The organism is Amycolatopsis sp. NPDC114484 (assembly GCF_055633755.1).
In genome coordinates this window covers 55,614-106,694 of sequence record NZ_JBVKDQ010000008.1, presented here as the reverse complement: position 1 = coordinate 106,694, position 51,081 = coordinate 55,614, and the positions used below count along the sequence as shown (strand labels likewise).

Below are 51,081 nucleotides of genomic sequence, written 5' to 3'. Positions count from 1 at the left end.
CATGTCCGCTCGTATGCTCCCTTTGCTCGCCGTAGGCGCTGCCCTCCTGATCAGCAGCTGCTCCGGCGAAAGCAACGGCACTGCCGCTCCCGCGCCTTCGACCGCACCCGCGTCCTCCTCGGCGCCGAAGCCCTCGCCGTCTCCGTCTACCTCTGCGGCACCCTCGTCGTCGGCCGCGGAGACGACCGACGGTGACGCGGTCGAGCGGTACGAAGCCTTCATGCACGCCGCGGGCAAGGAAGACCTCGCGACGGTCTGCGAGATCGCCGGTCCGGCCGCCAAGAAAGCGGAGAGCGAGGGCATGGGCCCGTGCGAGAAGACCATGCCGATGGCGTTCCAGCTAATCTCCCCGACCCAGAAGAAGGCCCTGCAGACCGCCACGGTCGACCGCTCCAAGATCAAGGAGGGGGCCAAGAAGGTCGAGATCCCGGCGCGCGCGGTGAGGGCCTCCGTCAAATTCACCGACAGCGACCTCGGCGACGCGGTTATGGAGAATCGCGGCGGCAAATGGTACGTAGTCGACTGACCCAGTGCGCAGCACCGGCGCGGCGGGCCACTTCGGCGGCCTTGCGGTAGTGCTCTTCGGGCGGCAATCCCAGTCGGACGGCCAGCTCGCCCAGGTAATAGGCGACCGGGCCCAGCGTCACCACACCGGAACCGGCGCCCGCCAGTTCGTTCTCCGCCGGGGCCAGTCGCGCATAAAGCTCACCCGCGTCTCCGGTCGAGAAGATGAGGCAAGCGCGCAGTTCCAGGAACAGGTCCGGGCGATCCGGCGGGAGCGTGAAGTCCACTGCGGACTCAACCCTGTGTTGGACGTAGAGGCAATGTCGGGCCAGCGGCAGCAGGCCACGGTCCACTCCGGACATTCCGCTGCCGGACAATCGCGCCGCAGCACTGCGGTAGGCAGCTTCCGCGGCGGCGACCGGGCCGGTGACCGCCAGGCGGAGCGCGCGGTACCAGTCGGTGAACACGCTGACGAGCGGGAGGTCATACTGCTCCCCCAGCCGATCCGCCGCAGTCGCGTGGGTGTCGGCGGCGGCGAAGTCGGCGAGTGCGGAGCGGGCCTGCATCAGCACCAGGTGTCCGAGCACCTCGAACGTCACCAATCGGTGCCGGGCAGCGAGGTCGACCAGTTCTTCGCCGATCCGGGCACGTTCCGGAGCCAGGCCAGCGCGGGTGAAGGTCTGCGTCCAGCGGGCGTTCAACGCCAACGAGAGCAGCGCCGGGTCCTCGACAGATCGCGCCAGTTTCTCCGCTTCGACGGCCGCGTCGTGGGCGCGTTGACCACCTTCGTTGCGCAGTTCCAACGCGATGGTCGCGAGCAGCCGGGCGCGTACGCGCGGATCGGTGGTGTGGACGCGTTCGGCGGCGTCGGCGATGCGGCGGGCCAGCACCGGATCGTCGTTCTCGGTCCAGATTCCCGGTACGTCGAAGGCGGTCAATACCCGGATGGTCAACGCGGAATCGTCGGCGGCGAGGTCGAGCGCCTCGGCGCGGTAGCGGCGCGCGGCGGCCAAGGAACCGGTGAACGCGGAGGTCCGCGCGAGTCCCATTAGCAATTCCACGGTGCGCGGTCCTTGTGCCAGTGCGGCTTGCCAGAGCCGAAGTGCTTCGTGGGGCGCGAAATCCCGCTCGGCGCGTTCTGCGGCTGCTTGCGCGTAGGCGGTGCCGCGGTCGTCTCCGGCGAGCAGGAAATGGTGGGCCAGCAAGGAAACCTCGGAAGGCCGACGACTCGCTAAGACCTCGCCGACCTCACGGTGCAGCTGTGCGCGCCGAGCCAGCGAAAGGTCGTCGTACACGGCGTCGCGGACCAGCGCGTGCGCGAACCGGAATGCTCGCGGCCCGCTCTCGGTCAGAAATCCTGCCTGTACAGCGGTTTCCAGCTCGTCGAGGACGTCGCCGAGCAGGCCGAGGTCGACGTCCGCTCCGATTACCGCTGCTTTTCCGAGCACCTCACGCACGTGGTCGGGCAACGCGGCGATCCGGTTCCGGACGACGTCGCGCACTCCGTCCGGAAGGTCGCCTTCAGCATCCAGGGCACGGGCGAGTTCCTTGACGAAGAACGGATTTCCGCCGGATCGCCGGTGAACCACCGCAGCGGACTCGGCACCCACCAACTCGGCCACCGCCTCGACCGAAAGCCCGCTCAAATACAGTCGAACCGGGTCGGCCCGCGCGAGCCTGCCCAACGTCGCGGTCAGTTCGGCGGAGACTTCGGTGGTTCGATACGTCGCGACCAGGAGCACCGATTCCGCGGTCATCGAAGTAAGCAGCGCCAGAGTTTCCTCGCTCGCCCAATGCAAATCGTCCAGGACGAGCAGCAGTGGACCCCGACGCGCCACCTCGGCGATCCGCGCGGTCATCGCCTGATGCCATTCGAACCGCGCCACCGCCGGATCTCCGCCCGTCGCCCGCGGCGGGACCGGTTCGCCCAGCGCGGCGAGAATCCGCGTCCACGGCCAGGCGGGCGGCACCCCGGCACCGTCCGGATTCACGCCCCACGCCGTGGTCCAGCCCAGCCGCGCGGCGAATTCCTCCGCCAGCGCGGTCTTGCCCGCGCCCGCCTCACCGGACACCAGCACGAGCCGGAATCGCTTGCGGTCAGCCACTTCCGCCGCGACTTCGGCAAGCCGCGCCAGCTCCGATCCTCGCCCGGCCAACCGACCGGGAACCGACGGCGCCAACTGCGGGGCCTGGGCGAGGATGTCCTGCTCCACCTGCCGCAACGCGGGACCAGGATCGATCCCCAGCTCCGCCGCCAGGCCAGTCCGCGCTCGACGCAACGCGGCAAGCGCGTCACCCTGACGTCCGGCGCGGTACAACGCGAGCGCCAGCAGCCGCCACGCTTCCTCGCGCAGCGGATGAGCGTCCACAAGGGACTCAAGATCCGGCACCGCTTCGGCGGCGCGGCCGAGATCCAGCAGCCCGGCCGCCCGTCGTTCGAGCGCGAGCAACCGAAGTTCGGCTAGCCGAGCCCGTTCGGCGCGTGTCCACGGTTCGTCGGCGAACTCCGCGTACGGCTCGCCCCGCCACCAGCCGAGCGCTTCGTCCAGCTGCGCGACAGAAGGCGTCCCTCGCAGCAACGCCTCGAACCGCCACGCGTCGACCTGCTCCGGATCAGCGCGCAGCGCATACCCCGGCCCCTCGGTGACCAGCAGCTTCGCGGGCGTCCGCGGCGGACGGTCCGGTTCGAGCGAACGCCGCAGCGCGCCGACGAAGGTCTGCACCGCGCCGACCGCGCCCGCCCGCGGCTCGGTCCACAACGCATCGACCAGCGCGTCCGTCGAAACCACCTGCCCGCGGGCGACGAGCAGCCGCGCAAGCACCGCGCGATGCCGCGGCCCGGGCAACGGCACCGGCCCACGCGCGTCGTGGGCCGTCAGCGGGCCCAGCACCGAGAACGAGATGGTCATCGGTTCCGTACTGTAATCAGCTCGGTCGATGCTGATCGGTTGCTGATCGGCCCGGCGCACGCTGGGTCGCATGAACTTCGACTACCAGCGGGTGCCCGTCTCCGGCGGCCTGTCCCTCAACGTGGCGGTCGCGGGCTCCGGCTCGCCGGTCGTCCTGCTGCACGGCTTCCCGCAGACCCACCTGATGTGGCGGCACGTCGCCGCCGACCTCGCCGCCGACCACACCGTGTTGTGCCCCGACCTGCGCGGTTACGGCGACAGCGACAAACCCGACGACGACGGTCAGACCTACTCGAAGCGCACCATGGCCGCCGACGTGGTCGCCCTCGCCCGCGCCTTCGGACACGAGCGCTTCGCGCTGGCCGGGCACGACCGCGGCGCGCTCGTCGCGATCCGCGCCGGCCTCGATCACCCGGACCACGTGTCCCACCTGGCCATCCTCGACGTGCTGCCGACGCTGGACATGTGGGACGTGCTGCACGGCGTCAGCGCGGCCGTCGCCTTCCACCTCTACCTGATGGCGCAGCCGCCCGGCCTTCCCGAGCAGCTGATCAGCGGTGCCCCGGACGCGTTCTTCAGCTACTTCCTCGACCAGTGGGGCGCCGACCCGGAAGCCATCCCAGCCGACATCCGCGCCCGGTACCTCGAAGCGAGCCGGAACGCGGTCCCGTCGATCGTCGCCGACTACCGCGCCTCCGCCGGCATCGACGTCGAGCACGATCGCGCCGACCGGGACGCGGGCAACCAGCTGAAGATGCCGACCACCGTGCTGCAGCAGGATTGGGGCGTCGCGCTGGGCTATGACGCCGTCGCGCTCTGGCGGGCGTGGGCAACGGACCTCGTGCACGAAACCGTACACAGTGGACATTTCATGGCCGAGACTTTCCCTGCCAGCGTTACGAAATCACTGCGGGACCTGCTCGCACGCTGACCCTTCGAAAGTCGTGCCCCGGACGAGTGGTCGCCAGTAATTCACCCACCGACCGCTCTCCGGGACACCTTCGCCGTGGCACGGTCTATGCCGCTCCCACCTGAGCGCATTTCCCGACCGATCTTGGAGGACCTGTGTTCCGCAAGCGGATCGTGGCCGCCGTCGCGACGGCAATTCTCGGCGCGGCAACCGCCGCCCAACCAGCCTCAGCAGCGGCGTCCGTGCCCACCTTCGACCACGTCGTGCTCGTGATGTTCGAGAACGAGTCGTCGACGTCGATCGACTCGACCACCGCGCCTTACTTCGCCTCGCTCGCCGCGCAGGGCGCGAACTTCACCGACTCCCACGCGCTCACCCACCCGAGCCAGCCGAACTACGTCGCGCTGTTCTCGGGCGACACCCAGGGCGTCACCGACGACGCCTGCCCGCAGAACCTCGGCGCCGTGGACAACCTCGGTTCGCAGCTCGCCGGCGCGGGGAAGACCTTCACCGGCTACTCGGAGTCCATGCCGTCGGACGGCTACACCGGCTGCTCGTCCGGCGAGTACCGGCGCAAGCACAACAGCTGGGTCGACTTCTCGAACGTGCCCGCGTCGAGCAACCTGCGCTACTCGCGGTTCCCGTCGGACTATTCGCAACTGCCCAGCGTCGCGTTCGTGACCCCGAACATGTGCAACGACATGCACGACTGCTCGGTCGGCACCGGCGACACCTGGCTGAAGAACAACCTCGACGGCTACGCCCAGTGGGCCAAAACGCACAACAGCCTGCTGATCGTGACGTTCGACGAGGACGAAGGCACCTCGACGAACCAGATCTACACGAGCTTCACCGGCGCGCACGTGAAGCAAGGCGACTACTCGGAGACGATCAACCACTACACCGTGCTGCGCACCATGGAGGCCGCCAACGGTCTTCCCGGGATCGGCAACGCGGCGAACGAGACGCCGATCACCGACGCCTGGCAGTGACGCGCGCCGGTCGCGGCCGCCTCGCCGGGGCCGCGACCGGGGTGCGCCCAGCTGTGCCGAACTGGAATGTCAGACTGGTCCGACCAGCGGATCTGACAACCAGGGAGAGCGATGGGCGACGGGCAATCTGCCGCCGCGGTGCTCTCCGCGGAACTGGCCGCGCTGCGCGCGCGGGCCGGGAATCCGTCGTTTCGCAAGATGGCCGACCGCTCCGGGCGGATCTCGCACACCACGCTGCACGAGGCGGTTCGCGGCACCCGGTTCCCGTCGTGGGACACCACGCGCGAGTTCGTCCGGGCGTGCGACTCGGACGAACAGCCGTGGCGGCGACGCTGGGAAGAACTGAAGGGCGTGCCGCCGGAACCCGAGGTCCCTATCGCCGAACCGGCCGAGGTCGGGATCGTCAAAACGGCCGCGATCGCGTCGGCGGAACCGGTGCTCATCACCTCGGACCCGGTCGCCCCGGAGAAACCCCGCCGCCGCAAATACGCGCTGGCCGCGGTCGCGTTCGTCGTCGTGCTGCTCGCCGCCGTCGCCGCGATTGTGGTGCCGAAGCTGAACAACGGCAGCATGGTCGACGTCGGCGCGCGAGTCTCCGGAGACAACTCCAAGTTCGTCGGCGACGTGACCGTGCCCGACGGCACCGTGCTCCACGTCGGCGAGACGGTCCAGAAAGTGTGGGAACTGCAGAACACCGGCTCGGTGCCCTGGCACCAGCGGTACCTGCAGCGGATGGACCTGCCGCCGAGCCCCGGCTCCTGCCGCACTCCGGACCGGGTGCTGGTCGGCGACACCCCGCCCGGCGACCACGTGATGGTGAGCATCCCGTTGACCGCTTCGGCCGCGCCGGGACGCTGCTGGATCGGCTGGAAGATGGTCGACGCGAACGGCGCGGAGTTCTTCTCGACCCGCCGTCCGGTGTACGTACTGGTGACGGTCGTCTCCTGACGCCTGTCAGATTCTGTAAGACCAGGTCACCGGGGTACCGAACACCCCAGCCCGCTCGCCAGGATGAGTGCCGCTGGGGGTCGGTCCGTGGCAGCTCGCGAACAGCGCTGCCACGGACCGCCGCATTCAGGCCGGACGGCGGAACGTGGTCCGGTAGGCGCTCGGCGAAACCCCGAGCGCGGCTTGCAGGTGCTGCCGCAGTGAGGCCGCCGTCCCGAATCCGCACGCCGCGGCGACCCGGTCGACCGGCAGCTCCGATTCCTCCAGCAACTGCCGCGCGCGCTCCACTCGCTGTTGGGTCAGCCACTGCAGCGCGGACATCCCGACCTCGTCCCGGAACCGCCGGGTGAACGTCCGGGTGCTCATCGATTCGCGCACCGCCAGGTCGCGCAACGTGATCGGCTGGTCGAGGTGTTCCAGCGCCCACGCCCGCGCGGCCGAGGTGGACGACGACCGCGGCTCCGGCACCGGACGGCGGATGAACTGGGCCTGACCGCCTTCGCGATGCGGCGAGACGACCGTGCCGCGGGCGACCTCGTTGGCGACCGCCGCGCCGAAGTCGCGGCGGATCAGGTGCAGGCAGAGGTCGATGCCGGACGCGACGCCCGCCGAGGTGAAGACGTTGCCGTCCTCGGTGTAGAGCACGTCCGGGTCGAGCTGCACGCGCGGGTATTCGAGCTGGAACTCGCACGCTGAACGCCAGTGCGTGGTCGCGCGGCGGCCGTCGAGCAGGCCCATCGCGGCGAGCACGTACGCGCCGGTGCAGATCGACGCGATCCGGCTGTCCGGGCACACCAGGCTCATCGCGTGCTTGAGCTGCGGGGTCAGCTGCCGTCCGGTGGGCTCGTACTCGAGCGACGACGCGGGCACGATCACGGTGTCGGCCTCGGCCACTGCCTCCGGCCCCTGCGCGACCGGGATGGTGAAGTCCGAATCGGTGCGGATGTCGCCAGGCTCCGGAGTGCAGGTGACGACCTCGTACAACCGCTCGCCATCAGCGGTTCTGGCCTGGCCGAACAGCCGGTGGACGATGCCGAGTTCCATCACGAGCATGCCGTGCCGCACCAGCACCGCGACCTTGTGCCGCTCCGGATGACGAAAAACAGCCATGGCCCGATTCTTGCACAAGGTGGCCATCGGGCCACTGTTTTGGGCGTTTCGCCGGTTGCACCCTGGCCTTATGAACGTCTTGTGGATCTACGCCCACCCCGACCCCTCATCGCTCAACGGCGCGCTTCGCGACGAGGGCGTCACCACGCTTCGCGACCTCGGCCACGACGTGCGCGAATCCGATCTCTACGCGATGCGCTGGAACCCGATCGTCGACGAGATCGCGACCGTGCCCGAGGACGTCCGGATCGAGCACGAAAAGCTCGACTGGGCGGACACCGTCGTCGTCCAATTCCCGCTCTGGTGGGCGGATACCCCAGCCATCCTGAAGGGCTGGTTCGACCGCGTTTTCGTGCAGGGATACGGCTACGACTACCGCGACGAAACCGGCCACACCCTGCGCTACGGCAACGGCGTGCTGGCCGGCAAGCGCGCGATGGTGATCGTCACCGCCGGAGCGCACGAGGACAGCCTCGGCCCGCGCGGCGCGCACGGTTCGCTGGACGACCTGCTGTTCAACGTCCAGCACGCCACGCTCTTCTACACCGGCATGACGGTCCTCCCGCCGCTCAAGGTGACCGGCACGAATCGGATGACGCCGGAGAAGTTCGACTGCGTCGTCGAGCAGCTGCGCAAACGTTTGCACTCCCTGGAAACGACCGATCCGCTGCCGTACCGCACGCAGGACGGCGGAGACTACGACCGGCGACTCGTCCTGCTTCCCGAGGTCGCCCCAGGTCAGACCGGGTATGCGGCACACCTGACGGCTTGACCCGTATATACCTCCGTGGTTATATACGGGCATGGCGATCCTGCGAACCACTCCTGGCGGACGACCGAGCGTGAAACTCGAACGGACCCTGGCCCATCCGCCGGAGAAGGTGTGGCGCGCGGTCACCTCGCCCGAGGAGCTGGCGCATTGGTTCCCGGCCGCGGTCACCCTGCCGGAAACCCCGGCGCCAGGCGGGAAGATCACGTTCACCTTCACCGAAACCGGAGACGTCAGCGAGGGCGAGATCGTCGGCTACCGGCCGCCGGAGGTCTTCGAGTTCACCTGGAACTCGGACCTGATCCGGATCGAGGTGTCGGCCGACGGCACGGGCAGCAAGCTCGCGTTCACGCACGTCTTCAACCGCGGCGAGCCGGACCTCGCGTTGCTCGGCGCGGGACGGCACGTCACCGGCTGGGTCGCCTGCCTGGACTCCCTCGAAGCCGCGCTGGACGGCCGGACCCCGGAACTGCCGACCGACTGGCACTCGCGGATGGTGCACTACATCGAGGAGTTCGGCCTGGAGGACGGCGAAGTCCTGGACGGCGGGACGATCCGCTTCCGCCGCGACCTGGTCTGGCCGCCCGCCGAGGACGTCTGGAAGCGGCTGCCCCAGCCGGAAGACGGGGCGGAGGTGCTGGAGTCGCGGTCGCCTGAGGTGCTGGCCCACACCTGGCTGCACGACGGGAAACCGGCCGGGCGCGTGCGGTGGGAAGTGACCTCGGATCCGCTGGACGGCGTGCGGGCGGAACTGACCCAGACCGTTCCGGCGGAGCTGGCCGATCAGCTGCCGGACTTGCTGACGGCACGGCATGAACAGCTGAACGCGTTGTTCGCCGGGACGTTCAAGGTGGAACTGGAGCCGTGGTCGGCGGAGCGGCGGGCCGAGGTCAGGAAGCGGTACAGCTAGCCGAGAGCGGTGTTGTACGGCGAAAACCGCATCTCGGCCGGGCCTGGCAACGCTTTTCCGTGCAGGACCAGTCGCGGGGCCGGACCGTGGACCGCCAGCCCGCGCGCCTCGCACCACGCCGACAGCTCCGGGAACCGGTGGTCCACCGCCAGCCGGAGGTCGCCGGACGTGGTGCGGGCGATGCCGCGGATCAGGGCGCGGGCTTGGTCCTCGTCCGCGGCCACTACCGGACCGATCACCAGCACCCCGGCTTGCGCGGTGCCGAGCGCGTAACCGTCGTCAGTCACCTGGACGTGATCGGCCTCGAACAGCATGCGGTTCAACAACTCCCGCCGCGCGAAGCCTTGCGACGCACTGTCCAATTCGTACACTCGCGGCACGTCCGCCGGACCGATCGGCCGCGCCGCCGGGCCGTCGTCGTCGGTGAAGCGGCCACGATGGTCGTTGCAGCCGCCGTCGAACTCGAAGCCCATCGATTCGTACAGCGGACGCGCGTTTTCCGTGGTGTGCAAGGACACCACGGCGTCACCGGCTTCGTCCAGCGCCTGCTCCGTCACGCGACGGCCGAGCCCCTGACGCGCGAACCGCTCCGCGACGACGACCATCGAGACGCTCGCGGTCGGCCCGGTCCGGGTGAGCACCGCCGCCGCGGCGAGGCCGCCGTCCGGGGCGTCGATGCCGAATCCGCGGCCGACGTCCAGGAGCATCGCCCATTTCCGTTCCTCGCGCGGCCACCCGCGATCGGTTCCGAGGTCGAGGCAAGCGGACAGGTCGGCGGGCCCGAGCGAGCGGACCGGGGCGTCGGCGAGCAGCACGCTGCCCACCCTAGGCCCGACAACGCCGCCGAAGGCCAGGCCGACGCCGAAAATTCAACTGCCAGCAGGTCCGGGCAGGCCATAGGCTTCGCCGGTGATCCACTCCGAAGTGCTGACGGTCCAGCAGGTTCTCGGCGACGGCCGGTTCGCCGAAGTCGGCGAGGTGCGGGTGACCGAGACCGATCCCCGCAGCGGCTGTGTGGCCGTCGGGGGTTCGCTGGGAAAACCGCAGTGGGCCGGGCACAGCGTGATGAGTTCGTCCGAGCCGACCGCCTGGAACCGCGTCGGCGTCTACCGTGCCGACACGCTCGAATGCGTTCATCTGGTGAGCCTGCATTGGCCGGTCAACGCGTTGGCCTTCCATCCCGAGCTGCCACTCCTGGCCATCGGCTCCGGGTCGTACGACGGCGGTTATTTCTACGAGGGCGAGCTGACCGTCCTCGACCTCGAATCCGGCCTCGCGACCTCTTTGCTGAAGGACCGCCGTGAGGTCACCGAACTTCGCTGGCGCGATCGCCGGACTCTCGACGCGAAGATCTCCGTGTTCGACGATTGCGAGGAGGAACAGCTCGGCTTCTCCACGCTGGCCGTCACCATCGCCGTGCCGGACTGGCGGACGGTGAAAGCCCGTTCGCTGCAGGTCGACGGCCCCGGTACCGAACCGGCCGAACCGCTCGCCGCTGGTGCCGACGGAAACCACCGGCGACAGGTGTGGGCAGTCGCCGCGCTGAACGACGGACGGATTCTCGCCAGCCTTGAACACGTCGCGGCCGAATGCTGGTCGGCTACCGGCGAACGTGAGTGGTGCGTGCCCAGCTCGGGCATCGGCTGCCAGCTCTATCTCGAACCCGCTGGAAACACCGCCGTCTTCACCAACTCGTGGGCGGGCTGGACCATCTCCGGCACGACTGTCGAACGCGTCCAGCTCACCGACGGATACTCCGATGCGTTCCGGACCGTCGAGCATCCCGCCGTGCTCAGCACCGACGAAACCGGACAGCTCGCCATCCGTCCCTATTCCGGATTGACCGAGGTGCTGCCCTCGGAAACCCGCGTCGACCTTGGCGGCTACGACCTGATCAACCACTTCTTCGACATCCGCCGCGCGCCCGCGCTGCTGTTCCTGCAGGGCATGGGCCCGCGAGCGCACCAGGACAAATGGGTCGTCGCCTTCGATCCCCGGGGGCGTGGAACCAAGCGATTGTTTCCGCTGGAATGGGACGCTGCCCAAGGCAGGCACCTCTTCGGCGGCCCCGGCGTGTTTATCGACGGCTCGATCGTCCATACCACCTCGGTCTACGACGGGCGGGGGCTCCAGCCCGGCAACTCCTGCGTCGTCCGCCGCTCGTACCCGGACGGGAAAGCCCAGTGGGTCTTCACCGCCGACCATCAGGTCACCGCGATAGACACCATCGGGTACACCGTCTACGTCGCGTTCAACTCCGGCGAGATCGTCGCCCTCGACGCGACCGACGGGCGCGAACTCGGACGGCAGCACCTGCGGGTCAACGGGCACCCGGTCGTCCCGCTGTCGCTGAGCGCGCGAGCCCCGGACCGGCTCGTCATCGGCACGCTCGACGGCCGCGTGCTGGTCTGCGCCGCGCACGAGAGGGAGTCCTACGCCACACGCGCGGCAACCGCGCAGTAGCTAAGCTCCGCCACATGAGCAGTGCGACGCAGCCGCTCGGGACGCCGCCCGAGGGAGAACCGGACATCCACACCACGGCCGGCAAGCTCGCGGATCTCTACCGCCGCTACGACGAGGCCGTGCACGCCGGCTCGGCGCGCGCGATCGAGAAACAGCACGCCAAGGGCAAGAAAACCGCCCGCGAGCGGATCGATCTGCTGCTCGACGAGGGCTCGTTCGTCGAGCTGGACGAGCTGGCGCGGCACCGCTCCACGAACTTCGGGCTGGAGAAGAACCGCCCGTACGGCGACGGCGTCGTCACCGGGTACGGCACCGTCGACGGACGTCCGGTGTGCGTGTTCAGCCAGGACGTCACCGTCTTCGGCGGCGCGCTCGGCGAGGTCTACGGCGAGAAGATCGTCAAGGTGATGGACCTGGCGATCAAGACCGGCCGTCCGATCATCGGCATCAACGAGGGCGGCGGCGCGCGGATCCAGGAAGGCGTCGTGTCGCTCGGCCTCTACGGCGAGATCTTCCGCCGCAACACCATGGCCTCCGGCGTCATCCCGCAGATCTCGCTGATCATGGGCGCGAACGCGGGCGGGCACGTCTACTCCCCCGCGCTCACCGACTTCGTCGTGATGGTGGACGAGACGTCGCAGATGTTCATCACCGGACCGGACGTCGTGAAGACGGTGACCGGCGAGGACGTCACCTTCGAGGAACTCGGCGGCGGGCGCACGCACAACACCAAGTCGGGCGTCGCGCACTACCTCGGTTCCGACGACGAGGACGCCATCGCCTACGTCAAGGAACTGCTTTCCTACCTGCCGCAGAACAACCTGTCCGAGCCGCCGGAGTTCGACGCGGACGCACCGCCCGCCGGGTTTTTCGAGAACGTCACCGACACCGACCGCGAGCTCGACACGCTCATCCCGGACTCGCCGAACACGCCGTACGACATGCACGAGGTCGTCACCCGCGTGCTCGACGACGGCGAGTTCCTCGAGGTGCACGAGCTGTTCGCGCCCAACATCCTGGTCGGCTTCGGCCGGGTCGACGGGCAGAGCGTCGGCGTCGTCGCGAACCAGCCGACGCAGTTCGCCGGCTGCCTCGACATCGACGCGTCCGAGAAGGCCGCCCGGTTCGTGCGGACCTGCGACGCGTTCAACATCCCGGTGCTGACCTTTGTGGACGTTCCCGGCTTCCTTCCCGGCACCGACCAGGAGTGGAACGGCATCATCCGCCGCGGTGCGAAGCTGATCTACGCGTACGCGGAGGCGACCGTCCCGCTGATCACGGTGATCACGCGCAAGGCATACGGCGGCGCGTACGACGTGATGGGTTCCAAGCACCTCGGCGCGGACATCAACCTGGCCTGGCCAACCGCGCAGGTCGCGGTGATGGGCGCGCAGGGCGCGGCGAACATTGTGCACCGCAAGACGCTGGCCAACGCGGCCGCGGAGGGTAAGGACGTCGACGCGTTGCGCGCGGACCTCATCCAGGAGTACGAGGACACGCTGCTCAACCCGTACGCGGCGGCCGAACGCGGCTACGTCGACTCCGTGATCGCGCCCGCGCACACCCGCGGCCACGTCGCCAAGGCGCTGAGCCTGCTGCGCACCAAGCGCGAATCGCTGCCGCCCAAGAAGCACGGCAACATCCCCCTGTGAGGCCGCGATGACGGACACTCCCCTGCTCCGCGTCGTCCGCGGCAACCCGGACGACGCCGAACTCGCCGCGCTCACCGCGGTGGTGGCCACGGCCGCTTCGGCTTCGGCACCCGCTCCGGTGCGGCGTCGTACGTCGTGGTGGGGCGACCGGTCTGCTGCGGTGCACGCGCCGATCGCCGCTGGTGACGGGGCCTGGCGCGCCTCGTCATTGCCTCGCTGAAGTCCCCTGGTTGATCCCGGCTTGAGAGCCGGGATCACCTTTTATGCCCACCTGATAGACTAATTTTCTAAAGTTGGACAATGAGTCAAAGGCGGCAGCGTGGACGAGCACCTCATCCGGGAAGCCGAGAAGATCGCGGTCGCGGTCGGCCGGATGTTCCCCGGGCTGTGCGAGGTCGTGCTGCACGACCTGCGGGATCCGGACCACGCGATCCGCGCGATCGAGAACAACCTGTCCGGCCGCCAGGTCGGCGATCCGGCCACCGAACTGGGGCTGCGGCGGATCAGCGACCCGGACTACCCGAGCGTCCTGCAGAACTACGCGAACCAGTTCCCGGACGGGCGGCCGGTCAAAAGCACGTCGATCGGCATCAAGAACGCCGACGGCGACTACATCGCGGCGCTGTGCCTGAACCTTGACGTGTCGGTGCTTTCACCGCTCACACATACGCTGACCAACCTGGTCGCCACTGACGCCGCGCAGCCCGGCGTCGTCGAAGACCTGCGTTCCCGCACGTCGCGTGAACTGCGGGAACGGATCGAACGCGCGGCCGGCGGCAGCCCGCGTTCCCTTTCCCGCGAAGCCAAACGGGATCTGGTCCGCCGGCTGCGCGACGAGGGGTACTTCGAATCCCGCGACGCCGCCCAGCTCATCGCCGACCTGCTCGGAGTATCCCGGGCGACTGTCTACAACTACGCGAAATGAGCACGTCGATGACCGAAATCGTCCTGCGCGACAGCCCTGAACTGTCCGCGCCAGGCGGGCATTACTCGCACACCGCGCAGTACGGCGGGATGGCGTTCGTCTCCGGGCAATTGCCCATCACCAGCGACGGGGCCCGGCTGGTGGACGAGCCGTTTTCCGTGCAGGCTGAGCAAGTTCTGGCCAACGTCGACGCGTGTCTCGCCGCTGCTGGCACGAGCCGGGATCGGCTGGTGTCGGTCACCGTCTACGTGACCGACATGGGTGACTGGCCGGAGTTCGACCGGATTTACCGTGCCTGGCTTGGCGAGCATCGCCCGGCGCGCGCGGTCGCCGGGTCGAGCACCCTCCACTTTGGAGCGAAGATCGAGGTGCAGGCAATTGCCGCCGCCTGAGGAAACCCCGGCCGATCCGGACACGCCGTTCGCCGTCGTCGAGCTTTCGCGCGCCCAGCGCAACGCTGAACGTCTGGCTCGTCGAATGCGCGAACTCGGCGTTTCCCTGCGCCCCCACACGAAAACGGCGAAGGCGTTGCCCGCCACCGCGTTGATGCACGGCGGCAAGCCAGGTCCGATCACGGTGTCGACGCTGGCCGAAGCGGAAGGCTTCGCCGACGGCGGCTACACCGACATCACGTACGCAGTCGGCATCGATCCGCACAAACTCCCGCGCGTAATAGCGCTGCTGCGCCGCGGAATCACCGTGCGCGTACTGCTGGACAGCGTCGCGCAAGCCTCCGCGGTATCCGCCGCAGCACGCGAAGCCGGGTTACGCATTCCGTCGCTGATCGAGGTCGACTGCGACGGTCACCGTGGCGGCGTACTTCCCGAAGACCCCGCGTTGCTTGCCATCGGACGACAACTGCACGACTGTCTCGACGGTGTCCTCGTACACGCCGGTGAGTCCTACTTCGCGACAACCCCTGCAGCGCAACGCGAAGCCGCCGCGCACGAGCGTGACGTCGCCGTCGCTGCAGCACAACGCCTTCGCGACGAAGGTCTGTACGCAGGCACAGTCAGCGCCGGCTCCACCCCCACCGCGCACGCAGCCGACGACCTCACTGGCGTCACCGAAGTCCGCGCCGGCAACTACATCTTCTTCGACCTGGTGATGGCCGGGCTCGGCGTCTGCCGCGTCGAAGACCTTGCGCTGTCGGTGGTTGTCACCGTGATCGGACACCGCCCTGAGCACGGCTGGATCCTCACCGACGCCGGATGGATGGCGTTGTCGCGAGACCGAGGCACCGCGAACCAAGCTGTCGACCAGGGATACGGCCTGGTCACCGACCTCGACGGCACCCTGTTTCCCGGCCTCGTAATGACCGGCGCGAGCCAGGAACACGGAATCCTCACCGCGCGCGACGGACATCCGCTGCCCGACCTGCCGATCGGCACCCGCCTGCGCGTCCTGCCCAACCACGCCTGCGCCACCGCCGCGCAGCACGACAGCTACCGAATCGTGGAGAACGGCCGCCTCACCGGAATCTGGCAGCGGATGAGCGGCTGGTGAATCAGCGTCCGCGCTGAGCCCAATCCGGAGCGTCCGCGCCCGCGTGCGCCAACAGCTCCGCTCGGGTGATCGAACCGAGCGGGCCGACTCCGCGCAGCAACAGATAGTCGCCGGCGTCGGCCTGGTCGTGCTCGATCTCGACGTCCTCGGCGTGGTAGCTGTCGGTCCAGACGATCCGGACCTGGCAGCCGCCGTTCTGGGTGAGCGCGTGCACCTGTTGGACGGTCGCCAGCCGCGCCATCGGTTCCGATTCCCACCGCTGTTGCAGGAATCGCCAGCGCGAGGCCTGTTCGGCCGCCCTCAATCGTTGATCGAGCCCGCCGGCGCGGTCTCGGAAAATCCAGATGATCCCGGCCATGACCGCGGCGGCCACAGCCAATCCGACCAGCCACCAGACCGCTCCCATGTCTCCAGGAGCCTACTCGGGCCGATGCTCCCGCAGGTATCGCTCAACCAGGCCATCTGTGAACTCCGGCGGCACCGGCGCGCCGGTGACCAGGACGCGGTAGTGGATCGGCCCGACGAGCTGCTCGACCGCACTGTCCAGGTCGACGCCCGACGGCAGTTCGCCGCGGGCGACGGCGCGTTCGAGCGGCAGCCGGTCGCGCGCGTGCTGGCCGCGGAGGTGGTCCTCGCGCAGCCGCCGCGCCAGGTCCGGATCGTGCTGGGCCTGGCCGAGCAGCGTGCGGAACACCGCACCGGCGTCGGCGGTGGTCAGGAAGGACGCGATCGCGCCGAGGTGCGCGCAGAGGTCCTTGCGGAGGTCGCCGGAGTCGGGCGGGGAGAGTTCCTCGACGAGGTCGTCGCCGAGGGCTTCGAGCAGAATGTCCACTTTGGACGGCCACCAGCGGTATACGGTCTGCTTGCCGACTCCCGCCTTGGCCGCGATGCCCTCCACCGTGAGCCGGGCGAAACCGACCTCCACCAGCAGATCGTCGACCGCGTGCAAAACCGCGCGGCGCGCGTTCTCGCTACGGCCGTAGCGGTTCCCGTGATGCCGGCGCTCGCCGGGCTCAGTGACGTCGCCCACGTGCCGGAGTCTAGCCAAGACGCAACGTCTCGTCTAGCGTTACGGGCACCAGCTCACGAGGGGGTCCTCACTCATGTGTTCCGCGTGCGGGGTGCCGACGCACCAGCCCGAATCCGGGGTCGCCGCAGCTCCGCGCAAATTCGCGGCGCTGTACAACAAGGATTGCCGTCCGTATCTGATCGGCACCGGCCTGGCCATGATGGCCGACAACATCGAGCACGTCATCACCTACTGGGTGCTGTGGGAGAAGTTCCAGTCGCCCGCTCTGACCGGGTTCGAGGTGATCAGCCACTGGGTGCCGTTCCTACTGTTCTCGGTGTACTTCGGCGGATTGGCCGACCGGCACGACTGCCGCCGGATCATCCAGGCCGCGCAGGTGCTGTTCATGGCAGTGTCCGTGGCGTGGGGCGTCCTGATCGTCACCGACACGCTCGAGGTGTGGAGTGCCTGCGTACTGCTGATTTTGCACGGCTGCGCGGGCGCGATCTGGGGACCGGGCGAGCAGCTGATGCTGCACGATTTCGTCGGGCCAACGGAATTGCCGAGCGCGGTCCGGCTCAACGCCACCTTCCGCAGCCTGGGCATTCTCTTCGGCCCGGTCGTCGGCTCGGCCCTGCTGCTCGGAATCGGGCCGGTGGCGGGCATTTTCGTGAACGTCGCGTTCTATCTGCCGCTGACCGTGTTCCTGTTCCGCACCAAGTTCACCGGACACACTCGTGACGGCGGAATCATCCGTCGCCCACGGGTCGGATTGATGGATTCGGTGCGGGTACTGAAGGAAATCAGCGGGAACCCGACCATGGTCGGGATGATCATCCTCGCCGGGCTCGGCGCGTTCTTCGTCGGCGCTTCGATGCAGAGTTCGATGCCGATCTTCGCGCAGGACCTCGGCGCGGGCAGCGCCGGAACCGCCTACGGCGTACTGCTGTTCGCCAATGGCGCGGGCGGTGTGATCGGCGGAATCCTGCTGGAAGCGACCGGGAAGATCAAACCGAACGTGCCCGCGGCGGTGATCAGCACGGCGATCTACGGGCTCTCGAGCCTGTTCTTCGCGATGACCGCCAGCTACCCGATCGCGGTGGCACTGCTGGTGATCGGCGGCGTGGCGAACCTGGCGTCGATGTCGATCGGCCAGACCGTCGTGCAGTTGCTGGCGAAACCGGAGGAACGCGGCCGGGTGATCGGCGTGTACAGCGTGTCCGCCAACGGCCTTCGCGCGGGCAGCGGATTCACCGTGGGACTGCTCGGTTCCGCGGTCGGGGTGCATTGGTCACTGGGCCTCAGCGCGGCCGCGCTCACCGTCGGCACAGGGATCGCCGGCTGGTATTCGCTGGGCAGCCGCCGGGCGCGACAGCTGCACCAGGTCACCGACTGAGCCGATCCCGAAGACGGTCTACCTCGTCCGCGCCCATTCCGGCGCGGACGAGGTAGTCGCGGACGTTGGGCTATCGAGAGTGGTCAGGACGGCGTCGCGGATGGTTGTTTGACGGCGGGCCAAGGCCGCTTCGAGCAGCGCGGTTTGGTCTTCGACGCCCAGCGCCCGGTGCAGCGGCAGGACGGCTTCGGTCGAGAGTGCGTAGTCGGCCGCGATGGTCTCCGGGTCGACGTCGGCCAGGGCGACCAGGAGGAGCGAGACGAGGCCGGCGCGGTCCCGTCCGGAAGTGCAGCGGAAGAGCACTCCGCCTTCGGCTTGGGCCAGCGCGCTCAGGACGGTCGCACAGCGTTCTGCTTTGCGGCAACGAAAACGCGGTAGTACAACGGGGTTCCGTCGAGCTGTTCGTCGGCGATGTATTGCCAGAACTCGGTGTCTTCGACGTCGTCCAGCGGGATTTCGCGGCGCGTCATTCCGGCTGGCACGGTGACGGCGTAGGTGCCGATCTCTGCGGGGTTGCGCAGGTCGACGATGGCGCGAAGGCCAGATTCCCGGGCCTGGGCCCAGCCCGTGCCGGTGACGAACCGGAGGCTGGCGGACCGGTAGAAGCGCGCAGGTTCGGCACTGGGGCCGGATCGGGTCGCGAGACCGCCGAGGTCTCGGGTGTTGAAGAACCCTTCCCAGCCGACTGCCCGGTTCTCGCCCATCAGCCGATCTTGGCCCAGACTGCCCGCCGCAGGCCACCAGGTCACGCCTCGCCCGCAGCCGGGAAGGGGCTTTCGAACAGGCGATCGCCGTTTTTGTCGGTACCCCTGGTTACGCTCGCCCCGTCAACGCAGCACCCATCACCGACAGCGACAAGCTGTTCACCAGCCCAGATCACACTGGACCGCAGCTTGCTCCACACCGTATAGTCCACATGGAATAACCCACGTTGGGTCACCCGATTGGATCCCCCTGGAGGAACACCGTCATGGTCGCGGCCAAGCTCACGGCGCTGAGCGTCGCCGTGCTCGAGCTGCTGCACGAGCGGCCGATGCACCCGTACGAAATGGCTCAGCTCATGCGGGAAAGGCACGTCGAAACCCGCGTGAAGCTCAAGGCCGGATCGCTCTATCACACGGTGGATCGGCTGCAGCGCAACGGTTTCGTCGACGTCGTCGAAACCCAGCGAGACGGCAGGCGGCCGGAGCGCACGGTGTACGCCATGACGGCCGCGGGCAAAGACGCCTTCCAGGAACGAGCCCGGCAAATGCTGGGCGACGTGGTGCCGGACTACAGCGAGATACTCAGCGGGCTCGCCGTGATCGACGATCTGGGGCGCGACGTGGCGCTGCTCGAACTGGAGCACCGCATGACCCGGCTGCGCGCGGCCGTGGCCGCCGACCAGGTGCTCATCGACCGGCTGGAATCCGACGGCACCCCCGACATCTATTGGCTCGACTTCCGCTACAGCGCGGCGCAGCGGAAGTTCGAGCTGGCATGGATCGAGCAGCTGTCCGCGGACCTCGACAGCGGCCGGATCCCTTTCCAGGACAAGAAACTCAAGCTCAAGGAAGACCATGAACGCAAGACCAGTTAACCCGTGGGCCGCGCTCAGCGCGCTCTGCATCGGGTTCTTCATGATCCTGCTGGACACCACGATCGTGTCCATCGCGGTGCCCGCCATGCTGCAGCACCTCGGAGCCGGGCTGAACTCGGTGGTGTGGGTGATCAGCGTCTACCTGCTCACCTACGCCGTGCCGATGCTGTTCACCAGCCGCCTCGGCGACCGCTTCGGCCCGAAGCGCGTCTTCGTCGCCGGGCTCGTCGTGTTCACCGCGTCGTCGCTGTGGTGCGGACTGTCCGGCAATGTCGAGATGCTGATCGCCGCCCGTGCGGTGCAAGGCCTTGGCGCGGCGCTGATGACGCCGCAGACGCTGGCGTTCATCAGCCACCTCTTCCCGCCCGCGAAGCGCGGCGCGGCAATGGGCGCGTGGGGCGGCGTGGCCGGACTGGCCACGATCACCGGTCCGCTGCTGGGCGGCGTGCTCGTGCAGCACCTCGGCTGGGAGTGGATTTTCTATGTGAACGTGCCGATCGGCGTCATCGCCATCGCGCTCACGCTGTGGCTGGTGCCGGACTGGCAGCCGAAGCACTCGCACTCGTTCGACCTGCTCGGCATTCTGCTGTCCGCCGCCGGACTGTTCTGCATCGTGTTCGGTGTCCAAAATGGACAGCAGTATGACTGGGGCACGGTGTTCGGCGGTATCACGGTGTTCGAGATCATCGGCGCCGGAGTGGTGCTGCTGGTCGCCTTCGTGCTGTGGCAGCGCTACAACCGCCGCGAACCGCTGGTGCCGCTGGCAGTGTTCGCGAACCGCAACTTCTCCGCGGGCACGCTCACCGCGACCACCGTCGGTTTCACGATGACCGGCATGTTCCTGCCGCTGATCATCTACATCCAGACAGTGCTTGGCCTCTCCCCCACCATGGCCGGTCTCCTGACCGCCCCGATGTCGCTGCTGTCCGGCGTGATCGCACCGTTCGTCGGCCGCGCTTCGGACCGGATCAACGGCAAATACCTAGTGATGGGAGGCCTCGCCCTGCTGGCCGCGGGCGTCGGCATCATCGCGCTGCAGGCGCGTCCGGACACGAGCCCGTGGGCACTGATCCCGGCCCTGCTGGTGTGCGGTCTCGGCGTCGGCTGCATCTTCTCGCCGATGAGCAACCTGACGATGGCGTCGGTAGAGCCGAGGCTCACCGGTACCGCGTCCGGCATCTTCAACACCGCCCGCCAGGTGGGCGGTGTCCTGGGCAGCGCCGCGATCGGCGTGCTCCTGCAGGCACGGATCAGCGCCTCGATCACAAGCGAGGCGGCGACCGCGGCCGCGCAACTGCCGGAGCAGTACCGCGCGCCATTCACCGAAGGAATCGCCCACGCCGCCGCATCCACCGGCGAATTCGGCTCCTCCGGCGGTCCCGCCCCGATCCCCGGAATCCCCGCGGACCTCGCCGCCCAAGCGGGCCGTCTCGCGGGCGAGGTAGTCCACAATGGACTCACCGACGCCGCCCGCGCGACATTGATCCTGCCGATCGCGGTGCTGGTACTGGGAGTCCTGTCCGCGGCGGCCCTGCGCCGGGTATCGCCCCGGTCGCACACTCCAGCACCGACCGCCCCGACCCCGGAACCAGCACGATGAACGACTGACCTCGACGGCCCCGGTTGGGTTAGATCCAGCCGGGGCAGAGCAGCCGACGAGACCGGAGTAGGGCAGGGCAGGGCAGGGCAGGCGACGAGACCGGGGCGGGGCAAGAAGGGCAACGCGAGCGGGCGGCCATGCGGGTCGAGCCAGGCGACCTAGAGCGGTCAGGGGCAGCCCACACCAAGCCAAGGCCGGGCAAGTTCAACCACAGCAGGCGAAGGCCGGGCAACGCGAAACTTTCCCTGCAGGGAGACGAAACTTTCCCGGCAAGGAGATCGGAGCGAGCCGAGCCCGGCTCAAGTGCACCCCGCGGCGTCGCGGTTGCGGCCGCAAGATCCCCTGATGCCCCAGCAACATCGCAGCGCGCCCCATGCACTCGGCTCGCCCATCTCCCAACCCTCGCCTCTCCTGCGGATTCGCCTTCGCACCCCGCCCTCACCCGTCGCCCATCACGCTCGCCCATCGCCCACCATGCCTCGCCCCATAGCCCCGCCCAACTCATCAACCCGGCGCACACTCCCAGCTCCAACCCCACCCCGACACCCGCCTCCCCAGGCCACGCCCCCGAATCCCACCCCACCGAGGTAGCGTTCGCACGTGCGTCTAGTCCTCGCCTCCCAGTCCCCCGCCCGCCTCGCCGTACTCCGCAGTGCCGGTCTTGATCCGGCCGTTGTCGTGTCCGGCGTCGACGAGGACGCCGTGGCCGCCGCGCTCACCGACCCGGCGCCCGCCGAGCTCGTTATGGCGCTCGCCAAAGCCAAGGCCAACGCCGTCGTCGAGATGGTCTCCGAACCCGACGCCGTGATCGTCGCCTGCGATTCCATGCTTTCCATCGGCGGCGAGATGGTCGGCAAGCCCACCACCGCCGAGGTCGCGAAGCAGCGGTGGGCTCGGATGGCCGGAAACTCCGGCGTCCTGCTCACCGGGCACGCCGTGGTCCGGCTCGACGGCGGGCAGCGCACCAAGGAAGCCTCCGGCACCCGGTCCACCACAGTGCATTTCGCCAACCCCAGCCAGGCCGAGATCGACGCCTACGTCGCCACCGGCGAACCGTTGCACGTCGCGGGGGCGTTCACGCTCGACGCGCTCGGCGGGTGGTTCGTCGAGGGCGTCGAAGGGGACCCGTCGAGCGTGATCGGGATCAGCCTTCCGCTTCTGCGGCAGCTCCTCGCCGAAGTCGGCGTCAGCGTCACCGAGATGTGGAAATAGTTCACATACTGGGACGATGTGTCACTCGGACGAGTGATCGGGGAAAGTCGATTCCGGCCCGCACCCGGGCCAGCGGAAACTCTCGACCTCCCTGGGGTGGCACATGTCCTTCGTCAGGACGTACACCAAACCGCGCGTGTTCGCCGCGGCCGTTCTCGGCTCGCTTGTCGTGGGCGCCGGTCTCGGCGTGCTCGCTCGGACGACTGAAGCCGGCTGGCTGACCGACACCCTCGACCAGATCGGCACGATCTTCACGACCCTGCTGCAGATCGCGGTGATCCCGCTGGTCTTCACCGCGATCGTGGTCGGCATCAACAGCCTCCGCGGCCTCGGCGGCGGCCGCACCGCCGCGCGGCTCGGCGGCAAGACCGTGTTGTGGTTCGCGATCACGTCGCTGATCGCCTCGCTGGTCGGGATCGCGATCGGCAAGCTGTTCAACCCCGGCTCCGGCGGGCTCGGAGAGGGCGTCGCGGCCACCGCGAAGAACGCCGACAAGGCCGCGAAAAGCATGAGCCACTGGGGTTCCTGGGACGCCTTCATCAAGGGCCTGCTGCCGGAGAACTTCTTCTCCGCCTTCGCCGAGGGCAGCACGCTCCAGGTGCTCTTCCTCGCCGTCGTGATCGGCGCCGCCGCCTACAGCCTGGGCGACAAGGCGAAGCCGTTCGTCGACTTCACCACGAGCGTCTTCGAAATCGTCCAGCGTTATCTACACTGGCCGAAGCACGCAGGAGCACCTCTGACCTGGTAAAACTCCGCAATTTCCCACGCCGCTTGCATCGAACGCCGCTCCCAGTCAAGATATCGGAGGTGACCACCCCCTTCCCCGATCTCGACCTCGAAGCACTGCTGGCGTCGTGGCGACTGCACCTGCGCGCCGAGCGCAAGAGCTCCAACACGATCAAGAGCTACACGCGCGGCGTCACCTACTTCCTCGAGTTCTGCGACGCCGAGGGCATCCCCCGCGCCCTGGACAAGCCGACGGTGAACCTGTGGATCGCGACCCTGCTCGACGAACTGGAGCGGGAGGCGTCGACCGCGGTCGTGCGCCAGCTGGCAGTGCGACGGTTCTCGGCATGGCTCGCCGAAGAGGAGGAGATCCCCACCGATTTTCTGCTCGGCCTCAAGGCCCCGAAGCTCGACGTCAAACTCACCCCGCGACTCACCGACGACGAGTGCTCGGCGCTGATCGCCGCGTGCAAGGGCAAGACGTTCCGCGACCGGCGCGACGAGGCGATCATCCGGTTCATGCTGGAGGCGATCGTGCGCGCCGGCGAAGTGGTGACGATGAACGTACCCGACATCAACCTGGCCAACGGCGTGGCGGAGATCTACGGGAAGGGCCGAAAGTACCGGCTGGTTCCGTTCAGCGTGACGACGGCGCGATCGATCGACCGGTATCTGCGGATGCGGCGCACGCACAGCCTGGCGGACTCGCCTCGCCTGTGGCTCGGGGACCGGAACCACACGTTCGGCTACCACGGTCTGTGGTCGACGCTCGGGTACCGGGCGGGGATCGCCGGGATCGAGAACTTCCATCCGCACCTCACCCGGCACACTGCGGCGCAACGGTGGCGGCGGCGGGGCGGCAGCGAAGAAGGCCTGATGGCGGTCGGCGGCTGGACGGACCGGGCAACGATGGACCGGTACACCGTGGCGACGGCTGCCGATCGCGCACTTGAAGAGGCGCGCAGCCTGAATCTTGGGGACTTGTAACGGGAACCCCCCGGACGAAAACTGTAAAAGTGCGGGGGGGGGCGTCTTCAGCCTCTCCCCCACCCGGCCCGGGTGGATCGCGGCGCAGCCGGGGGAAGCGGCGGCCGCGGGGTGGTCACGACTCGTCGAACGTGCGCTCGAGCCGGTCGATTTGCTTGCGGAAACTGCTTCCGTTGGTTTTCGGGCGGGGCCGTTTGCGCTTGGCCTCGGACTCGAACCTCCACCCGGCGAGACCCGTCGAGATCGCGAGTCCGATGTGAAGGTTGACGAAGACGGCGGGTTCGTCGAGGGCGGTCCCCACGATGGCGTGCCCGATCGCGGTGAGCATCAGCATCGTCGCGGCCGCGTAGAGCCAAATGTGGATCGTGGGGGTTGGTTCAGCGGATGTCACAGGTTCTGTCTCTCCTCCGTGCGGGCGGGGGTGTTGCCCCGTTTACAGGAGAAGTATCGAACACCTGTACGCAGGCATTAACAACTGTTTGGACTCGGGTCGGTTAATCACTCGCTCGGACTAGAACCCTCTGACCTGCGGTAATCGCGTCGTCACGCGTCCACATTGGTCTTCTTGGCCCGAGCCTCTTCGCGCACACGGGTGATCTCGCCCATGAGCCACTCGGCGGCCTTCTCGCCGTGCGCCTCTTCCTCCTCGCGCAGTCTCTGCACGATCTCCTTCATCGACATCGAGATCATGCGTCGCCGCGTCTCGGCGGACCATTCGTGGACCGGCTCACCAACGACCAAGACGGAACGCTTCCAGGGCAGCTCGCCGCCGTTGACGATGTAGTCAAGGGTGCTTCCGGTCGGCCAGCCGAGCCGGTTCTCGATCGCCTCGAAGACGGCCTCGCCGATGCGGTCGCTGCCGATCTCGGCGTTGGCGACACTGCTCTCGCTGACTCCGATCTGATCGGCGAAAACGGCCTGACTCTTGATCTTCAGGTCAACGCGTCGGGCGCGCTTGATCTCCTTGCCGACTTCCTTGCGCCGAGTCTCCACGCGTCCAGGATATCCCAGGCTTTTACAGGTAGCACGACCTCGACCAGGGGGTCTTCGTCCGCTCCACACGTTGCGCATACCCGGAACTTACCAGGAAAATCCAGGATTCACCATTCAAACTCTGGCAATATCCGGATATAGGTCTTGCAGAGTCCTGGAAAGTCTGTCATTCTCTGTGCATGCCAGCCGTCAACCACACTCTCCTCCGCGACAAGCGCGACGAGCTCGACATGTCGAACCCGGCGCTGGCCGCAAAGGTCTCCATCTCGAAGAAGTACCTGGAAAACGTGCTCTACGGCGTCGACGAACCGTCGATGCGCTTGGTGCACCGGTTCTCGCGGGTGCTTCAGATCGAAGTCAAGGACATCCTCGCCAGGCCGACGGGCGACCCTTCCGACCCGCCGAAGCAACCGGGCGGCGGTCCGAAGGCTCCGCCGAAGCGCCAGGAGCCCAAGGGCCCACGTCGGGTGGCGGCAGCGTGAGCACGCCGGAACAGCGGTCGCTGTCGGCCCGGATTGCCGTGCACACGAGTTGGGCGAACACGACCGACCGCACCGCGCGGACCGCGCCGGGGACGAAGGCATTCCTCGACCGGTTCGAGAAGCAAGTCGACCCGGACGGGGTCCTCTCCCCTGCTGAACGCGCGAAGCGCGCCGAGAGCGCCCGCAAGGCGTACTTCCTCGGCCTCGCAGCGAAATCCGCAGCTGCGCGTCGCAAGCGCAACGCCGCCTGACCCAAGGAGAACCCCATGTCCGAGTTGGACATTTTCACCGCTGCCGGTGACGGCCTGGCGGTCGAGCACTTCGGGCTCGCCGAGGACGGTCGGGCGTTCGTGGTGGCCGGTCCGTTCGCGAAGGCGATGGGTTACCGCGACGCGGCGAACGCGGTCCGCGTCCTCGACGAGGACGAGAAGGGTACTCAGATCGTGAGTACCCCTGGCGGCGACCAGCGGATGACCGTCATCTTCGAGGACGGGATCTGGGAACTGATCTTCCGCTCGACGTTGCCGTCAGCGAAGTCCCTCAAGACTCGGGTAAAGGGGATCCTCCGCCAGCTGCGGGAAACAGGCGTGGTCGACACTCGGCCGCGCCGGGAGCTGTCCCGGCTGGAGCTGATCGACCTCGCCCGTGAGGCCGAGGTCGCGCGGATCGCCGCTGAGGAGCGGGTCGCCGAGCTGGAGCCCGCGGCGCGGTCGTGGGGCGAGCTGGCCGAGGCGGTCGGTGACTACTCGATGCGGGAAGCCGCTCAGATCCTCGACCGGGACCCGGCGATCGCGACCGGCCAGAACCGGTTGGCGAAGTACCTGCGCGAGATCGGCTGGGTCGATGCGGGCGGGACGCCGTTTCAGCGGCAGGTCGAACTCGGCCGGCTGGCGGTGCGCGCCTCGTCCTACGAGCACCCGCGGACGCGCGAGCAGGTCGTGACCCGGCAGATCCGGATCACGGCGAAGGGCGTGCACGAACTGCACAAGCGGCTCGGCGGGTCGGGTCCGCTGCTGCTCGCTGCCTGATCTTCCGGCGGGCCGGGTGACCCCAGCACCTCGGCCCGCCGGATCCCCACCCCAAGAAGAAAGGAGGTCGGTTCAGTGTCTGCTAATCGGATTGTCCGGCTCGCCGACATCGCCCGCGAGGAGTGCTGGATCGACGCCATGGACGACGCCGCGTGCGATCTGGCGGTGTTCTTGTCCTGGTGCCAGTCGAACTTCCCCGGGCAGTTGCACGAGCCGATGGAGGGTTTGCGGGTCGCGCTGCTGGATTTCGTTCGCGGGATCAGTGGGGTGGCACCGGAAGAGTGGATGGCTGCGCAGCGCCGCTCCACGTCGCGCGGATCTGCGGCGGAAGCGTGCTCATCCCCGGTGGCCGCATCCACAGCGGCTCAGATTCCCCCGGAGCCAAAGTGACTCCGTCCTGCCAGATCACGCCGCCGCGATCGAGGGCTCCGAAGTCGAGTTCGATATCGGCCGCTGCGGTTCCGCCGGTGTTGACCACTAGGAACCGGTATTGGCTGACGTGCCGCAGCACCAGGCGCGGCGCTTGGGCGGCCTCGACGACGGCGATCTCTTCGGCCCGGCGGTCGCGTTCGATCGCGGTCATCTCGGTGGCTGCGTCCGCGGATCGTTCGGCCTCTCGCGCGGATGCCTCGGCGGCGTCAGCGGCCCGCACAGCCACACGTTTCTGCGCCCGCGCGTACCAGACGGCCCAGGACGCGGCGAGCGCGGACACGCAGGCGACGACGAACGACGCGATCTCCATCCCGGCATCCAAACAGCCGGTGGCCAGGTCCAGCAAGTAAGAACGCCCGCCCCAGTGCCGTGCAGGGCTCCGGGACGGGCCGACCAAGAGGAGAGGTACCTCCCATGATCGCAGCACAGACTACCGGCCGGAGATGCCGTCACGTGCTCGGCGCGTGGCTTCACGGCCGCCGTCGCCCGGTCGAGTCAACTCCGGCGAGTTGGGCGCTGCTCGCGCCGACTTCGGTGCGGGTGGCGGAGATCGAGGCGGTCGCCGAGCGGAAGCACAGTGCGATGCGGGTGCTCATCGATCCGCATTTCATGCCGGGCGCGTGCGGCTGGTGCGACCCGACCCGGCCGGAGATCACGACGGTGCGGATCGTCGGCAACCCGATCCCGCTGAAGGACGCCGCGCCGCTGAAGTCGGTGATGGTGTGCCATGCGCACGCCGTCGCCGAGCGGGGCGCGCTGCACCAGGCGCTCGTCGAGGCCGGCCAGCACCGGCTCGTGTCGGTGGAGGTGTGCGAGTGATGGCCACCCGAGTCCGTGTCACCGGCGACTCGCCGCGCAACCGGCGCGACGAGCGCGGGTCGAAAGCTTCGTGCCTGCAACGGATCGGCGAGCTTGTCGGGTTCGGCGGGATCGTCGCCGCCACGGTCGTGGCCGCGGTGTTTGGTCTGGCCGGGTGCAAGCCCGCGCCGTCCGCGCCGCATTCGCCGACGTCGTCGGTGCAGTGCAACGAGGACGAGCCGTGCTGGGACTGCCACACGATGGGCAACCGCCGGTGCGGTCCGGACGAAGGGGAGGTGAAGCGATGAGCGCCGCGACCGAGCGACTGCTCGACAAGATCGGAGCCCTGCGCAAGGAGAACGACGCCATGCGCGGCGGAGTCGCCTACCTCGTCGGCTGGTACGGCGAGAAGGCCAGGACGTCCGGGAACGCGGAGCTGGCGAAGATGGTGGGCGAGCTGTGCGCGGTGCTGGACGGCACGTGGGCCAGGCCGGGGAGCGGCCAGTGAAGCGCCGCGCGGCCGCCGCGCTGCTCGTGATCGCGCTCGCGGTGCTGGTCTATGTGGCCCCAGCGGCGCTGGTCGAGCAGACCGGCCCGGCGCACACGTTCCGGCTCGCGTCGGACGGGACGCTGCTCGCTGTCGCGGGCGGGCTGATCGTGTTGGCGTACAGCGCTTTCCTGATCGCCTGGCACGCCTACCGCACCCGGGACGAGGTCGACGAGGCGCTCGTCGCGGACGACGAGCTCGGCGCGGTGCTGCGCGCCTGGCGCGCCGACGTCGGCTCGGTGCCGATCCCGTGAGCGTCATCCGCCGCGCCCTGAAGCGCGCCGCCGTCGCCGCCGTCTTGGCCGGATGCGCGATGGCCTCCCTCGTCTGCTTCACCCAGCCCTACCTGCTTCACGCCACCGCGCGCTGACCGCGCGCACCACAACTATCGAAGGAACACGGCAAATGAACGTTCAGGACCAGGCCAACCAGCTGTCCGCTCTCTCGTCGGAACTGCCGGTGGAGATGGCGCAAGAAGTGCAGCAGCGGATCGACGCGGTGCTCGCGCAGGCCGCGAACCTGCTGGGCGGAGACCACGCCGCGAACCGGGAGATGCAGGGACTCGGCGCGCGGGCCCTCAACGACCTGACCAACGCCGTCACGACCCTGCAGCAGCTCGGCCAGTCCATCACCGACGCGGCTGCTCGGCTCATGGCCAGCGGGCAATGACCGCCGACGCGCCAGCGTGGCCGGGCGCTGCGGATGTGCGGCCGTCGCCGGTGGCGGTCCGTGCTGTCTGGCCGCGCGGCGCCGGTGGCAGGCACCGCCGCCTCGACCCGGACGAGACACCGGTCGTCGTGGTCGACGCGCCGACCGAACCAATCCTGTTCACCCATCCCCGCACGTATGCGGGCATCGAGCCTGTTCCCGGAGGAACCCTGTGAGCACCAACGAAACGGCGAGTGTCGCTGCGTCGCTTCGCCAACTTGCCGATCTGGTGGACCGTGACGCGGTTGTCGCGAAGGCGCTCGATGACTTCGACATTCGCTACCACCTGACCAAGTTCGAGGCGGGTGTCCTGGACCGGATTTCGGAACTGCTGGGCGTTCCGCTGAAGCACAGCGTGCATGGTCCTGGCACGAAGACTCCTGGCGCTCGGTACACGTCGGTCAGCGCGGTCGTCGGATCGATCGACGTCGCTTTCCAGGCCCACACCGAGGACTACGAGCTGGCGACCGGCAAGACGATCTCCAACGCGGCGGTGACCGCGTGAGCGACCCGAACACGGTGGCGTTGGAAGAGCTGGCGTTGGAGCTGGCGCAGTTCAAGGCGTTGAAGGACCGGGTCGACGGCCGTTATCACGCGTTGCGGCGGCAGATGTCGCAGAAGCTGACGGCTGGGTCGCGGCTGCGGGTGGACTCGGCTGCGGGCTGGAAGCTGGGCACGGTGCTGAGGGAGGACATCAAGGTGTCCGCGCGGATCGCCGACAAGGCGGCCTTCGCGGCGTGGGCAGCGACGGCGTACCCGGACGAGACTCAGCCGGCGTTCGAGATCACCGGGTCGGAGAAGGAAGTCGCTGAGGCGCTGTATCTGGCGGGCGCGACGCACCTGGTGAAGTCGGTGACGGTGGTCGCGGACGAGCTGCGCCGCAAGATCCTCGACCTCTCGACGGCCAACGGTGCGCCGATGGCGCCGGATGGCGAGGCCGACATTCCCGGTGTGGTGATCGACCGCACTGGCGGGACGGTGAAGTGCCAGACCGCGCCGGACGGCGGGGCGGCGGCGATGGAGATGCTGGCCGACGGCGAGCTGCTGCTCGACCTGCTGACCGCACCCGATGATGCTGAGGCCGAGGGGCGGTCGGCATGACCCTCACCGACGAACAGATCGCCGCGCTCAAGAAACTGCGCCGCAAGTTCCCTGCGTCCGCGATCGGGAAACGACCGGTCATCACCTGCCCGGCGTGCGAACTGCTGGACCGGGACCATCCTGGCGAGACCTGCGCCGTCCACACCGCCGAGGAATGCGAGGTGTGCGAGCAAACCCTCACGGTCGAGCACGAGCACGTCGACTACGTCGGGCACGCGCACGTCCGCGCCCGGTTCCTCGAAGTCGATCCCGGCTGGAGCTGGGAACCGGCGGGAGTGACCGAGAGCGGTGCTCCGGCATTCGACGAGTTCGGCGGCCTGTGGATCCGGCTCACGATCGTCGGCGTGACGCGGCTCGGGTACGGCAACGCCGAGGGCCGCAAAGGTCCGGAAGCCCGGAAGGAAGTCATCGGCTACGCGTTGCGGAACGCGGCGCTGTCCTTCGGGGTGGCGCTGGAGCTGTGGAACCAGCCGTCTCCCCGACGCCGCCGCCGCGCGGGCGCACCGTCCCCGGCAGCCGCCGCGCCGGAGCGGGTCCGCACTGCGGAGTTCGTGCGCAACGAGATCCGCAACTACGCCGGACGCCGATGGGGCTGGACGCTCCCGCACATCGACGCCGACTTCACCGTCTGGGTCGGTGGGGAGGGCGGCGACACGTTCGCTTCCGCTCCGCCGGGAAAGCTTGAGCGCTACCTGGCGAACCTGCAGGGAAGCGATGCGGAGCCTTGCCGTGCTTAGGCGGACGTCGTTGCAGCGTCGCGGGTTCCTCGCCCGCGGCGCTGCCCTCGCCCGCACGCCGATGAAGCGGACGCGGGGCCGGACGAAGGCCGAGCAGCGTTCGGAGTGGACGGAGAAGAACGGCCGCGATGCCGTGCGCGACCGGTCAGGCGGCGTGTGCGAGGGCTGCGGGGAGTCCCGCGCAGCGGAGTGGCAGCACCGGAAGAACCGGTCGCAGGGCGGGGAGTGGAACCCCGCCAACGGTTTGCACCTGTGCGGCGCCTGCCATCGCTGGATCCACGGCAACCCCGAGGCCGCTGTCGAACGCGGATGGACCGTTCCGTCCCACCTTGACCCGGCCGACGTGCCCGTCGAGCACTGGCAGTGGGGCCGTGTCCTGCTCACCGACCTCGGCGACTTCCTTCACCTCGTTCAGCGGAAGGACCCCTTCGAATGATCACAAACTTGGACATGCTGCTGCACGTCGTCGAGCACGCCAAGCGGTGGCAGGTCGGCGACAGGTTCAAGCAGTTCGACGTCACCGCGACGCAGACGAACCTGACGCTCGCGGACCACGACCTGGACCTGTTCCTGGCGTGGGCGCGGCACCTCGACGGCGTCCTCATCACCGGGTCCGCCAGCTACGCCCGCACAGCCGGCGTGCTGCACGCGACCGGGAAGCTGCTGTCGGGGCACGTTCTGCACGTGTGGGTCAGCAGCGACGGGGAGCGGATGCGCCGCGCCGAACTGGTCGGCAGCGTGCTGGTCGGCGAGATCGAGCAGTACATGCGCCGCAACGTGGTCGGTCTCCCGGTCGCCGGGGGCGTGTCGTGAGCGGGCACATGGGCAAGTTCGCGACCCCGACCGAGGAGGGCCGCGCGGTGGTCGGCGGGCCGATCCCGAAGGGCAGCGAGGACGAGGTCGCGGCGTGCACGCGGCGGGTGCGGCTGGAGTCGCGCACCCCGGCCGAAGCCGTGGACATCCTGCAGATGCTCGGGATCCTCGACCAGGACTTCACCTGGGTCCAGAACTCGCGCAACAAGCGGAAGAAGGTGCCGCGATGCTGACCGGCGACCGCTACCTCGAGACCCTGGTCGAGTCCGCGGAGAAGCTCGTGCGGGCGGTGCGCCGGGACGACTCGCTGATGGTCGACGCGATGCTCGCCGACGCGGAGATGGCGTACGGCGACCCGCTGACCGGTGCCCGCGCCATGGTCGTGCTGCTCGCCGCGATGGTCCCGAACGACCAGAAGCCGGCCGAGCTGCTGCAGTGGCGGGCGAGGCCGCGCCGCTCGGTCGTGAAGGAACGTGCGGCATGAGGTCCGGGTCGCTGTTCTCCGGCACTGCCGCTTTGGACATGGCGGCGCGCGAGGTGTTCGGCGCAGACCCGGCGTGGTTCGCCGACGTCGATCCGGCGGCGTCCGCGCTGCTCGCGCACCACTACCCGACGGTGCCGAACCTCGGCGACATCACCGCGGTTGATTGGGACCTGATTGCGCTGCTTGCCCCGGTCGAGTTGCTGACTGGGGGTTGGCCGTGTCAACCGTTCTCAACAGCCGGCAAACGGAAAGGTGCTGACGATGAGCGGGCGCTCTGGCCCGAAGTGGACCGATGCGTTCGCGCACTACGACCCCGATACGTGCTGCTGGAGAACGTCCCAGCTGTCGTTGGAGCTGAGCTCGGGAGAGTCGCCGACACCTTGGCCTCGTGCGGGTATCGCTTCGCGTGGGTCTGCCTACCCGCTGCCGCCGTGGGCGCCCCGCACAAGCGCGAGCGGTTCTTCCTCCTCGCTGTTGCCGACACCGAGGACGAGCGACACGAACGGCCCCGGCGTGCACGGGGACGGCGGGCCGGATCTGCGCACGGCAGTCTCGCTGTTGCCGACGCCGGACGCGACGCACGGCAGGAAAACCACGCGCACAAGCCTGCTGTTGCCGGGGGTGGTGGATCTGCTGCCGACGCCGACGGTGGCCGACTCGCGCGGGACGAGGAACGCGACCTCGGGACGGAAGGAAGGCTCGCAGCATCACGACGGGAAGACGTTGATGGACGTCTTCTGGACTGGGCCGGGTACGGACCAGCCATCCACCGATGGGAGTCCGTCCTTGGACGCCCCGCACCCGCTCCTACCGCTGTGGGTGCCCGCGGCGGACGAGTCCTGAACCCGGCGCTGCCCGAGTGGATGATGGGCCTGCCCGACGGCTGGATCACCGGCGTTCCTGGTCTCACCCGCACGCAGCAGCTCAAGCTCGCAGGCAACGGCGTCGTGAAGCACCAGGCGGTCGCTGCGTACCGCTACCTCCTCGACGTACTCGACGCAGACGCGAGGGCTGCATGACCAAGCACGAGTGCGAGACGTGCCACCGGCCGCTCAAAGACCCGGTCAGCCGGAAGCTCGGGATCGGCCCGAAGTGCTGGCTCAAGAAGTACGGCGCCAGCAACCCGAACCGCGCCCCGCACGCCGCCCGCGTGCCCGTCGACCACCACCCGGTCGACCCCAACCAGATCCCGCTACCCCTGGAGGTTCCCGCCGTGGACGCCGAAACCCGCAAGGCCGCGATCGACGCAATGGCGCGCCGCCAGCTCGCCGAGGACATCCGGGACGTCGAGGGCCGCACGACTATCGCCTACAGCGGGATCTCCGACGAGGACACGGAAGCGATCGCCGCCCGTGTTCTCGCGATCGTCGAGTCGATCCGGCCGAGCGACGAGCAGTACGCAGCCGCCCGCGACCACCTCGCCGGTGCGGTGTCCGCAAAAGATGACGGCCACCCTGCCGCCAACACCGTCCAGGAAGGACAGAACCAGTGAGCGACAACCGTTTGTGGCATGGCGGCGTGCCCGGCTTGAAGGTCGGCGACCTGTTGCGCCCGGCGAGCGAGACGGACACCGAGCACAGCATCACCCGGCGCGCCGCCGGTCTCGGTGCGGCCGAAGGCCATGTGCGGCAGGACCGTGTGCACCTCACCAGCGACCGGGCGGCAGCCCGCGCCTACGCCGCCGCCTACCCGAACGGCGCGCTGTACGTCGCGGAGCCGGTCGGCGACACCGAGCCCGACCCCGACGCGCCGGGCATCTCGCTCCGCTGCCCATACGCGCGCGTCACCGCCGTCTACGACCCGTGCGTGCTGTGGGCCGAACGCGGCGCGCGCTGGCTGCGTCCGCTGCTCAACCCGAACGCCTGATCCCGCGGGCCCGGTCGTTCCCGATACGGCCGGGTCCGTGCACCACCCGAAAGGAACCACCCTCATGCCGGACTTCCGCGTCTCGGACACCGCGTCCGAGCACCCGAAGATGCGCGCAGCTGGGCTCGCTGCGGTCGGGCTGTGGACGGAAGCGGGTTCGTGGTGCATGAACCCGGCCCATCTGACCGACGGCTGGGTGCCGCTGCACTACGTCCAGAGTTGGAGTAGCGGCAAAAAACTCGCGAAAAAACTCGTCGAAGTCGGCCTCTGGTCCGAAGAGCAGCGCGACGGTACTCCGGGCTTCCGCTTCCACGATTGGGACGGCTACCAGAGGTCTCGTTCGTCCATTGAGGACGAGAAACGCAAGGCCAAGGACCGTATGGCCCGTGTCCGTGCGGGAAATGTTCGCCCGAACAACGAGCGAACGTTCGCCCGAACCGAGCCCGAACGTTCGGCGAACGTTCACGACTCCCTCACCCTCACCCTTACCCACACCCCTTCGGGGGACTTGGGAGGGGAGGTCGCCAAAGCATCGCGCGCGTCCGCGAAACGCCCCCTCGACCGATGCTCGGAGCACGCAACTGAGGAACGCCCGCCGCCGTGCGGCCGCTGCGCGGACGCCCGCCGTGCTCGCACCGAATGGGACCGCGAGCACGCCGCCCGGATCCGCGCCTGTCGGCTGTGCGACGGCGAAGGCCAACGCTGGGACCCCGTCGGGAAACATCGCGGCACGATCGGCCCCTGCGACCACCGGCCGATGGTGGTGGCGTCGTGAACCGGATCCGCATTCGCCGCAGTCCCGGCAACCCGCACGGCCTCCGCTGGGGCCGCGCCGACGGCTGGGCCTGGCACTGCCCGGTCTGCGACACCGGAGGCCGCGCCTCGTGGTGGTCGAACCGCGGGCGCGGCAGCGCTTTCGTCTCGCCGTTCGTCCGCGTCATCGCCGCCGTCGACCGGCACCTGCGCGACCACCACACCATCGACCACGCCCGCTACATCGCAAGGAGGGCAGCATGATCCCCGAACCCGGTGTGATCCTCACGCCAGCGGAGTCCGAGCGGTGGAAGCTCACCAAGCTCGCCGCCTCGCTGGTCCGCGACCACGGCGTCTCGCCCGACCTCGTGATGCAGGACTGCCGCGAGGGCACCGAGCACGCACGCCGGTGGGTCGCCGATCGGGGGCGGCCTTCGTGAGCAACCTCGACCGCTTCGGCGAACCGATCGAGCCCGACGAGCACCAGTGCGACAACGGATTCATCGACCGGGACGCCGACCCGCCGCTGCACCCGTGCCTGATCTGCCGACCCCGGCTCGCGGGAGACAACCTCCGCCGCGCCCTGCTCGACGCCGACCAGCTCCGCCAGGAGCCCCGAAACCCCACAGGAGACCCGGATGCCTGACCAGACCGAGAACGCCAGCGAGCGGCCCAGTCAGCTCGCAAAAACCAGCACCCTGCACGAGGCGATCGCCATCGGGATCGACCGGGGGCTACGCGACCTCGACGCGGATGTTCACGGCTGCACGCCCTCGATGCTGACCGGGCACGTGATCAAGCAGTTGCGAGAAGCCGGGCTGCGCCCCGCCAGCGAGCGGCCGAATGCGGGCCAGGAAACGGCAGCTGATTCGCTCGCGGCGTCGGAAGCGTGGCTCAACCGCGAAATACGGCGGCAGTGCGACCAGGTCCAGCTTCACCTCGGTCCGCTCTACAACGACGACCACCACTCGTGGTCGGTCGAAAAGCTCGCGGAGAAAGCCGCTGCGGACATCGCGTCCGGCGCGAAGCGGGACAGCCCGGTCGACGCCGCGACCATGGGCGCGATGGCCCGCATCCTCCTGTGGGGCAGCGAGGAACGCGCCCGCGCTGATGCCGCCGAACGCGATGCCCGCCTCCTCGACGAAGCACTCGAATCCGCCAACGAGAGGCTCACGCACGTCGAACAGCGCGCTTCGTCGTGGTGGAAAGTGGCGAAGACGCTGCGTCGGGACCTGAGCAACGCGCAGAAGCAGATCGCGACCTTGGCGGACCTCGTTGACGAGGCCGCTCGACGGGACGCCGACCCTGCCTACGCCGTCCACGACCGCGGCTACAACGCCGGATACACCGACGGCTACGCGAATGCGAGTACCCGCGCTGAGGCCGCTGAGGCGTTGGCGCAGGAGCGGCTTGTGGCGATAGCCGGGAAGGACGGCTACGCCGAGCGTGCCGCCGACCGGGCGAAGCTCGACGAGATCCGCGCCGCGGTCGCGAAGTTCGAGGCGACTGACATCGCGTGGCCGTTGATGCAGGAAGTGCCAGCCGTGTCGGACCTCGTCGGTGGTCTCGGGGATGCCCTGGGCGTCGAGCGCACCACCACGGAGCACGAGGAGGCAGGCCAGTGAGCGCCAGGAAACGAGCCTCAACCGATGTTCACTTCTACATCGAGGGCGGCTTCCTCATCCGCGGCGAGACGGACCCTGTCCGTGCGCTCGGCCTCGCCGTAGAGCACGCCGTCGCAGAGGGCTGCGACTACCAGATGACCACTCTCATTGAGGAAGCCGGACGTCCATCTTCCGCCTGCGGCGAGGAGGAGCCGACTGCGGAAGCTGTCAGAGACCTCGGTGACGCCATGCATGCGATTGCTCGGTCGGCGCGTCCCGGCAAATTCCGCATCGTCCCGGTCAGCCCGAACACGTGGGAAGCCGGCGAGGGCTACAGCTGGATGGTCCACCGGCAGAAGCCGGACGCGACAGGCCGGGGGATCTTCGCGGGGGTGGAGTTCCAGTGACAGAACACTTGCGCTTCCTCGCCCGCCGTGTCCGTGAGGGGAGCCCCGATGGCGAGTGAAGTGCAGCCGTCCGTCGAGAGCACCTGGCGGCCGATTGGCGACGAGGCGGAACCGGAGGTCATCACGGAGGTGTTCAACACCCTCGACGCGGCCAGGCGCAGTGCGCTCAGTTTGTCCTGCTGCGCTGGGACGCTCCGGCTCCGGGTCACCGACGAGCACGGAGCCCTCCGCTACTCGTGGGACCGCGAAGACAACCTGTTCCGCACCGTCCCCGAGGGGAGCCCCGACGATGAGTGACCAGACACCACGCGTGCCCGAAGAGCCAAAATGGTCGGTCGCTTCCGCGATCTTCGAGATGTGGCGGATGCTCGGGCCGCACGCTAATCCGCAGTCGGCCAGCGGTGTCCTCGCCGACGCAGCGATCGACGCGATGAAGGCGATGGGGTGGCAGCCCGCCGACGCCGTGAAGCTCGGGGACGTCGAGGCACTGAAGGCGCAACTGGACGAGATCGTCGGCGTCTGGTGCGCGCTGAGCGAGCACGAACGGGACGAAGTTGACGACCACGCACCGGATCTCCACCGGGCGATGGAACGGGCCACTTCGAATGCAAACCGCCGCGCCATCGTTGAGGGAGAGACCCGATGAGCGACCAAACCCTGCTCGGCTGGACCGTGCCGAGCCACATCGAGATCGCCGCCAGCCTCGATGCAGTCAAGATCACGTGCAACCACCCAGCATCGACCATCGGCCCTGTAAGCGAAACCATCCCAATCGATGCTGAACGCGAGGTTGAGCACTTCCTCCGCGCCCACGCTCACGGTCAGGTGGTGGAACACCGCGAGGACACCGACTATCGCGACCGAGTAGCGGAAGACTTCGGGGCGAACGCCGACCCGGAGAACCCGCCCAAGATCGGTCAGGCGGCGGACCACCAGCCGGCGTCGGACAGCGAGGACGGCGACCTCGCGCAGCAGATCGAGTGGCTGCTAATCGAATTCGAGGGCACCAAGCCGAAGAACCTCGCAGCCGACGAGATCATGAACCGGATCGTCGGGCCCGCGCTTGATGCCGCGCGCGCCGAGCGGGACCTGGCGCTGTGGCTGCACGCCGAAGCCATGTGGTGGCTGGGCGAGTACTTCGGCCGCAACATCGAACTGCGCCGCCAACGGTCAGCCGAAGATCACCCAACGGCGTGGGCGTACGAGCAAGCATGCCGAGTCCTGCGCGAGCGGACCGCCGAGCGGGACCAGCTGCAGGCCCGCATCGATAAGGCGCTCGCACGGCACGCCAACGACGGAGGCAGCTGCCGAGCGTGCGGTGTCGACGCGTACGAAGCACCGATCGCGTGGCCGTGCGAAACCGCCCGCATCCTCCGCGGCGAGGAGGACAGCCGTGGCTGATCCGTACCGGGTGGGTGCAACCGTCGCGGGCGATTGGATGGCTGGCCTTCTGCCGCCCGAGGGGACCGCTTCGGCGGACGGCGTGTTTGCCCGGCTGGCCGAGGCGTGCGCGACGGCACCGATGAACGCGGCTGTCCTGCTCGGCAGCGACAGCGAGGCCCGCAGTGTGGTGCTGTACCGACACCCGAGCCTCACCTACGGCACGCCGAGCGTGCGCGACTGCGGCCAGCTTGTCGCCCGTTTGCGTCGCCGCGGCTGGGGCAGAAGCCTGTGCGTCGGCGCGACCACCCGCGCGACGGTCGCCGTCGGGCTGCGGGAGGGATACGACCCGGACGGGATCGTCCACGAACCGGCCTGCTTGGAACGAATGCTCCGCGTGCTGCGGGCCCGCGACACCGCTGTGCACGCGGTGACGCTGATGTCCGCGCGGCAACTCCCGGACGGCACCGTGCGGACCCACTGCGAACCGGGCGCGTTACTGACAACCACTGCCGTGAACGACCTGGTCGCGATCCGCCGGGCGTCCGGCGAGCTGCGCCAGCACCAGATCGTCGTCCTCGACCACCGCCAGCACGCCACCTACACCCTGCGCCAGGAGGACAGCCGTGGCTAAGCAACCCCTCTGCAGCAACCGCGACGACGGCGAATGCGGCAGCTTCGCGCTCAACGGCACGACGAACTGCCTCGTGCACACCGACGCCGCCGGTCTCCACGACCTGACGATCGACATCGGCTACCGGCCCGGCGGGATCGGCGGCGTCAACGGCGGAACACCCGTCCCCGACAGCGAGCCGGAGGATCCGGAATCGCAGACCGTCCTGGTCCGCAACTTCGCGGGAGAGACCAGGGAACTTCGCGTGGTGCGGCTTGGCGAGGACGAGGACGGGGCGTCCGTCTGGCACGTTTCCCTGCCAGATGAGCCCGCTCCGGCCGTCGTTTCCACTCCATCTGGGGCCAGCTGGACCGCGCCGCCGCCTCCGGTCCGCCGCTGCGGTTGGCTTGCCGCCGCTTTTGACTGGGTGCTCCGGTGAAGCCGAAGCCTCGCGTCTACAAGGGACCGGATGGGTGGATGGTCGACCGGCCCGCCTACGGCTTCACCGGGCCCTCGACGTCCGGCCCGCACAAGACGCAGACGGCAGCACTGCGGACGCTGGCCGGTCCCGGCTACGCGGGCGGCCAGGTCGAGCGCACCGACACCCCCAGCGGCACGCTGCGCAGCCAGCAGTACCCGATCGCCCCATGGCCCGTGGAGGTTCTGTGACGACCGAACCGATCGCTGTCGGCAAGTGCCGGGTGTGCCGTCGAGCGGACACGAGCAGCGTGCTGTACTCGTGCAACGACTGCGTCACCCGTCTCGTCGAGTTGGTGCGCGGCATCGTCCACTACGCCACCGTCGTCCTCCCGGACTCGGTGGAGCCGGTCCGCGGCCAGACGGGCCGGATGTCGCCGGGCTACGGCTCGACCTCCCCGGCGCGGGACGACGTGATCGCCGCCCTTGACCCGCGTTCCCTGCCGGGCGATGTCGACGAGCACGGCGACGCGGTCATGCGCCGCCCGGACGACACCGCGAACTGGGTGCGGTCGATTCCGCGGAGCTTGTCGAGCCTCGCCGACTCGATCGCGGGAGAGCGCGACGAGTCCCGGCCCGGCGGGACGATCGAGGCGGACGCCGGCTACATCCGCCGGAACCTGTGGTGGGTCGGCGGGCAGCCGTGGGTGGACGATGTCGCCGCCGATCTCGTCGAACTGCACCACATGGCCCGCACCCTCGCCCGCGACGCACCCCAGCAGGCTCTCGGCACCTGCCTCACCGTCACCTGCGACGGCCGCGTGTATTGGGGCGGCATCGGCAAACCCGCCCAATGCGAAGCATGCAAACGCACCTACGACGGGCTGGACCTTGTCCGTCTCGAAGCAGCACAAGGAGTCTCAGCATGAACGACTATCCGAACTGGGTGCGCGACGGCCAGCGGGTCGAGGCCCGCTACGGCGGCAGCCTCGGCGTGCACGCCATCGGCTACGTCTACGCCTACACCGACCGGCCCACCGTCCACATCGTCCAGTCGGACGGCCGCGAGCTGAGCTGGATCGCGGACATGTGCGTCCCGGTCGAGGGCAGCTCGAACGAGGCACGCAACGCCGCGCTCAACGCAAGGGATGCTTCTGCCGTGACCGACGACCCAATGAACAACCCGGCCGTGCGCGCGCTCGCGCCGTTCCAGACCGCAGTGGAACGGCTGTGGATCAACGCCGACGGCGACCTCTTGGCGCGGGTGAAGAACGGCGACCGCAGCAACGTGCTGTGCCTGCGGACAGCAGGTGGCTACGTTGATGCAGCAGACTCGGTCGACATCGGCACACCCGACGAATGGCGAGAGGTACAGCTGCCATGACCGACTACCGGATAGACCACAAAGACGACGGCTTCATCGAAGTCTCGACCACTGTCCCGCTGGCGACGATGCAGGCGTTCTTCCGGGCGCACGGCATCGACCCCGACAACATCCCGTGCCCGACCACGGCGGTCGTCGCAGACGGACAACTCACGGTCCAAACCTTCGTCCGGGACGCAGCCGGTCGGCACTTCTTCGACGGGGACGACGTGCTCCGGGAAACCAATACGGTCACGCTGCAAGCACCGTGGCCGCCGCAAGGGCAAGAGTGCGCGGATCGCGGTCATCGTTGGCACCGGATCACGCCCGGGACGCCGAGCCTGCCTGAGGTCTTCCGCTGTGTTCGTTGTGCCGAGCAGGAAGTGCGGGAGGATAGCAACCATGCCTAAGCGCACCCCGATGACCCGCGTCCGGCTCGACGGCGTCGCGGAGCACCTCGAGAAGCTGGCCGCGCAGCTCCGCGCCGCCGATCCGGAGCAGGTCTACAGCATCGACGTGAACCTCGATGTGACGTTCGAGAACGACCGTCTCGCGCCGGGAAGTCGTGTGAGGGCCGAGGAAAGCACCGTCCGAGTCGAGTGGATGCCGGGAGCGCAGTGTGGATGACCTGACCGCGTTCCTCCTCGCACGCGTCGCCGACGAGCGAGCCGAGATCGAACCGCACCTGGAGAACCCGTACGCCGGATTGAGCGACGACGAACTGCACCAGCGGAACGCGCACCCGGCCTACGAGTACGAGACCCTGGTGGGCCAGCGGAAAGCCTGGCGCGAGACCGACGACCCGCCGGAAGGCGAGGGCTGGGAGCTGAACAAGACTGCCGCCGATCCGGACGCGTTCGAGCGGTTCGACTACACCGAGGAACGCTACTGGCGACGCCTGCGCCCGGACGGCACCCGCGCGACGTGGCAGCCCGCACCGATGTGGATGCGACGCACTATCGAGCTTGCCGCCAAACGGGAGTTGGTCAGCAGCTACCGGTTCGTGCTCGGGAGCGGCGACCAGCTCGGCGCGGTGTTTCGGCGGCGCGGGATGGAGGCGGCGTACGTCCGGGCGATCGAACTCGCGGCAGTCTGCTACGCCGACCATCCCGACTACCGCGAGGAATGGCGCCCATGGGATCGCATCCGGCCGCCCCGCGAACTGCGCGGCCGGGAATGGTCAGCATCGCTTCGCACCCGAGGCAAGGAGTGAATCCGGGACCAGGCCATGCGCGACCACGTCACGGTCGGCACGATGCAGGTCGCCGAGTCGCTGCGCGCGATGCAGGAAGCGGCCGACCGGCTGCTCGCAGACCTCGGTCAATCCCACATGATCGACTCGACCAGCTCAGGACCGACGGTCCGTGCCATCTGCGGGAAACCGCCGTTCCGAAGCTGCCCGGGTCCGCCACGCGGCGACGATGGCGGTCGTTGACGGCCGCTGCCACGCTACTTACAGTCGAACGCATGAGCGACTGGCGGAGTGATGACGGACCGGAATGGCTGTGGCGGATCAGCCCCCGCGACGACCTCCTCGTCAAGCGCCTCAGCGCAGCCACCACCGTCTCCGACTTCGCCACCACCGTTGCCCAACGCGACTGGTGGCTCAAGCAGCTCGCCGGATACGGCGCCAAGTCCGGCGACCACGTCGCCGAACGCGTACCGGGTCCGCTCCGCCGAGCCATCGCCGACGACCGGGCCCGCCGCCGACAGCTGGTCGATGCTGAACGGCAGCGACGCCTAGCCGAACAGGTCCGGTCGTGACCGGCCGGGCCCGCGCCGCCGACGTCGTCCTCCTCCTCTGCCAGGAAGCGGACCGTACCGGCGACGACCGCTACCGCATCACTCCTGCGACGCTCCGCCAGTGGGTGCGCCGCGGCCACATCACCCGAGGTGACGGCGGCTACAACCTCCGGGAGATCCTCGCCTACCTCGACCGAAGGCAAGCCTCATGCGCCGACTTCGCGCGGTCCTCGACTGGCTGATCTCCGAAGTGGGCTGTTGGCGCGGCGGCCACGACTTGGTTCACTGTGATCCAGCGGGCTCCAGGCGGCTCGACGGTCCTCGTCGTCGCGATGCCTTGCGATCACTGCGGTGTGCCCTACCCCGCGCCCGGTCGAGACGCAGGCGAGCGACACCACACCACGAGCTAGCGTCCGGACGTCTGGATGAATGTGAGGATCGCGGCATGAGCGACGACGAACCCGCCAAGACATGCGCGAAGTGCGGTAAACAGCCGCCCGGTAACGGTGGCATCCTGTGTTCGGACTGCAAGATCAAGATCGAATCGCGGCATACCTCCTAGCTTCCGAAGGCTTTCCAAGCCCCCTGCTCCCTGGCTATACGGATCGCGGAGACGATCTCCATAAGGTCGGGGGTCAGCAGGTCGGTGACGCCGTCCTCCGCGAGTCCGGCGGGGAGCGGGGCGATGCAGTCGCGGATGACCATCAACAGTTCGGCGATCCAGGCACCGCGATCGACCGGCACCACTCCAGCCTGCACCATCTCGTCGACGCTGGCGGCAAGGAGCACGATTGCATCGAGAACGTCGGTCTCGTTCCCAACATCTCTGGGTGCGTCCGCGCGTGGGTGTCGTTCGGGGGTAAGCGAGTTGGCTAATAAGCGTTGCATCATGCCGTAAAGGCGCATTCCGAGGTCAGCTCTTGCATCAGTCATGCAGAGGAGTCGCAAGGTCTCCCTGGCCCGTTACGCGCGACACGGGGCACAGTGGACACCCCGGTGATTGCCCAAGGTCAACTGCTGTGTCACGCTTACCTCGGGCGTGAGCTATGCCCACCGCCCCGCGAACATCACGGCCCCGCCAGGAAGACACCGGCGGGGCCGTTCTCGTATCCCCGGCACGCTGTCGGACTGAGCCCGGCAGAGCCCTCGGCCCAGGCCCGTCCACGGGCGGGACGCGGAGGGCAACCCTCGCCGCTCACCACACACCACGGAGCATCAACCATGACCGACAACGAAACCCCGCCGATCCGCGTCTTCACCGTCACCTACCTGCTCGGCGACGACTGGACCGACACCGAGGTGCACGCCGCCTACTACCGCGAGCCCACGATGACGGACGGCCTCGTCGAGTTCAAGGACGGCCAGCACCGCTCCGTGTTCGCCGTGCCCGCCAGCCGACTGGTCTCGATCGCCAGTCCCGCAGTCTGAATCGAGTACCCCAGCAGAACGGCGGCACCTGATGCCACGGGCTATGAAGGTGTGCTCCGTACCCCAGTGTCCTGAGCTGGTACCGCCGGGCACCGGCCGCTGCACCGAGCACCAGCGTGCAGCAGAGCAGCGTCGAGGCAGCGCACGCGACCGCGGCTACGGCCGGGCACACGAGACCCGGTTCCGCCCCGGCGTGCTGACTGCTCACCCGATCTGCCAGCTGTGCGGTACAGCGTGGTCGAAGCACGCAGACCATTGGCCAGTGGACAGGCGCACGTTGGTGCTGCGAGGCGAGGACCCGAACGACCCCAGGCATGGACGCGGACTGTGCGCTCGATGCCATTCGATCGAGACGGCTCGTGAGCAGCCTGGAGGCTGGGCAGCACGAACCTGATCATGGTTGGTTGTCAACGGATGATCATGGTCGAGCGGAAAGTCGATCACCAACGGTCGACACCCCTGGGGGGTAACCCCCGAAGTGGATCTTACTTGGACCGCTGGGGAGGCATCTGGGAAGTCCGCCAGGTTCAAAAGGCTCCCGCGCGATGCGGGCGTCGGCTCGTCGATGCTGCGCGATGCGGCTGAGGAGTGATCAACATGCCAAGTGGTGGAGCCCGTAGTCGTTCCGGCCCGGCGCCGGAACCGAACGCGCTGAACCGTGACCGTCCGTCGGACAAGGCGGGCTGGACGATGTTGCCCGCGGAAGGCCGGAAGACTCCGGCGCCGGAGTGGCCGCTCGTCGACCAGAACGGACGTGAGGTCGAGGTCTGGGAGAGCTTCTGGAAGAAGCCCCAGGCGCTGCTGTGGGAACGGGACGGTCTGTTCGAGTACGTCGCGTTGTTCGTGCGGCAGCTCGTCGAGGCCGAGCAGGAGCGCGCGAGTGCGGAGAACCGCAAGACGGTCCGGATGATGTTCGCGGATCTGTACCTGACGCCGGACTCGATGGCGCGGGCCCGGATCCGGATCGCGACCGACGATGCTGCGGAGCCGAAGAAGCCGGCGGCGAAGGCGGCGCCGCGGAAGACGGCGCGCGGTCGGCTGACGGTCGTGCCCGATGGCAGCGGGGCCTGACCCGTTCGTCGTCAACTTCCCGACGCTGTGGGTGGTCCCGGACTGGATCGAGGCGCATTGCCCGATCCCGGACGGTTTCCGGCAGGGCGCTCCGATGGATCTGTACCGCTGGCAGCTGTGGTGCACGGTCAACCACTACCGGGTGCGGCCGGAGGCCGAACTGGGCCAGAAGTCGACGGCGTTTCACAACCGGCGCTCGCAGGTGGTGGCTCCGCAGAAGACCGGGAAGGGCCCGTGGTCGGCGACGATCGTGAGCGCCGAAGCCTCGGGGCCGGTGGTGTTCGCGGGGTGGGCGGGGAAAGACGACGGCTACGCGTGTGCGGACTACGGGTGCGGCTGCGGGTGGGAGTACCCGTACGAGCCGGGCGAGCCGATGGGGATGCCGTGGCCGACGCCGCTGATTCAGCTACTGGCCACGTCCGAGGATCAGGTCGACAACGTGTACCGGCCGCTGCAGGCGATGATCCGGCTGGGTCCGCTCGGCGACCTGATGCGGGTCGGCGAGGCATTCGTGCGAGTCGGGTCGACCGGCCGGATCGACGCAGTCACCTCGAGCGCGCAGAGCCGCCTGGGCAACCCGATCACGTTCGCGCTGCAGGACGAGAGCGGCCTGTACACGGCGACGAACAAGATGATCCGCACCGCGGAGACGCAGCGGCGCGGTCTGGCCGGCATGAGCGGCCGGTCGATGGAGACGACGAACCCGCCGGATCCGTCCGAGGACTCGACGGCGAAGCGGACTCTCGACTCGAAGCGGCCGGACATCTTCAAGTACTTCCCGCAGGCACCGGCGACGCTGTCGTACAAGAACAAGGCGGAACGGCGGAAGATCCACCGCATCGTCTACGCGGGCTCGGATCACGTCGACCTCGACGCGATCGAGGCCGAGGCTGCGGAGCTGATGGAGAAGGACCCGGCACAGGCGGAACGGTTCTTCGGAAACCGGATGGTGTCCGGGTCGGACACGTGGCTGGACTCGGCGAAGTGGGCCAAACGCGCGGTGCCGCGCGAGGTCGAGGCCGGGGCGCGGATCGTGCTCGGGTTCGACGGGTCCGATGTGGACGACTGGACCGCGATCCGCGCGGAGATCCCGGAGACCGGCTACCAGTTCACGCCGAGCTACGGGCCGAACGGTCGGCCGACGATCTGGAACCCGGCCGACCACGGCGGGCAGGTGCCGCGGCTCGAGGTGAAGGCCGCGATGGCGGAGCTGTTCGACCGGTTCGACGTGGTCCGGTTGTACGCGGATCCGCCGTACTGGGACACCGAAGTCGACGAATGGGCCGAGGAGTTCGGGGAGAAGCGGGTCATCCGCTGGTACACGCGCCGGCCGGTCCAGATGCACGACGCCTGCGAGCGGTTGAAGGGCGACGTGTCCAAGGCGGACAGCGCGTTCGCGCACGACGGGTGCGCCACGACAGCCGAGCACGTGGGAAACACGCGGGCGGCCGCGCGGCCGGCGAACCGTTACGTGCTGGTGAAAGCCAGTGCCACTCAGAAGATCGACGCGTGTGTCACCTCGGTGCTCGCGCACGAGGCCGCCGGCGACGTGATCGCCGCGGGTCTCGCTCGACGGAAGCGGCGAAAGATCGTCGCGATGTGAAGGAGGTGGCGGGTGACGCAGCCGACCTCCGACATGGACTGGGTCACGTACCTGTCGCTGCGTCACGACGCGGAGATGGCGGACCTGGAGCGGTTGAACCGCTACTACGAGGGCACGCAGCCGCTGACGTACATGCACCCCGAGATCCAGATGGAGATCGGGGAGCGGTTGAAGCCGGTGATCGTGGCGTGGCCGCAGCTGGTCGTCGACTCGGTCGAGGAACGGCTGGACGTCGAGGGGTTCCGGCTGCCGGACGAGGACGCGGGCGACTCGGACCTGTGGCGGGTGTGGCAGGCCAACGACATGGACGAGCAGAGCCAGCTCGCGCACGTCGACGCGTTGGTGATGAAACGGTCCTATGTCACGGTCGGCACGAACGAGGACGACGCCGACACGCCTCTGGTGACGGCGGAGTCGCCGCTGGAGATGTTCGCCGACATGGACCCGCGGACCCGGAAGATGCGGGCGGCGTTGCGGCGGGTGGCGCAGGAAGACACCTACGCGCACATCAACGACCGGTCCGCGACCCTGTACCTGCCGGACTCCACGACGTGGTTCACGTGGTCCGGCGGTTGGAAGGTCGAGGACCGCGACGAGCACGGCCTCGGCCAGTTGCCGGTCGTGCCGATCGTCAACCGGGCCCGGTTGAGCACCGCGCGGTCGGACCGGGTCGCGCACCAGCCGCGGCAGCTGGGCAGTTCCGAGCTGTCGCCGGTGATCCCGCTGTCGGACGCGGCGAACAAGATCGCGACGGACATGATGGTGGCGGCCGAGTTCGTGGCGCTCCCGATCCGGGGCCTGTTCGGGATCGGCCCGGACGACTTGCAGGACCAGGAAGGGAACGCGCTCACCGCGATCCAGACCCTGATGAAGCGGCTGCTGACGATCCCGGTCGGCGCCGACGAAGGCGTGAAAGAGTTCGAGTTCGCCGGCGCGAATTTGGGCGGGTTCCACGAATCCCTCAACGCGCTCGCGCAGATGGTCGCGTCGATCGCCGGTCTGCCGCCGCACTACCTCGGGTTCCTGCGGGACAACCCGGCCAGCGCGGACGCGATCCGCAGCGCCGAGGCGCGGCTGGTGAAGCGGTGCGAGCGGAAACAGCGGCCGTGGGGCGGCGCGTACGAGCAGATGTGCCGGATCGTGCGCCGCTTCCAGACCGGCGAGTGGGATCCGGGATTGGCGCAGCTGGAGACGATCTGGCGGGACCCGGCGACGCCGACGGTCGCGCAGAAGGCCGACGCGGCGGTGAAGATGTACACCACGAGCCCGCGGCCGATCGCGACGTTGCGCCAGACGCGGGAGGACGTCGGCTACACCGACGGGCAGATCAAGAAGATGGAAGCCGAGGACAAGGCGGCGGACGAGCAGGCCGCCGCGCTCGACCCGGTCGGCGTGATCGCCCGCGACCTCGCCAACGGTCAGCCGGATCAGGCGAATGTCCCGGTCGGCCCGTGAGCTGGCGCGGCGGCACTACGACGCCCGCAAGCGGCTTGCGCACTCGACCGCGGCCGAGGGCGTGCGGCTGTGGCGGAGGGTCGATCCCGGGAATCTGACAGGGTCGTGGGCACCGCTGCTGGCGCGGCTGCTGACGGTCGTGTCCGGCGCGCAACTGGCCGCGGCCCGCGCGGCAGACGCGTACGTGTCCGGCGCGCTCGACGCGCAAGGCCTCGACCCGGCACCGGCCGGGCAGGTGGTCGCCGAATCGCTGGCCGGGATCGCGTCCGACGGGCGCGGCCTGGCCGGACTGCTGCTCAATCCCGTGATCGCGGCGAAGGTCGCTGTCCGTCAGGGCGCGACGCTGGACCGGGCACTCGCGGCTGGCCAGGCGACGCTGGAGATGACGGTGCGCACGCAGGTCGCCGACGCAGGCCGGGTCGCGGACGGCATGGCGGTCGCCGTCCGGCCGCGGACCGGGTACGTGCGGATGCTGGTCGGTGACTCGTGCCCCCGCTGCGTGATCTTGGCGGGCCGGTTTTACCGCTACAACAGCGGTTTCGAACGGCACCCGAACTGCGACTGCACCCACATCCCGGCAGCCGAGGACACCGCCGCCGACCTCACCACCGACCCGCGGCTCGCTTTCGAGGAAGGCCGAGTGCGCGGTCTGTCCAAAGCGGACGAGCAGGCTGTGCGCGATGGCGCCGACCTCGCGCAGGTCGTCAACGCGCGCCGGGGCATGAAGGTCGCCGGATCGTGGGTCGAGACCCGCGCCGACGGAACCGTGATCACCCACCGCGGACGGGTAGTGAGCCCGAAAGGCCGCACCACCGAAGGCATTACCCGCCAAGGTTTCGCGGGGCGGCGGCTCGGCGGCCAGCAACGGCTGATGCCGGAAGAGCTGTACCGCCGCGCAACCAGCCGCGACGACGCCGTGCGTTTGCTCCGCGAGCACGGCTACCTGATTTGACTCCCGACCGCGCGATGCGGAACCGGGCCAACCCTCTGCGATGGAGGAGCACCATGTCCGAACCTATCGAGCCGACCGAACCCACTGGCGCGGCTTCGACTGAACCGGCCGCTGACCCTTCGGCGGCTGATCCTGGCGCGCAGCCGCCGGCGGGCGACCCGCCAGGTGATCTCGGCGATGCCGGGAAGCGCGCGCTGGCCGAGGAACGCAAGGCGCGCAAGGCCGAAGCGAAGGCTCGCCAGGACCTCGAAGCCCGGCTCAAGGAATACGAGGACCGCGACAAGTCCGAGCTGGAGAAGGCCGCCGAGCGGTCGCAAACGGCAGAGGCCGAGCGCGACGCCGCGAAGGCGGAGGCGCTGCGGTTGCGGACCGCGATCAAGCACGGGATCTCGGACGAGGACGCGGAGCTGTTCCTCACCGGCACGGACGAGGAAACCCTGACGCGGCAGGCCGAACGGCTCGCCGCCCGGGTCGCCGCGGCCGGTCCGTCGGTGCCGAAGCCGGATCCCTCGCAGGGCGCGCGGGGCCCGATCGGGCTCGATGCCCGGATCGGCGAGGCGGAGAAGAACGGCGACTACCGCAGTTCGATCGCGCTCAAGTCGCAGCAGCTGCTGAAGAAGTAGGGCAGGAACACCCTGCCCTGGACCCCAGGAAAGGACTGCCGTCATGGCAACCCAGTCGGGGCAGGGAACCACGTTCAACCTGCCCAATTACCACGGCGAGCTGTTCGTCGTCAGCCCGACCGAGACGCCGTTCCTGTCGGCTATCGGCGGGCTCGCTGGCGCAGTGCCGGTGAAGTCGAAGCTGTTCGAGTGGCAGACCGTCGACCGGCGGGCCACGTCGGCGAACAACGCCAAGCTGGAGGGCGCGGCCGCCCCGACGGCGAGCGAGCAGTCCCGGTCCGCGGTGACCAACGTCGTCGAGATCCACCAGTCGGCGATCGACATCTCGTACTCGAAGCTGGGCACCACCTCCGACTACGCGGGCGCGAACATCGGCCCGGACGACAACCCCGTCACCGACGAACTGTCGTTCCAGATCAACGCCGAGCTCGAGTCGATGGCGGTCGACGTCGAGAAGTCGTTCCTCACCGGCGCGTTCGCGAACCCGGGCACCAACGCGACCGCGCGCACCACGCGCGGCATCCTCACCGCGGTCACCACGAACGTGAACGCCAACGCCGGCACCCCGCGGGCGCTGACCAAGGCGATCGTGGACGCGACCCTGATCACCGCCTACACCAACGGCGCGAAGCTGCCGCAGGGGTCGACGGTGTTCATGTGCAACCCGGCGCAGAAGGTCGTGCTGTCGAACCTGTACGCGGCCTCGCCGCTGAACCAGCCGACCATGACCCGCAACGTCGGCGGCATCGCGATCGACACGCTCGTCACCGACTTCGGGATCTTCGGAATCATGGTCAACCGGTGGGTGCCCGCCGGGAAGATCGGCATCATCGACCTGTCGGTGTGCCGGCCGCGGTTCCTGTCGATCCCCGGCAAGGGCCTGTTGTTCGTCGAGCCGCTCGGCAAGACCGGGTCCTCGGAGAAGTGGCAGCTCTACGGCGAGGTCGGCCTGGAATATGGGCCGGAGACCTACCACGCGGTGATCGCGGACCTGCTCTGACCCTCGTCCGCCGGGATCCCGCGCGGGGTCCCGGCGGCCCTTTCACAGGAAGAGAACCACCGATGGCGAAGTTCGAGCACAGCCGGTACCCGTCGCTGGAGCTGCAGGGCGACACCGACCAGCGGCCCTACGCGAAGTTCACGCCGGAACACCGCGAATTCGGCGAGCACACCATCAAGGTCGGTGTCCTCGACACCGACGACGAGACGGTGATCGAGCGGATCCGCGCGGCAATCGACGCAGGCGGCGACCCGCACCTGTCCGAAGTGGACCGCCCGGCCGCGAAAGAACCCGAAGGCGACGGCCTCGACAGCCTCGACCGGGAGGCGCTGCTGGCGCTGGCCGAGAACGAGGGCGTGAAGGTCGACAAGCGTCTCGGCGACGACAAGCTCGTCGCCGCGATCCGCGAACACCGCGGCTGACAACAGGAACGGAGGTTCGGCGATGGCGCTGGCGACGGTCGCGGACCTCCGCCTCCTGCTCAAGGAAGACGCGACCGGGCTCACCGACGCGGACGGGGCATTGCTGCTCGACCTCGCCACCGGCGCGGTCCAGGCCGCGGCCGGGCAGACC

Annotated in this window: 76 protein-coding genes and 1 pseudogene (1 of these 77 cut by a window edge); 66 read left to right on the top strand and 11 right to left on the bottom strand. The window is 68.7% G+C overall.

Translation table 11 applies throughout. The features are described from left to right. Position 1: 1 nt before the first annotated feature. On the top strand, positions 2 to 526 hold the full coding sequence (locus ACZ7SW_RS21105; protein ID WP_470232129.1) for a hypothetical protein: 525 nt from the start codon (positions 2 to 4) through the stop codon (positions 524 to 526). Here ACZ7SW_RS21105 and ACZ7SW_RS21100 read toward each other — a convergent pair. Beyond that, positions 486 to 3,413 carry a BTAD domain-containing putative transcriptional regulator gene (locus ACZ7SW_RS21100; protein ID WP_470232128.1) on the bottom strand — a complete coding sequence of 976 codons (2,928 nt, stop codon included), beginning with the start codon at positions 3,411 to 3,413 and terminating at the stop codon, positions 486 to 488. The genes ACZ7SW_RS21105 and ACZ7SW_RS21100 overlap by 41 nt on opposite strands. A 70-nt stretch (positions 3,414 to 3,483) precedes the next feature. Between ACZ7SW_RS21100 and ACZ7SW_RS21095 the strand changes: the two genes are divergently transcribed. From ACZ7SW_RS21095 to ACZ7SW_RS21085, 3 genes are all read left to right on the top strand, one after another. Continuing rightward, positions 3,484 to 4,344 carry an alpha/beta fold hydrolase gene (locus tag ACZ7SW_RS21095; RefSeq protein WP_470232127.1) on the top strand — a complete coding sequence of 287 codons (861 nt, stop codon included), beginning with the start codon at positions 3,484 to 3,486 and terminating at the stop codon, positions 4,342 to 4,344. A gap of 134 nt (positions 4,345 to 4,478) precedes the next feature. Further along, entirely contained in the window at positions 4,479 to 5,315 is an 837-nt protein-coding gene (locus ACZ7SW_RS21090; RefSeq protein WP_470232126.1) for an alkaline phosphatase family protein, read from the top strand. A gap of 111 nt (positions 5,316 to 5,426) precedes the next feature. Further along, entirely contained in the window at positions 5,427 to 6,263 is an 837-nt protein-coding gene (locus ACZ7SW_RS21085; RefSeq protein ID WP_470232125.1) for an NBR1-Ig-like domain-containing protein, read from the top strand. A 126-nt stretch (positions 6,264 to 6,389) separates the two neighbouring features. Here ACZ7SW_RS21085 and ACZ7SW_RS21080 read toward each other — a convergent pair whose 3' ends face one another. After that, a complete protein-coding gene (locus tag ACZ7SW_RS21080) occupies positions 6,390 to 7,373 on the bottom strand; it encodes a GlxA family transcriptional regulator (protein ID WP_470232124.1) in 984 nt (327 codons plus the stop codon). Between the two features lie 70 nt (positions 7,374 to 7,443). On the opposite strand from ACZ7SW_RS21080, the gene ACZ7SW_RS21075 reads away from it, so the two are divergent. Both ACZ7SW_RS21075 and ACZ7SW_RS21070 read left to right on the top strand, forming a co-directional pair. Beyond that, complete coding sequence (locus tag ACZ7SW_RS21075) at positions 7,444 to 8,145, top strand: NAD(P)H-dependent oxidoreductase (RefSeq protein WP_470232123.1); 702 nt, start codon at positions 7,444 to 7,446, stop codon at positions 8,143 to 8,145. Between the two features lie 31 nt (positions 8,146 to 8,176). Continuing rightward, entirely contained in the window at positions 8,177 to 9,052 is an 876-nt protein-coding gene (locus tag ACZ7SW_RS21070; protein WP_470232122.1) for an SRPBCC family protein, read from the top strand. Here ACZ7SW_RS21070 and ACZ7SW_RS21065 read toward each other — a convergent pair. Next, on the bottom strand, positions 9,049 to 9,867 hold the full coding sequence (locus ACZ7SW_RS21065) for a GNAT family N-acetyltransferase (protein ID WP_470232121.1): 819 nt from the start codon (positions 9,865 to 9,867) through the stop codon (positions 9,049 to 9,051). The genes ACZ7SW_RS21070 and ACZ7SW_RS21065 overlap by 4 nt on opposite strands. A gap of 94 nt (positions 9,868 to 9,961) precedes the next feature. Here ACZ7SW_RS21065 and ACZ7SW_RS21060 point away from each other — a divergent pair, with 94 nt between their 5' ends. From ACZ7SW_RS21060 to ACZ7SW_RS21035, 6 genes are all read left to right on the top strand, one after another. Further along, positions 9,962 to 11,515, top strand: a complete 1,554-nt coding sequence (locus ACZ7SW_RS21060; protein ID WP_470232120.1) for a hypothetical protein — start codon at positions 9,962 to 9,964, stop codon at positions 11,513 to 11,515. Between the two features lie 14 nt (positions 11,516 to 11,529). After that, complete coding sequence (locus ACZ7SW_RS21055) at positions 11,530 to 13,167, top strand: acyl-CoA carboxylase subunit beta (RefSeq protein WP_470232119.1); 1,638 nt, start codon at positions 11,530 to 11,532, stop codon at positions 13,165 to 13,167. Between the two features lie 7 nt (positions 13,168 to 13,174). Next, the gene (locus tag ACZ7SW_RS21050; protein ID WP_470232118.1) at positions 13,175 to 13,387 is read left to right on the top strand and encodes an acyl-CoA carboxylase epsilon subunit; all 213 of its coding nucleotides are present in this window, start codon (positions 13,175 to 13,177) and stop codon (positions 13,385 to 13,387) included. A 99-nt stretch (positions 13,388 to 13,486) separates the two neighbouring features. Then, positions 13,487 to 14,092 (top strand): helix-turn-helix transcriptional regulator, encoded by a 606-nt coding sequence (locus ACZ7SW_RS21045; RefSeq protein ID WP_470232117.1) that lies wholly within the window; start codon positions 13,487 to 13,489, stop codon positions 14,090 to 14,092. An 8-nt stretch (positions 14,093 to 14,100) separates the two neighbouring features. Next, complete coding sequence (locus ACZ7SW_RS21040; RefSeq protein ID WP_470232116.1) at positions 14,101 to 14,484, top strand: RidA family protein; 384 nt, start codon at positions 14,101 to 14,103, stop codon at positions 14,482 to 14,484. After that, positions 14,471 to 15,598: an alanine racemase gene (locus ACZ7SW_RS21035; protein ID WP_470232115.1), complete on the top strand. Its 1,128-nt coding sequence runs from the start codon at positions 14,471 to 14,473 to the stop codon at positions 15,596 to 15,598. Before ACZ7SW_RS21040 ends, ACZ7SW_RS21035 begins: the two co-directional genes overlap by 14 nt. Before the next feature lies 1 nt (position 15,599). On the opposite strand, the gene ACZ7SW_RS21030 is transcribed toward ACZ7SW_RS21035, so the two are convergent. Beyond that, positions 15,600 to 16,004 carry a hypothetical protein gene (locus ACZ7SW_RS21030; RefSeq protein ID WP_470232114.1) on the bottom strand — a complete coding sequence of 135 codons (405 nt, stop codon included), beginning with the start codon at positions 16,002 to 16,004 and terminating at the stop codon, positions 15,600 to 15,602. A gap of 12 nt (positions 16,005 to 16,016) precedes the next feature. Then, positions 16,017 to 16,628 carry a TetR/AcrR family transcriptional regulator gene (locus ACZ7SW_RS21025; protein ID WP_470232113.1) on the bottom strand — a complete coding sequence of 204 codons (612 nt, stop codon included), beginning with the start codon at positions 16,626 to 16,628 and terminating at the stop codon, positions 16,017 to 16,019. 91 nt (positions 16,629 to 16,719) lie between these two features. Here ACZ7SW_RS21025 and ACZ7SW_RS21020 point away from each other — a divergent pair, with 91 nt between their 5' ends. Further along, on the top strand, positions 16,720 to 18,003 hold the full coding sequence (locus ACZ7SW_RS21020) for an MFS transporter (protein WP_470232112.1): 1,284 nt from the start codon (positions 16,720 to 16,722) through the stop codon (positions 18,001 to 18,003). An 18-nt stretch (positions 18,004 to 18,021) separates the two neighbouring features. On the opposite strand, the gene ACZ7SW_RS21015 is transcribed toward ACZ7SW_RS21020, so the two are convergent. Together ACZ7SW_RS21015 and ACZ7SW_RS21010 are read right to left on the bottom strand one after the other, a co-directional pair. Continuing rightward, complete coding sequence (locus ACZ7SW_RS21015) at positions 18,022 to 18,327, bottom strand: tyrosine-protein phosphatase (RefSeq protein WP_470232314.1); 306 nt, start codon at positions 18,325 to 18,327, stop codon at positions 18,022 to 18,024. A gap of 5 nt (positions 18,328 to 18,332) precedes the next feature. Beyond that, positions 18,333 to 18,707 (bottom strand): tyrosine-protein phosphatase, encoded by a 375-nt coding sequence (locus ACZ7SW_RS21010; RefSeq protein ID WP_470232111.1) that lies wholly within the window; start codon positions 18,705 to 18,707, stop codon positions 18,333 to 18,335. Positions 18,708 to 18,973: 266 nt separating this feature from the next. Here ACZ7SW_RS21010 and ACZ7SW_RS21005 point away from each other — a divergent pair, with 266 nt between their 5' ends. The 5 genes and pseudogenes from ACZ7SW_RS21005 (at position 18,974) to ACZ7SW_RS20985 (ending at position 24,107) form a co-directional block, all read left to right on the top strand. After that, the gene (locus tag ACZ7SW_RS21005) at positions 18,974 to 19,582 is read left to right on the top strand and encodes a PadR family transcriptional regulator (RefSeq protein WP_470232110.1); all 609 of its coding nucleotides are present in this window, start codon (positions 18,974 to 18,976) and stop codon (positions 19,580 to 19,582) included. Next, the gene (locus tag ACZ7SW_RS21000; RefSeq protein WP_470232109.1) at positions 19,563 to 21,182 is read left to right on the top strand and encodes a DHA2 family efflux MFS transporter permease subunit; all 1,620 of its coding nucleotides are present in this window, start codon (positions 19,563 to 19,565) and stop codon (positions 21,180 to 21,182) included. The genes ACZ7SW_RS21005 and ACZ7SW_RS21000 overlap by 20 nt, the downstream gene beginning before the upstream one ends. A 600-nt stretch (positions 21,183 to 21,782) precedes the next feature. After that, positions 21,783 to 22,394, top strand: a complete 612-nt coding sequence (locus ACZ7SW_RS20995) for a Maf family protein (RefSeq protein ID WP_470232108.1) — start codon at positions 21,783 to 21,785, stop codon at positions 22,392 to 22,394. A gap of 103 nt (positions 22,395 to 22,497) precedes the next feature. Then, positions 22,498 to 23,109, top strand: a pseudogene (locus ACZ7SW_RS20990) (dicarboxylate/amino acid:cation symporter); the annotation flags it as partial. 92 nt (positions 23,110 to 23,201) lie between these two features. Further along, complete coding sequence (locus ACZ7SW_RS20985; protein WP_470232107.1) at positions 23,202 to 24,107, top strand: tyrosine-type recombinase/integrase; 906 nt, start codon at positions 23,202 to 23,204, stop codon at positions 24,105 to 24,107. A 115-nt stretch (positions 24,108 to 24,222) separates the two neighbouring features. On the opposite strand, the gene ACZ7SW_RS20980 is transcribed toward ACZ7SW_RS20985, so the two are convergent. Both ACZ7SW_RS20980 and ACZ7SW_RS20975 read right to left on the bottom strand, forming a co-directional pair. After that, positions 24,223 to 24,498 carry a hypothetical protein gene (locus ACZ7SW_RS20980; protein ID WP_470232106.1) on the bottom strand — a complete coding sequence of 92 codons (276 nt, stop codon included), beginning with the start codon at positions 24,496 to 24,498 and terminating at the stop codon, positions 24,223 to 24,225. A gap of 152 nt (positions 24,499 to 24,650) precedes the next feature. Then, a complete protein-coding gene (locus tag ACZ7SW_RS20975; RefSeq protein WP_470232105.1) occupies positions 24,651 to 25,100 on the bottom strand; it encodes a hypothetical protein in 450 nt (149 codons plus the stop codon). Positions 25,101 to 25,279: 179 nt separating this feature from the next. Between ACZ7SW_RS20975 and ACZ7SW_RS20970 the strand changes: the two genes are divergently transcribed. Genes ACZ7SW_RS20970 through ACZ7SW_RS20960 form a run of 3 tightly spaced genes read left to right on the top strand, consistent with a single transcriptional unit; the run spans position 25,280 to position 26,610 of the window. Further along, positions 25,280 to 25,582 carry a helix-turn-helix transcriptional regulator gene (locus ACZ7SW_RS20970; protein ID WP_470232104.1) on the top strand — a complete coding sequence of 101 codons (303 nt, stop codon included), beginning with the start codon at positions 25,280 to 25,282 and terminating at the stop codon, positions 25,580 to 25,582. Next, on the top strand, positions 25,579 to 25,833 hold the full coding sequence (locus ACZ7SW_RS20965) for a hypothetical protein (RefSeq protein WP_470232103.1): 255 nt from the start codon (positions 25,579 to 25,581) through the stop codon (positions 25,831 to 25,833). Before ACZ7SW_RS20970 ends, ACZ7SW_RS20965 begins: the two co-directional genes overlap by 4 nt. Before the next feature lie 15 nt (positions 25,834 to 25,848). Further along, a complete protein-coding gene (locus ACZ7SW_RS20960; protein WP_470232102.1) occupies positions 25,849 to 26,610 on the top strand; it encodes a phage antirepressor KilAC domain-containing protein in 762 nt (253 codons plus the stop codon). Positions 26,611 to 26,869: 259 nt separating this feature from the next. Here ACZ7SW_RS20960 and ACZ7SW_RS20955 read toward each other — a convergent pair whose 3' ends face one another. Next, positions 26,870 to 27,352, bottom strand: a complete 483-nt coding sequence (locus ACZ7SW_RS20955) for a hypothetical protein (protein ID WP_470232101.1) — start codon at positions 27,350 to 27,352, stop codon at positions 26,870 to 26,872. Between the two features lie 104 nt (positions 27,353 to 27,456). On the opposite strand from ACZ7SW_RS20955, the gene ACZ7SW_RS20950 reads away from it, so the two are divergent. The 36 genes from ACZ7SW_RS20950 to ACZ7SW_RS20775 all read left to right on the top strand — a co-directional run bounded on the left by ACZ7SW_RS20950 (position 27,457) and on the right by ACZ7SW_RS20775 (position 42,618). Next, a complete protein-coding gene (locus tag ACZ7SW_RS20950) occupies positions 27,457 to 27,861 on the top strand; it encodes a hypothetical protein (protein WP_470232100.1) in 405 nt (134 codons plus the stop codon). Further along, a complete protein-coding gene (locus ACZ7SW_RS20945) occupies positions 27,861 to 28,148 on the top strand; it encodes a hypothetical protein (protein WP_470232099.1) in 288 nt (95 codons plus the stop codon). Before ACZ7SW_RS20950 ends, ACZ7SW_RS20945 begins: the two co-directional genes overlap by 1 nt. Beyond that, positions 28,145 to 28,348: a hypothetical protein gene (locus ACZ7SW_RS20940; RefSeq protein WP_470232098.1), complete on the top strand. Its 204-nt coding sequence runs from the start codon at positions 28,145 to 28,147 to the stop codon at positions 28,346 to 28,348. The genes ACZ7SW_RS20945 and ACZ7SW_RS20940 overlap by 4 nt, the downstream gene beginning before the upstream one ends. Next, on the top strand, positions 28,345 to 28,641 hold the full coding sequence (locus ACZ7SW_RS20935) for a hypothetical protein (RefSeq protein WP_470232097.1): 297 nt from the start codon (positions 28,345 to 28,347) through the stop codon (positions 28,639 to 28,641). Before ACZ7SW_RS20940 ends, ACZ7SW_RS20935 begins: the two co-directional genes overlap by 4 nt. 151 nt (positions 28,642 to 28,792) lie before the next feature. Beyond that, a complete protein-coding gene (locus ACZ7SW_RS20930) occupies positions 28,793 to 29,056 on the top strand; it encodes a hypothetical protein (RefSeq protein ID WP_470232096.1) in 264 nt (87 codons plus the stop codon). Further along, a complete protein-coding gene (locus tag ACZ7SW_RS20925; protein ID WP_470232095.1) occupies positions 29,053 to 29,271 on the top strand; it encodes a hypothetical protein in 219 nt (72 codons plus the stop codon). The genes ACZ7SW_RS20930 and ACZ7SW_RS20925 overlap by 4 nt, the downstream gene beginning before the upstream one ends. Beyond that, positions 29,268 to 29,600 (top strand): hypothetical protein, encoded by a 333-nt coding sequence (locus tag ACZ7SW_RS20920; RefSeq protein ID WP_470232094.1) that lies wholly within the window; start codon positions 29,268 to 29,270, stop codon positions 29,598 to 29,600. Before ACZ7SW_RS20925 ends, ACZ7SW_RS20920 begins: the two co-directional genes overlap by 4 nt. After that, entirely contained in the window at positions 29,597 to 30,196 is a 600-nt protein-coding gene (locus ACZ7SW_RS20915; RefSeq protein ID WP_470232093.1) for a hypothetical protein, read from the top strand. Before ACZ7SW_RS20920 ends, ACZ7SW_RS20915 begins: the two co-directional genes overlap by 4 nt. Continuing rightward, on the top strand, positions 30,193 to 30,933 hold the full coding sequence (locus ACZ7SW_RS20910) for a hypothetical protein (protein WP_470232092.1): 741 nt from the start codon (positions 30,193 to 30,195) through the stop codon (positions 30,931 to 30,933). Before ACZ7SW_RS20915 ends, ACZ7SW_RS20910 begins: the two co-directional genes overlap by 4 nt. Then, a complete protein-coding gene (locus ACZ7SW_RS20905; protein WP_470232091.1) occupies positions 30,926 to 31,369 on the top strand; it encodes an HNH endonuclease signature motif containing protein in 444 nt (147 codons plus the stop codon). Before ACZ7SW_RS20910 ends, ACZ7SW_RS20905 begins: the two co-directional genes overlap by 8 nt. Then, entirely contained in the window at positions 31,366 to 31,746 is a 381-nt protein-coding gene (locus ACZ7SW_RS20900; RefSeq protein WP_470232090.1) for a hypothetical protein, read from the top strand. The genes ACZ7SW_RS20905 and ACZ7SW_RS20900 overlap by 4 nt, the downstream gene beginning before the upstream one ends. After that, complete coding sequence (locus ACZ7SW_RS20895; RefSeq protein ID WP_470232089.1) at positions 31,743 to 31,979, top strand: hypothetical protein; 237 nt, start codon at positions 31,743 to 31,745, stop codon at positions 31,977 to 31,979. The genes ACZ7SW_RS20900 and ACZ7SW_RS20895 overlap by 4 nt, the downstream gene beginning before the upstream one ends. Next, positions 31,973 to 32,230: a hypothetical protein gene (locus ACZ7SW_RS20890; RefSeq protein ID WP_470232088.1), complete on the top strand. Its 258-nt coding sequence runs from the start codon at positions 31,973 to 31,975 to the stop codon at positions 32,228 to 32,230. Before ACZ7SW_RS20895 ends, ACZ7SW_RS20890 begins: the two co-directional genes overlap by 7 nt. Positions 32,231 to 32,268: 38 nt before the next feature. Further along, on the top strand, positions 32,269 to 33,249 hold the full coding sequence (locus ACZ7SW_RS20885) for a DNA cytosine methyltransferase (RefSeq protein ID WP_470232087.1): 981 nt from the start codon (positions 32,269 to 32,271) through the stop codon (positions 33,247 to 33,249). Further along, positions 33,246 to 33,722, top strand: a complete 477-nt coding sequence (locus ACZ7SW_RS20880) for a DUF6011 domain-containing protein (RefSeq protein WP_470232086.1) — start codon at positions 33,246 to 33,248, stop codon at positions 33,720 to 33,722. Before ACZ7SW_RS20885 ends, ACZ7SW_RS20880 begins: the two co-directional genes overlap by 4 nt. Further along, entirely contained in the window at positions 33,719 to 34,096 is a 378-nt protein-coding gene (locus tag ACZ7SW_RS20875; RefSeq protein ID WP_470232085.1) for a hypothetical protein, read from the top strand. Before ACZ7SW_RS20880 ends, ACZ7SW_RS20875 begins: the two co-directional genes overlap by 4 nt. Positions 34,097 to 34,262: 166 nt before the next feature. After that, on the top strand, positions 34,263 to 34,871 hold the full coding sequence (locus tag ACZ7SW_RS20870; protein WP_470232084.1) for a hypothetical protein: 609 nt from the start codon (positions 34,263 to 34,265) through the stop codon (positions 34,869 to 34,871). Beyond that, on the top strand, positions 34,868 to 35,113 hold the full coding sequence (locus ACZ7SW_RS20865; protein WP_470232083.1) for a hypothetical protein: 246 nt from the start codon (positions 34,868 to 34,870) through the stop codon (positions 35,111 to 35,113). Before ACZ7SW_RS20870 ends, ACZ7SW_RS20865 begins: the two co-directional genes overlap by 4 nt. Next, positions 35,110 to 35,289, top strand: a complete 180-nt coding sequence (locus tag ACZ7SW_RS20860) for a hypothetical protein (protein ID WP_470232082.1) — start codon at positions 35,110 to 35,112, stop codon at positions 35,287 to 35,289. Before ACZ7SW_RS20865 ends, ACZ7SW_RS20860 begins: the two co-directional genes overlap by 4 nt. Continuing rightward, the gene (locus ACZ7SW_RS20855) at positions 35,286 to 35,495 is read left to right on the top strand and encodes a hypothetical protein (protein ID WP_470232081.1); all 210 of its coding nucleotides are present in this window, start codon (positions 35,286 to 35,288) and stop codon (positions 35,493 to 35,495) included. The genes ACZ7SW_RS20860 and ACZ7SW_RS20855 overlap by 4 nt, the downstream gene beginning before the upstream one ends. After that, positions 35,488 to 36,474 carry a hypothetical protein gene (locus ACZ7SW_RS20850; RefSeq protein ID WP_470232080.1) on the top strand — a complete coding sequence of 329 codons (987 nt, stop codon included), beginning with the start codon at positions 35,488 to 35,490 and terminating at the stop codon, positions 36,472 to 36,474. The genes ACZ7SW_RS20855 and ACZ7SW_RS20850 overlap by 8 nt, the downstream gene beginning before the upstream one ends. Beyond that, positions 36,471 to 36,860, top strand: a complete 390-nt coding sequence (locus tag ACZ7SW_RS20845; RefSeq protein WP_470232079.1) for a hypothetical protein — start codon at positions 36,471 to 36,473, stop codon at positions 36,858 to 36,860. Before ACZ7SW_RS20850 ends, ACZ7SW_RS20845 begins: the two co-directional genes overlap by 4 nt. Positions 36,861 to 36,908: 48 nt before the next feature. Beyond that, on the top strand, positions 36,909 to 37,157 hold the full coding sequence (locus ACZ7SW_RS20840; protein ID WP_470232078.1) for a hypothetical protein: 249 nt from the start codon (positions 36,909 to 36,911) through the stop codon (positions 37,155 to 37,157). Further along, on the top strand, positions 37,150 to 37,506 hold the full coding sequence (locus ACZ7SW_RS20835; RefSeq protein ID WP_470232077.1) for a hypothetical protein: 357 nt from the start codon (positions 37,150 to 37,152) through the stop codon (positions 37,504 to 37,506). Before ACZ7SW_RS20840 ends, ACZ7SW_RS20835 begins: the two co-directional genes overlap by 8 nt. Further along, positions 37,503 to 38,261, top strand: a complete 759-nt coding sequence (locus ACZ7SW_RS20830; protein WP_470232076.1) for a hypothetical protein — start codon at positions 37,503 to 37,505, stop codon at positions 38,259 to 38,261. The genes ACZ7SW_RS20835 and ACZ7SW_RS20830 overlap by 4 nt, the downstream gene beginning before the upstream one ends. Further along, positions 38,254 to 38,874, top strand: coding sequence for a hypothetical protein (locus ACZ7SW_RS20825; RefSeq protein WP_470232075.1), 621 nt, complete (start codon positions 38,254 to 38,256; stop codon positions 38,872 to 38,874). The genes ACZ7SW_RS20830 and ACZ7SW_RS20825 overlap by 8 nt, the downstream gene beginning before the upstream one ends. Then, a complete protein-coding gene (locus ACZ7SW_RS20820) occupies positions 38,867 to 39,292 on the top strand; it encodes a hypothetical protein (RefSeq protein WP_470232074.1) in 426 nt (141 codons plus the stop codon). The genes ACZ7SW_RS20825 and ACZ7SW_RS20820 overlap by 8 nt, the downstream gene beginning before the upstream one ends. Then, a complete protein-coding gene (locus ACZ7SW_RS20815; protein WP_470232073.1) occupies positions 39,289 to 39,522 on the top strand; it encodes a hypothetical protein in 234 nt (77 codons plus the stop codon). Before ACZ7SW_RS20820 ends, ACZ7SW_RS20815 begins: the two co-directional genes overlap by 4 nt. Further along, positions 39,519 to 40,199, top strand: coding sequence for a hypothetical protein (locus tag ACZ7SW_RS20810; protein WP_470232072.1), 681 nt, complete (start codon positions 39,519 to 39,521; stop codon positions 40,197 to 40,199). The genes ACZ7SW_RS20815 and ACZ7SW_RS20810 overlap by 4 nt, the downstream gene beginning before the upstream one ends. After that, the gene (locus ACZ7SW_RS20805; RefSeq protein ID WP_470232071.1) at positions 40,196 to 40,654 is read left to right on the top strand and encodes a hypothetical protein; all 459 of its coding nucleotides are present in this window, start codon (positions 40,196 to 40,198) and stop codon (positions 40,652 to 40,654) included. Before ACZ7SW_RS20810 ends, ACZ7SW_RS20805 begins: the two co-directional genes overlap by 4 nt. Then, a complete protein-coding gene (locus ACZ7SW_RS20800; protein ID WP_470232070.1) occupies positions 40,651 to 41,043 on the top strand; it encodes a hypothetical protein in 393 nt (130 codons plus the stop codon). The genes ACZ7SW_RS20805 and ACZ7SW_RS20800 overlap by 4 nt, the downstream gene beginning before the upstream one ends. Beyond that, a complete protein-coding gene (locus ACZ7SW_RS20795; RefSeq protein WP_470232069.1) occupies positions 41,036 to 41,260 on the top strand; it encodes a hypothetical protein in 225 nt (74 codons plus the stop codon). The genes ACZ7SW_RS20800 and ACZ7SW_RS20795 overlap by 8 nt, the downstream gene beginning before the upstream one ends. After that, on the top strand, positions 41,253 to 41,846 hold the full coding sequence (locus ACZ7SW_RS20790; RefSeq protein ID WP_470232068.1) for a DUF6221 family protein: 594 nt from the start codon (positions 41,253 to 41,255) through the stop codon (positions 41,844 to 41,846). Before ACZ7SW_RS20795 ends, ACZ7SW_RS20790 begins: the two co-directional genes overlap by 8 nt. A 15-nt stretch (positions 41,847 to 41,861) precedes the next feature. After that, positions 41,862 to 42,068, top strand: a complete 207-nt coding sequence (locus ACZ7SW_RS20785; RefSeq protein WP_470232067.1) for a hypothetical protein — start codon at positions 41,862 to 41,864, stop codon at positions 42,066 to 42,068. A 32-nt stretch (positions 42,069 to 42,100) separates the two neighbouring features. Then, positions 42,101 to 42,397 (top strand): hypothetical protein, encoded by a 297-nt coding sequence (locus tag ACZ7SW_RS20780; protein WP_470232066.1) that lies wholly within the window; start codon positions 42,101 to 42,103, stop codon positions 42,395 to 42,397. Continuing rightward, entirely contained in the window at positions 42,394 to 42,618 is a 225-nt protein-coding gene (locus tag ACZ7SW_RS20775) for a hypothetical protein (RefSeq protein WP_470232065.1), read from the top strand. Before ACZ7SW_RS20780 ends, ACZ7SW_RS20775 begins: the two co-directional genes overlap by 4 nt. 316 nt (positions 42,619 to 42,934) lie before the next feature. On the opposite strand, the gene ACZ7SW_RS20770 is transcribed toward ACZ7SW_RS20775, so the two are convergent. Continuing rightward, positions 42,935 to 43,282 carry a hypothetical protein gene (locus ACZ7SW_RS20770; protein ID WP_470232064.1) on the bottom strand — a complete coding sequence of 116 codons (348 nt, stop codon included), beginning with the start codon at positions 43,280 to 43,282 and terminating at the stop codon, positions 42,935 to 42,937. Between the two features lie 315 nt (positions 43,283 to 43,597). Here ACZ7SW_RS20770 and ACZ7SW_RS20765 point away from each other — a divergent pair, with 315 nt between their 5' ends. The 9 genes from ACZ7SW_RS20765 to ACZ7SW_RS20725 form a co-directional block, all read left to right on the top strand. Further along, positions 43,598 to 43,804: a hypothetical protein gene (locus tag ACZ7SW_RS20765; RefSeq protein ID WP_470232063.1), complete on the top strand. Its 207-nt coding sequence runs from the start codon at positions 43,598 to 43,600 to the stop codon at positions 43,802 to 43,804. Positions 43,805 to 44,401: 597 nt separating this feature from the next. Then, positions 44,402 to 44,875 carry a phage terminase small subunit gene (locus ACZ7SW_RS20760; protein ID WP_470232062.1) on the top strand — a complete coding sequence of 158 codons (474 nt, stop codon included), beginning with the start codon at positions 44,402 to 44,404 and terminating at the stop codon, positions 44,873 to 44,875. Then, complete coding sequence (locus ACZ7SW_RS20755) at positions 44,859 to 46,478, top strand: hypothetical protein (protein ID WP_470232061.1); 1,620 nt, start codon at positions 44,859 to 44,861, stop codon at positions 46,476 to 46,478. Before ACZ7SW_RS20760 ends, ACZ7SW_RS20755 begins: the two co-directional genes overlap by 17 nt. A 12-nt stretch (positions 46,479 to 46,490) precedes the next feature. Then, positions 46,491 to 47,933 carry a phage portal protein gene (locus ACZ7SW_RS20750; RefSeq protein ID WP_470232060.1) on the top strand — a complete coding sequence of 481 codons (1,443 nt, stop codon included), beginning with the start codon at positions 46,491 to 46,493 and terminating at the stop codon, positions 47,931 to 47,933. Further along, complete coding sequence (locus ACZ7SW_RS20745) at positions 47,914 to 48,885, top strand: VG15 protein (protein ID WP_470232059.1); 972 nt, start codon at positions 47,914 to 47,916, stop codon at positions 48,883 to 48,885. Before ACZ7SW_RS20750 ends, ACZ7SW_RS20745 begins: the two co-directional genes overlap by 20 nt. Before the next feature lie 53 nt (positions 48,886 to 48,938). Then, on the top strand, positions 48,939 to 49,508 hold the full coding sequence (locus ACZ7SW_RS20740; protein WP_470232058.1) for a hypothetical protein: 570 nt from the start codon (positions 48,939 to 48,941) through the stop codon (positions 49,506 to 49,508). Positions 49,509 to 49,551: 43 nt separating this feature from the next. After that, positions 49,552 to 50,508: an SU10 major capsid protein gene (locus ACZ7SW_RS20735; RefSeq protein ID WP_470232057.1), complete on the top strand. Its 957-nt coding sequence runs from the start codon at positions 49,552 to 49,554 to the stop codon at positions 50,506 to 50,508. Between the two features lie 62 nt (positions 50,509 to 50,570). Further along, positions 50,571 to 50,930: a hypothetical protein gene (locus ACZ7SW_RS20730; RefSeq protein WP_470232056.1), complete on the top strand. Its 360-nt coding sequence runs from the start codon at positions 50,571 to 50,573 to the stop codon at positions 50,928 to 50,930. Positions 50,931 to 50,952: 22 nt separating this feature from the next. Then, positions 50,953 to 51,081: the beginning of a hypothetical protein gene (locus ACZ7SW_RS20725; protein WP_470232055.1), read on the top strand. 444 nt of this gene lie beyond the right edge of the window; the window shows 129 of its 573 coding nt (coding positions 1-129); the start codon lies at positions 50,953 to 50,955; its stop codon lies off the right edge, out of view.

What these genes read in the sequence shown, in the direction of transcription:
- ACZ7SW_RS21105 (WP_470232129.1), top strand. Translation starts at nt 2, where the DNA reads ATGTCCGCTCGTATGCTCCCTTTGCTCGCCGTAGGCGCTGCCCTCCTG.
- ACZ7SW_RS21100 (WP_470232128.1), bottom strand. Translation starts at nt 3,413, where the DNA reads ATGACCATCTCGTTCTCGGTGCTGGGCCCGCTGACGGCCCACGACGCG.
- ACZ7SW_RS21095 (WP_470232127.1), top strand. Translation starts at nt 3,484, where the DNA reads ATGAACTTCGACTACCAGCGGGTGCCCGTCTCCGGCGGCCTGTCCCTC.
- ACZ7SW_RS21085 (WP_470232125.1), top strand. Translation starts at nt 5,427, where the DNA reads ATGGGCGACGGGCAATCTGCCGCCGCGGTGCTCTCCGCGGAACTGGCC.
- ACZ7SW_RS21080 (WP_470232124.1), bottom strand. Translation starts at nt 7,373, where the DNA reads ATGGCTGTTTTTCGTCATCCGGAGCGGCACAAGGTCGCGGTGCTGGTG.
- ACZ7SW_RS21075 (WP_470232123.1), top strand. Translation starts at nt 7,444, where the DNA reads ATGAACGTCTTGTGGATCTACGCCCACCCCGACCCCTCATCGCTCAAC.
- ACZ7SW_RS21070 (WP_470232122.1), top strand. Translation starts at nt 8,177, where the DNA reads ATGGCGATCCTGCGAACCACTCCTGGCGGACGACCGAGCGTGAAACTC.
- ACZ7SW_RS21055 (WP_470232119.1), top strand. Translation starts at nt 11,530, where the DNA reads ATGAGCAGTGCGACGCAGCCGCTCGGGACGCCGCCCGAGGGAGAACCG.
- ACZ7SW_RS21050 (WP_470232118.1), top strand. Translation starts at nt 13,175, where the DNA reads ATGACGGACACTCCCCTGCTCCGCGTCGTCCGCGGCAACCCGGACGAC.
- ACZ7SW_RS21040 (WP_470232116.1), top strand. Translation starts at nt 14,101, where the DNA reads ATGACCGAAATCGTCCTGCGCGACAGCCCTGAACTGTCCGCGCCAGGC.
- ACZ7SW_RS21030 (WP_470232114.1), bottom strand. Translation starts at nt 16,004, where the DNA reads ATGGGAGCGGTCTGGTGGCTGGTCGGATTGGCTGTGGCCGCCGCGGTC.
- ACZ7SW_RS21010 (WP_470232111.1), bottom strand. Translation starts at nt 18,707, where the DNA reads ATGGGCGAGAACCGGGCAGTCGGCTGGGAAGGGTTCTTCAACACCCGA.
- ACZ7SW_RS21005 (WP_470232110.1), top strand. Translation starts at nt 18,974, where the DNA reads ATGGTCGCGGCCAAGCTCACGGCGCTGAGCGTCGCCGTGCTCGAGCTG.
- ACZ7SW_RS21000 (WP_470232109.1), top strand. Translation starts at nt 19,563, where the DNA reads ATGAACGCAAGACCAGTTAACCCGTGGGCCGCGCTCAGCGCGCTCTGC.
- ACZ7SW_RS20970 (WP_470232104.1), top strand. Translation starts at nt 25,280, where the DNA reads ATGCCAGCCGTCAACCACACTCTCCTCCGCGACAAGCGCGACGAGCTC.
- ACZ7SW_RS20960 (WP_470232102.1), top strand. Translation starts at nt 25,849, where the DNA reads ATGTCCGAGTTGGACATTTTCACCGCTGCCGGTGACGGCCTGGCGGTC.
- ACZ7SW_RS20955 (WP_470232101.1), bottom strand. Translation starts at nt 27,352, where the DNA reads ATGGAGATCGCGTCGTTCGTCGTCGCCTGCGTGTCCGCGCTCGCCGCG.
- ACZ7SW_RS20950 (WP_470232100.1), top strand. Translation starts at nt 27,457, where the DNA reads ATGATCGCAGCACAGACTACCGGCCGGAGATGCCGTCACGTGCTCGGC.
- ACZ7SW_RS20945 (WP_470232099.1), top strand. Translation starts at nt 27,861, where the DNA reads ATGGCCACCCGAGTCCGTGTCACCGGCGACTCGCCGCGCAACCGGCGC.
- ACZ7SW_RS20940 (WP_470232098.1), top strand. Translation starts at nt 28,145, where the DNA reads ATGAGCGCCGCGACCGAGCGACTGCTCGACAAGATCGGAGCCCTGCGC.
- ACZ7SW_RS20930 (WP_470232096.1), top strand. Translation starts at nt 28,793, where the DNA reads ATGAACGTTCAGGACCAGGCCAACCAGCTGTCCGCTCTCTCGTCGGAA.
- ACZ7SW_RS20925 (WP_470232095.1), top strand. Translation starts at nt 29,053, where the DNA reads ATGACCGCCGACGCGCCAGCGTGGCCGGGCGCTGCGGATGTGCGGCCG.
- ACZ7SW_RS20910 (WP_470232092.1), top strand. Translation starts at nt 30,193, where the DNA reads ATGACCCTCACCGACGAACAGATCGCCGCGCTCAAGAAACTGCGCCGC.
- ACZ7SW_RS20900 (WP_470232090.1), top strand. Translation starts at nt 31,366, where the DNA reads ATGATCACAAACTTGGACATGCTGCTGCACGTCGTCGAGCACGCCAAG.
- ACZ7SW_RS20890 (WP_470232088.1), top strand. Translation starts at nt 31,973, where the DNA reads ATGCTGACCGGCGACCGCTACCTCGAGACCCTGGTCGAGTCCGCGGAG.
- ACZ7SW_RS20885 (WP_470232087.1), top strand. Translation starts at nt 32,269, where the DNA reads ATGGCGGCGCGCGAGGTGTTCGGCGCAGACCCGGCGTGGTTCGCCGAC.
- ACZ7SW_RS20880 (WP_470232086.1), top strand. Translation starts at nt 33,246, where the DNA reads ATGACCAAGCACGAGTGCGAGACGTGCCACCGGCCGCTCAAAGACCCG.
- ACZ7SW_RS20870 (WP_470232084.1), top strand. Translation starts at nt 34,263, where the DNA reads ATGAACCCGGCCCATCTGACCGACGGCTGGGTGCCGCTGCACTACGTC.
- ACZ7SW_RS20860 (WP_470232082.1), top strand. Translation starts at nt 35,110, where the DNA reads ATGATCCCCGAACCCGGTGTGATCCTCACGCCAGCGGAGTCCGAGCGG.
- ACZ7SW_RS20850 (WP_470232080.1), top strand. Translation starts at nt 35,488, where the DNA reads ATGCCTGACCAGACCGAGAACGCCAGCGAGCGGCCCAGTCAGCTCGCA.
- ACZ7SW_RS20840 (WP_470232078.1), top strand. Translation starts at nt 36,909, where the DNA reads ATGGCGAGTGAAGTGCAGCCGTCCGTCGAGAGCACCTGGCGGCCGATT.
- ACZ7SW_RS20835 (WP_470232077.1), top strand. Translation starts at nt 37,150, where the DNA reads ATGAGTGACCAGACACCACGCGTGCCCGAAGAGCCAAAATGGTCGGTC.
- ACZ7SW_RS20830 (WP_470232076.1), top strand. Translation starts at nt 37,503, where the DNA reads ATGAGCGACCAAACCCTGCTCGGCTGGACCGTGCCGAGCCACATCGAG.
- ACZ7SW_RS20805 (WP_470232071.1), top strand. Translation starts at nt 40,196, where the DNA reads ATGAACGACTATCCGAACTGGGTGCGCGACGGCCAGCGGGTCGAGGCC.
- ACZ7SW_RS20800 (WP_470232070.1), top strand. Translation starts at nt 40,651, where the DNA reads ATGACCGACTACCGGATAGACCACAAAGACGACGGCTTCATCGAAGTC.
- ACZ7SW_RS20795 (WP_470232069.1), top strand. Translation starts at nt 41,036, where the DNA reads ATGCCTAAGCGCACCCCGATGACCCGCGTCCGGCTCGACGGCGTCGCG.
- ACZ7SW_RS20785 (WP_470232067.1), top strand. Translation starts at nt 41,862, where the DNA reads ATGCGCGACCACGTCACGGTCGGCACGATGCAGGTCGCCGAGTCGCTG.
- ACZ7SW_RS20780 (WP_470232066.1), top strand. Translation starts at nt 42,101, where the DNA reads ATGAGCGACTGGCGGAGTGATGACGGACCGGAATGGCTGTGGCGGATC.
- ACZ7SW_RS20770 (WP_470232064.1), bottom strand. Translation starts at nt 43,282, where the DNA reads ATGCGCCTTTACGGCATGATGCAACGCTTATTAGCCAACTCGCTTACC.
- ACZ7SW_RS20765 (WP_470232063.1), top strand. Translation starts at nt 43,598, where the DNA reads ATGACCGACAACGAAACCCCGCCGATCCGCGTCTTCACCGTCACCTAC.
- ACZ7SW_RS20760 (WP_470232062.1), top strand. Translation starts at nt 44,402, where the DNA reads ATGCCAAGTGGTGGAGCCCGTAGTCGTTCCGGCCCGGCGCCGGAACCG.
- ACZ7SW_RS20755 (WP_470232061.1), top strand. Translation starts at nt 44,859, where the DNA reads ATGGCAGCGGGGCCTGACCCGTTCGTCGTCAACTTCCCGACGCTGTGG.
- ACZ7SW_RS20745 (WP_470232059.1), top strand. Translation starts at nt 47,914, where the DNA reads ATGTCCCGGTCGGCCCGTGAGCTGGCGCGGCGGCACTACGACGCCCGC.
- ACZ7SW_RS20740 (WP_470232058.1), top strand. Translation starts at nt 48,939, where the DNA reads ATGTCCGAACCTATCGAGCCGACCGAACCCACTGGCGCGGCTTCGACT.
- ACZ7SW_RS20735 (WP_470232057.1), top strand. Translation starts at nt 49,552, where the DNA reads ATGGCAACCCAGTCGGGGCAGGGAACCACGTTCAACCTGCCCAATTAC.
- ACZ7SW_RS20730 (WP_470232056.1), top strand. Translation starts at nt 50,571, where the DNA reads ATGGCGAAGTTCGAGCACAGCCGGTACCCGTCGCTGGAGCTGCAGGGC.